This is a genomic window from Ramlibacter sp., assembly GCF_028291745.1.
GTDB lineage: Bacteria > Pseudomonadota > Gammaproteobacteria > Burkholderiales > Burkholderiaceae_C > Ramlibacter.
On the sequence record NZ_JAQGNQ010000065.1, the window covers coordinates 1 to 51403 of the forward strand.

At 68.3% G+C, this 51403-nt stretch carries 44 protein-coding genes; 12 read left to right on the forward strand and 32 right to left on the reverse strand.

Features of this window, described 5'->3' with window-relative positions; all coding sequences use genetic code 11:
• From JWP60_RS11280 to JWP60_RS11295, 4 genes are all read right to left on the reverse strand, one after another.
• Window positions 1–1010: biotin carboxylase N-terminal domain-containing protein (locus tag JWP60_RS11280; RefSeq protein ID WP_299790734.1), on the reverse strand; the 1010-nt coding region annotated here is incomplete at its 3' end.
• Between the two features lie 3 nt (window positions 1011–1013).
• Window positions 1014–1469 (reverse strand): acetyl-CoA carboxylase biotin carboxyl carrier protein, encoded by a 456-nt coding sequence (accB, locus tag JWP60_RS11285; protein WP_299790737.1) that lies wholly within the window; start codon window positions 1467–1469, stop codon window positions 1014–1016.
• Between the two features lie 150 nt (window positions 1470–1619).
• A complete protein-coding gene (locus JWP60_RS11290; protein ID WP_299790740.1) occupies window positions 1620–2201 on the reverse strand; it encodes a TlpA disulfide reductase family protein in 582 nt (193 codons plus the stop codon).
• On the reverse strand, window positions 2194–2790 hold the full coding sequence (locus tag JWP60_RS11295; protein ID WP_299790743.1) for a hypothetical protein: 597 nt from the start codon (window positions 2788–2790) through the stop codon (window positions 2194–2196). The genes JWP60_RS11290 and JWP60_RS11295 overlap by 8 nt, the downstream gene beginning before the upstream one ends.
• A 90-nt stretch (window positions 2791–2880) precedes the next feature.
• Here JWP60_RS11295 and mpl point away from each other — a divergent pair, with 90 nt between their 5' ends.
• Window positions 2881–4266, forward strand: a complete 1386-nt coding sequence (gene mpl / locus JWP60_RS11300) for a UDP-N-acetylmuramate:L-alanyl-gamma-D-glutamyl-meso-diaminopimelate ligase (protein WP_299790746.1) — start codon at window positions 2881–2883, stop codon at window positions 4264–4266.
• Here the strand turns inward: mpl and JWP60_RS11305 are convergent.
• From JWP60_RS11305 to tldD, 4 genes are all read right to left on the reverse strand, one after another.
• Window positions 4263–5300 carry a hypothetical protein gene (locus tag JWP60_RS11305; RefSeq protein ID WP_299790749.1) on the reverse strand — a complete coding sequence of 346 codons (1038 nt, stop codon included), beginning with the start codon at window positions 5298–5300 and terminating at the stop codon, window positions 4263–4265. The two genes, mpl and JWP60_RS11305, sit on opposite strands and share 4 nt — an antisense overlap.
• An 83-nt stretch (window positions 5301–5383) precedes the next feature.
• The gene (locus JWP60_RS11310; RefSeq protein WP_299790752.1) at window positions 5384–6523 is read right to left on the reverse strand and encodes a 3-deoxy-7-phosphoheptulonate synthase; all 1140 of its coding nucleotides are present in this window, start codon (window positions 6521–6523) and stop codon (window positions 5384–5386) included.
• A 252-nt stretch (window positions 6524–6775) separates the two neighbouring features.
• Window positions 6776–7357 carry a hypothetical protein gene (locus tag JWP60_RS11315; protein WP_299790755.1) on the reverse strand — a complete coding sequence of 194 codons (582 nt, stop codon included), beginning with the start codon at window positions 7355–7357 and terminating at the stop codon, window positions 6776–6778.
• A gap of 97 nt (window positions 7358–7454) precedes the next feature.
• On the reverse strand, window positions 7455–8915 hold the full coding sequence (tldD, locus tag JWP60_RS11320; RefSeq protein ID WP_299790758.1) for a metalloprotease TldD: 1461 nt from the start codon (window positions 8913–8915) through the stop codon (window positions 7455–7457).
• 174 nt (window positions 8916–9089) lie between these two features.
• Here tldD and JWP60_RS11325 point away from each other — a divergent pair, with 174 nt between their 5' ends.
• From JWP60_RS11325 to JWP60_RS11335, 3 genes are read left to right on the forward strand one after another with little or no spacing between them, the layout of a single operon-like run.
• On the forward strand, window positions 9090–10841 hold the full coding sequence (locus JWP60_RS11325; protein WP_299790761.1) for a hybrid sensor histidine kinase/response regulator: 1752 nt from the start codon (window positions 9090–9092) through the stop codon (window positions 10839–10841).
• Window positions 10841–14656, forward strand: a complete 3816-nt coding sequence (locus tag JWP60_RS11330) for a GMC family oxidoreductase N-terminal domain-containing protein (protein WP_299790764.1) — start codon at window positions 10841–10843, stop codon at window positions 14654–14656. The genes JWP60_RS11325 and JWP60_RS11330 overlap by 1 nt, the downstream gene beginning before the upstream one ends.
• Window positions 14653–16158: an alkaline phosphatase D family protein gene (locus JWP60_RS11335; protein WP_299790767.1), complete on the forward strand. Its 1506-nt coding sequence runs from the start codon at window positions 14653–14655 to the stop codon at window positions 16156–16158. The genes JWP60_RS11330 and JWP60_RS11335 overlap by 4 nt, the downstream gene beginning before the upstream one ends.
• 2 nt (window positions 16159–16160) lie before the next feature.
• On the opposite strand, the gene JWP60_RS11340 is transcribed toward JWP60_RS11335, so the two are convergent.
• Together JWP60_RS11340 and rodA are read right to left on the reverse strand one after the other, a co-directional pair.
• Complete coding sequence (locus JWP60_RS11340; protein WP_299790770.1) at window positions 16161–16781, reverse strand: response regulator transcription factor; 621 nt, start codon at window positions 16779–16781, stop codon at window positions 16161–16163.
• Window positions 16782–16830: 49 nt separating this feature from the next.
• On the reverse strand, window positions 16831–17985 hold the full coding sequence (rodA, locus tag JWP60_RS11345) for a rod shape-determining protein RodA (protein WP_299790773.1): 1155 nt from the start codon (window positions 17983–17985) through the stop codon (window positions 16831–16833).
• 85 nt (window positions 17986–18070) lie between these two features.
• Between rodA and JWP60_RS11350 the strand changes: the two genes are divergently transcribed.
• Window positions 18071–18745, forward strand: coding sequence for a response regulator transcription factor (locus tag JWP60_RS11350; RefSeq protein ID WP_299790776.1), 675 nt, complete (start codon window positions 18071–18073; stop codon window positions 18743–18745).
• Between the two features lie 10 nt (window positions 18746–18755).
• Here JWP60_RS11350 and JWP60_RS11355 read toward each other — a convergent pair whose 3' ends face one another.
• Window positions 18756–20519 carry a hybrid sensor histidine kinase/response regulator gene (locus JWP60_RS11355; RefSeq protein ID WP_299790779.1) on the reverse strand — a complete coding sequence of 588 codons (1764 nt, stop codon included), beginning with the start codon at window positions 20517–20519 and terminating at the stop codon, window positions 18756–18758.
• A gap of 64 nt (window positions 20520–20583) precedes the next feature.
• Here JWP60_RS11355 and JWP60_RS11360 point away from each other — a divergent pair, with 64 nt between their 5' ends.
• Genes JWP60_RS11360 through ruvC form a run of 6 tightly spaced genes read left to right on the forward strand, consistent with a single transcriptional unit; the run spans window position 20584 to window position 26266 of the window.
• Window positions 20584–21168, forward strand: a complete 585-nt coding sequence (locus tag JWP60_RS11360; RefSeq protein WP_299790782.1) for a YqiA/YcfP family alpha/beta fold hydrolase — start codon at window positions 20584–20586, stop codon at window positions 21166–21168.
• Between the two features lie 42 nt (window positions 21169–21210).
• Entirely contained in the window at window positions 21211–23274 is a 2064-nt protein-coding gene (locus tag JWP60_RS11365; RefSeq protein WP_299790785.1) for an RNB domain-containing ribonuclease, read from the forward strand.
• 10 nt (window positions 23275–23284) lie between these two features.
• Window positions 23285–24136, forward strand: a complete 852-nt coding sequence (locus JWP60_RS11370; protein ID WP_299790849.1) for a TonB family protein — start codon at window positions 23285–23287, stop codon at window positions 24134–24136.
• An 8-nt stretch (window positions 24137–24144) separates the two neighbouring features.
• Window positions 24145–24975, forward strand: coding sequence for a shikimate dehydrogenase (aroE, locus tag JWP60_RS11375; protein WP_299790788.1), 831 nt, complete (start codon window positions 24145–24147; stop codon window positions 24973–24975).
• Window positions 24972–25709, forward strand: a complete 738-nt coding sequence (locus tag JWP60_RS11380; protein WP_299790791.1) for a transglycosylase domain-containing protein — start codon at window positions 24972–24974, stop codon at window positions 25707–25709. The genes aroE and JWP60_RS11380 overlap by 4 nt, the downstream gene beginning before the upstream one ends.
• 8 nt (window positions 25710–25717) lie before the next feature.
• Window positions 25718–26266, forward strand: a complete 549-nt coding sequence (gene ruvC / locus JWP60_RS11385) for a crossover junction endodeoxyribonuclease RuvC (RefSeq protein WP_299790794.1) — start codon at window positions 25718–25720, stop codon at window positions 26264–26266.
• A 194-nt stretch (window positions 26267–26460) separates the two neighbouring features.
• Here ruvC and lpxC read toward each other — a convergent pair whose 3' ends face one another.
• The 20 genes from lpxC to dksA form a co-directional block, all read right to left on the reverse strand.
• Window positions 26461–27384 carry a UDP-3-O-acyl-N-acetylglucosamine deacetylase gene (gene lpxC, locus JWP60_RS11390; protein ID WP_299790797.1) on the reverse strand — a complete coding sequence of 308 codons (924 nt, stop codon included), beginning with the start codon at window positions 27382–27384 and terminating at the stop codon, window positions 26461–26463.
• Between the two features lie 275 nt (window positions 27385–27659).
• Window positions 27660–28901, reverse strand: a complete 1242-nt coding sequence (ftsZ, locus tag JWP60_RS11395) for a cell division protein FtsZ (protein WP_299790800.1) — start codon at window positions 28899–28901, stop codon at window positions 27660–27662.
• 147 nt (window positions 28902–29048) lie between these two features.
• Window positions 29049–30278, reverse strand: a complete 1230-nt coding sequence (gene ftsA / locus JWP60_RS11400) for a cell division protein FtsA (RefSeq protein ID WP_299790803.1) — start codon at window positions 30276–30278, stop codon at window positions 29049–29051.
• An 11-nt stretch (window positions 30279–30289) separates the two neighbouring features.
• Window positions 30290–31078, reverse strand: a complete 789-nt coding sequence (locus JWP60_RS11405; protein ID WP_299790806.1) for a cell division protein FtsQ/DivIB — start codon at window positions 31076–31078, stop codon at window positions 30290–30292.
• A complete protein-coding gene (locus tag JWP60_RS11410) occupies window positions 31075–32055 on the reverse strand; it encodes a D-alanine--D-alanine ligase (protein ID WP_299790809.1) in 981 nt (326 codons plus the stop codon). The genes JWP60_RS11405 and JWP60_RS11410 overlap by 4 nt, the downstream gene beginning before the upstream one ends.
• On the reverse strand, window positions 32052–33464 hold the full coding sequence (murC, locus tag JWP60_RS11415; protein ID WP_299790812.1) for a UDP-N-acetylmuramate--L-alanine ligase: 1413 nt from the start codon (window positions 33462–33464) through the stop codon (window positions 32052–32054). Before murC ends, JWP60_RS11410 begins: the two co-directional genes overlap by 4 nt.
• Window positions 33461–34519 (reverse strand): undecaprenyldiphospho-muramoylpentapeptide beta-N-acetylglucosaminyltransferase, encoded by a 1059-nt coding sequence (gene murG, locus JWP60_RS11420; protein ID WP_299790815.1) that lies wholly within the window; start codon window positions 34517–34519, stop codon window positions 33461–33463. Before murG ends, murC begins: the two co-directional genes overlap by 4 nt.
• A complete protein-coding gene (gene ftsW / locus JWP60_RS11425) occupies window positions 34516–35679 on the reverse strand; it encodes a putative lipid II flippase FtsW (protein WP_299790851.1) in 1164 nt (387 codons plus the stop codon). Before ftsW ends, murG begins: the two co-directional genes overlap by 4 nt.
• Window positions 35680–35747: 68 nt before the next feature.
• Window positions 35748–37337: a UDP-N-acetylmuramoyl-L-alanine--D-glutamate ligase gene (gene murD, locus JWP60_RS11430; RefSeq protein WP_299790822.1), complete on the reverse strand. Its 1590-nt coding sequence runs from the start codon at window positions 37335–37337 to the stop codon at window positions 35748–35750.
• Between the two features lie 4 nt (window positions 37338–37341).
• Window positions 37342–38520 (reverse strand): phospho-N-acetylmuramoyl-pentapeptide-transferase, encoded by a 1179-nt coding sequence (mraY, locus tag JWP60_RS11435; RefSeq protein ID WP_299790825.1) that lies wholly within the window; start codon window positions 38518–38520, stop codon window positions 37342–37344.
• Window positions 38510–39883, reverse strand: a complete 1374-nt coding sequence (gene murF / locus JWP60_RS11440; RefSeq protein ID WP_299790828.1) for a UDP-N-acetylmuramoyl-tripeptide--D-alanyl-D-alanine ligase — start codon at window positions 39881–39883, stop codon at window positions 38510–38512. Before murF ends, mraY begins: the two co-directional genes overlap by 11 nt.
• A gap of 8 nt (window positions 39884–39891) precedes the next feature.
• On the reverse strand, window positions 39892–41358 hold the full coding sequence (locus JWP60_RS11445; RefSeq protein ID WP_299790831.1) for a UDP-N-acetylmuramoyl-L-alanyl-D-glutamate--2,6-diaminopimelate ligase: 1467 nt from the start codon (window positions 41356–41358) through the stop codon (window positions 39892–39894).
• Window positions 41358–43094: a penicillin-binding protein 2 gene (locus JWP60_RS11450; protein WP_299790834.1), complete on the reverse strand. Its 1737-nt coding sequence runs from the start codon at window positions 43092–43094 to the stop codon at window positions 41358–41360. The genes JWP60_RS11445 and JWP60_RS11450 overlap by 1 nt, the downstream gene beginning before the upstream one ends.
• Entirely contained in the window at window positions 43091–43384 is a 294-nt protein-coding gene (ftsL, locus tag JWP60_RS11455) for a cell division protein FtsL (protein WP_299790853.1), read from the reverse strand. The genes JWP60_RS11450 and ftsL overlap by 4 nt, the downstream gene beginning before the upstream one ends.
• Window positions 43384–44295: a 16S rRNA (cytosine(1402)-N(4))-methyltransferase RsmH gene (gene rsmH / locus JWP60_RS11460; protein ID WP_299790837.1), complete on the reverse strand. Its 912-nt coding sequence runs from the start codon at window positions 44293–44295 to the stop codon at window positions 43384–43386. Before rsmH ends, ftsL begins: the two co-directional genes overlap by 1 nt.
• 9 nt (window positions 44296–44304) lie before the next feature.
• Window positions 44305–44733, reverse strand: a complete 429-nt coding sequence (gene mraZ / locus JWP60_RS11465; RefSeq protein ID WP_299790839.1) for a division/cell wall cluster transcriptional repressor MraZ — start codon at window positions 44731–44733, stop codon at window positions 44305–44307.
• 233 nt (window positions 44734–44966) lie between these two features.
• Window positions 44967–46280, reverse strand: coding sequence for an ATP-dependent protease ATPase subunit HslU (hslU, locus tag JWP60_RS11470; protein WP_299790841.1), 1314 nt, complete (start codon window positions 46278–46280; stop codon window positions 44967–44969).
• On the reverse strand, window positions 46277–46828 hold the full coding sequence (hslV, locus tag JWP60_RS11475) for an ATP-dependent protease subunit HslV (protein ID WP_299790843.1): 552 nt from the start codon (window positions 46826–46828) through the stop codon (window positions 46277–46279). Before hslV ends, hslU begins: the two co-directional genes overlap by 4 nt.
• A 136-nt stretch (window positions 46829–46964) precedes the next feature.
• Entirely contained in the window at window positions 46965–48839 is a 1875-nt protein-coding gene (locus tag JWP60_RS11480; RefSeq protein WP_299790845.1) for a hypothetical protein, read from the reverse strand.
• A gap of 42 nt (window positions 48840–48881) precedes the next feature.
• The gene (gene dksA, locus JWP60_RS11485; protein ID WP_363320839.1) at window positions 48882–49382 is read right to left on the reverse strand and encodes an RNA polymerase-binding protein DksA; all 501 of its coding nucleotides are present in this window, start codon (window positions 49380–49382) and stop codon (window positions 48882–48884) included.
• Window positions 49383–49575: 193 nt separating this feature from the next.
• Between dksA and JWP60_RS11490 the strand changes: the two genes are divergently transcribed.
• The gene (locus tag JWP60_RS11490; RefSeq protein ID WP_299790856.1) at window positions 49576–49923 is read left to right on the forward strand and encodes a hypothetical protein; all 348 of its coding nucleotides are present in this window, start codon (window positions 49576–49578) and stop codon (window positions 49921–49923) included.
• A gap of 293 nt (window positions 49924–50216) precedes the next feature.
• On the opposite strand, the gene JWP60_RS11495 is transcribed toward JWP60_RS11490, so the two are convergent.
• Window positions 50217–51266, reverse strand: a complete 1050-nt coding sequence (locus tag JWP60_RS11495) for a GTP-binding protein (protein ID WP_299790847.1) — start codon at window positions 51264–51266, stop codon at window positions 50217–50219.
• Between the last annotated feature and the right edge of the window lie 137 nt (window positions 51267–51403).

Consider the following 51403-nt stretch of genomic DNA (forward strand, 5'->3'; position numbering starts at 1 on the left):
CACTCGATCGCGTGGCCCCGGATCTGCACATCGCTCTGCACGTACGGCAGGCGCTCGCCCGCGGCAATCAGCAACTGGGCCTTCACGAGATCAATGCCGGTGATCAGCTCCGTGACCGGATGCTCAACCTGGATGCGCGTGTTCATTTCGATGAAGTAGAACTCGCCATCCTCGAAGAGAAACTCCAGCGTGCCGGCACTTCTATAACCCACCGCCTTGCACGCCTCGACACACCGATCGCCCATGATCCGCCGCTGGCGCGCCGTCATCCCCGGCGCCGGGGCCTCCTCGATGACTTTCTGGTGGCGGCGCTGCATGGAGCAGTCGCGCTCGCCCAGGTAGACCGCGCTCTTGTGCTTGTCGGCGAGGATCTGGATCTCGATGTGGCGTGGGTTCTGGAGGAACTTCTCCATGTACACGGCCGGATTGCCGAAGGCCGCCTGGGCCTCCGCCTTGGTCATCGTCACCGAGTTGATCAGCGCAGCCTCGGTGTGCACCACGCGCATGCCGCGCCCGCCACCGCCACCCGCCGCCTTGATGATCACCGGATAACCGACGGCCTTGGCGATGCGGCGGATTTCCGCGGGGCTGTCCGGCAGTTCGCCTTCGGAGCCCGGCACGCAGGGCACCCCCGCCTTGATCATCGACTGCTTGGCCGAGACCTTGTCGCCCATGATCCGGATGTTTTCCGGCGTCGGGCCGATGAACTGGAAGCCGCTCTTTTCGACCCGCTCGGCGAAATCGGCGTTCTCCGACAGAAAACCGTAGCCGGGGTGGATGGCCTCGGCGTCCGTCACTTCGGCCGCCGCGATGATGGCCGGCATGTTCAGGTAACTTTGGGCCGAAGCCGCCGGCCCGATGCAGACTGCTTCTTGGGCCAGCTTCACGTACTTGGCTTCGCGGTCGGCCTCGGAATAGACCATCACCGCCTTCACGCCCAGCTCGTTGCACGCCCGCTGGATCCGCAGCGCGATTTCGCCGCGGTTGGCGACCAGGATTTTCTTGAACATGCTTTATTCGATGACCAACAGCGGCTGACCGTATTCCACCGCCTGGCCGTTCTCGCAGAGGATCTGCGTGATCGTGCCGGCCTTGTCGGCCTCGATCTCGTTGAGGATCTTCATCGCCTCGATGATGCAGATCGTTTCGCCTTCCTTGACCTGGCTGCCCACTTCCACGAACGACTTCGCCCCCGGCGAGGCAGCGCGGTAGAAGGTGCCCACCATCGGCGACTTGACCTGATGGCCCTTGGGCACTTCGGGGGCGGCAGCCGCGGGTGCGGCGCCGGCGGCGGGCGCCAGTGCGGGTGCCGCGGCCATGGGCATCCCGGCCGGAGCGGCCATCGTCTGCATCACCGCGGGGCTGCCCTTCACGATGCGGACCTTGCCCTCCGCCTCGGTGATCTCCAGTTCGGACACGTTCGATTCCGACACCAGGTCGATCAGCGTCTTGAGTTTGCGCAAGTCCATGGGAGGTTCTCCTGCCTCATCTAAGAGCACGGGAATTTACAGCAAAATCCGCGTACTTCCGGCTTTTAGCGCAAACGAAAGCGTTTTCTCGCTGCGCGTAGGCGCGCAGGTGACCAGCGGGGGAAGGCGGGGCCGGCTGGCCCCGGGGTGTCAGGCGCCGCCGGACCAGGCTTTCAGGTCGGCATCGGTGACGCGGCCGATTCTACGCTGCACGATGCCGCCATCCGCCGCGATCGCCACCGAAAACGGCAGGCCGCCGGCGGTGTTGCCCATCGCGCGCGTGAGCTCGGTGCCTTCGAAGCCGGCCAGCCCGATCGGGAAGGTGACCGGTGTCTTCTGCAGGAAGGTGCGCACCGAGGTCGGCTGGTCGATCGCCAGCCCGACAATTTGAAAGCCTTTGGCGGCATGTTCGCGGTAGAAGGCGTCGAGCATCGGCATCTCCTGCACGCAGGGTGCGCACCACGTCGCCCAGAAGTTCACCAGCAGGGGCTTGCCGCGAAAGGAGGCGAGTGCGAGTGGGCTGCCGTCCGGGCTTGGCAGGGTGAGCCCCCACAGCTTGGCGGTGGCCGCCGCATCTTCGGGCGATGCGGCAGCGACCGGCGCGGCAACCTGGCGGTTGCGCCACCAGGCCACGCCGGCGCCAGCGGCTACGGCCGCCCCGGCAACGGAAGCAAGCAACCAGCGGCGCCGGTTGGCGGGCAGGGCCGTGGGGCCTGCGGCGAAGTCATTCATGTTCATCCTCCTCCAGCAAGGCGCGGACGGCGGCCAGATCGCCCCGGGGCGTGCGCCCCTTCGCGTCCGGCTTCAACGCGCCGCGCAGATCGTCATGGTCGTAGACCAGCAGATGGACTCCGACCGGCTCGCCCAGTTCCTGGCTCATGCTGCTCAGGCTCAGCGCTTCGACGGATTCTCCGTGGAAGCCGGAGACCGTGCGCGGCGTGTAGTCGACGCCGTGGTCGATCAGGGCGATCTCCGCCGACTTCGAGTCGTCGCAAAACAGCTGGATGTAAACGTCGGAGAGGCGGGTGGCGGTGCCGTGCCACACGGCGCCTGCGAGGTAGGGGCGGAACGGGACGAGGCGCTCCATCCAGGTCACGGCCAGCCGGCGCAGCGCCGCCAGTTCCGCCGGCTGGGTGTCGCCGCAGAAGATGTCGATGTATTCGCGCACGGCGTCTTCGACGGCATCGTTGGCGGGAAGGGCCGTGCGTTGCGGCAAGCGCAGTTGCTTGACGGCGCGGCGCTTGGCCGGACCGTATTCCAGGCCCTCTTCCACCACCAGGCGGGCGGCCGTCGCGGCGATCTCGGTCTGCAGGCTTTCCATATCGGGTGGATTCTGCATGGGAGTGCCCGTTCCCGCTGCGGAACACGGGGCGTTACGGCTGACCTGGCCGGCTCGCGATAATCCTTGCCCATGCACATCCACATCCTCGGCATCTGCGGCACGTTCATGGGAGGACTGGCCGCGCTCGCCCGCGAGGCGGGCCACCAGGTGACCGGCTGCGACGCCGGCGTCTATCCGCCCATGAGCGACCAGCTGCGCGGGCTGGGCATAGCCCTGATCGAGGGATTCGGCACCGAGCAGCTGGCCCTGAAGCCCGACGTGTGGGTCGTCGGCAACGTGGTGTCGCGCGCCCGGCAGGCCGATGGCACGCCGCGCTTTCCGCTGATGGAGGCCATCCTCGACCAGGGCCTGCGCTATACCAGCGGCCCGCAATGGCTGGCCGAGCACGTCCTGCAGGGGCGGCACGTGCTGGCCGTCGCCGGGACGCACGGCAAGACGACCACCACGTCGATGCTCGCCTGGATCCTCGAGCACGCGGGGCTGCAGCCCGGCTTCCTGGTCGGCGGCGTGCCGCTCAATTTCGGCGTATCGGCGCGAATGGGAAACACGGCGCGGCCCTTCACGCCCTTCGTGATCGAGGCGGACGAATACGACACGGCCTTCTTCGACAAGCGCAGCAAGTTCATCCACTATCGCCCCCGCACCGCGATCCTGAACAACCTGGAGTTCGACCACGCGGACATCTTCGACGACCTCGCGGCCATCGAACGCCAGTTCCATCACCTGGTGCGCACCATCCCGGCGACCGGCCGCGTCGTCACCAACGGCCTCGAGGAAAGCCTGGCGCGCGTGCTGCACCAGGGCTGCTGGAGCGAGGTGCGCAGCTTCGGATCCGCCGTGGCCGACTTCCGCGCCGAGGGTGAGCCGAACCGCTTCGACGTGCTGGAACAGGGACACCGCGTCGCGCAGGTGCACTGGGACGTGGGCGGCGTGCACAACCAGCTGAATGCGCTGGCCTCCATCGCCGCCGCGCAGCACGTCGGCGTGACGCCCGTGGTGGCGGCCACCGCGCTGCGCGAATTCCGCAACGTCAAGCGCCGCATGGAGGTGCGCGGCATTGCCAACGGGATCACCGTCTACGACGACTTCGCGCATCACCCCACCGCGATCCGCACGACCATCGACGGCCTGCGCCGCCAGGTCGGCACGCAGCGCATCCTGGCGGTGTTCGAGCCGCGCAGCAACACGATGAAGCTCGGGACGATGAAGGCGCAATTGCCCTGGAGCCTGGAGCAGGCGGACCTGTCCTTCTGCCACTCGGGGGGCCTGGGTTGGGACCCGTCCGACGCGCTGCGGCCGATGGGCGACAAGGCGCAGATCGCCGCGGACATTCCGGAACTGCTGCGGCAGGTGATCGCCGTCGCGCGGCCCGGCGACCACATCCTTTGCATGAGCAACGGCGGCTTCGGCAGCATCCACACCAAGCTGCTGGAGGCGCTCACCCCGGCAGCCTAGTGCTCCGGCAGCAGGCCCAGCGGCGCGGGCGCCGTCATGTCCAGCGCCGGCCGATGCGGCAGGTCGGAGGGACGCGGCGTCGAGTCCAGCACCGAGACATAGGCGCTCTGCTCGTGGACGATGGAGTCGCGGCTCGCGGTCGACGCGGGGGCGCCGCCCATCGCGCGCTTCGCGTTCGAGGTGATGGAACCGACGACGTACAGCGCCGACAGCACCCGGACCAGCGCCGATTCGCCGAGGCCCGTGGCCTGCTGCAGGCCCTTGAAGTTCATGCCCGGGTGCGCCAGCAGTTCGCGCATCAGCAGCAGGTGCGCGTCCTTCATCTGCCGCTGCGGCAAGCGCGGCGGACGGCGGAAGTACAGCGGCTGCGTGCGGTAGTGCGGCGGCAGCAGGTCGCGCTCGCTGCGCTGCGCGTACTGCCACATCAGCTGCGACACGCTGGCGCGCGGGTAGCTGGGCGGAATCAGCACGGCGCCGTGGTCGCGGATGCACCAGCTCGCCTCCTGGAAGTCGGCGGACGTGACGCCCGGCATCGTGCCCGCACCCAGCTTCAGGTCGACGACGGCCAGCAACTGGCTGCCACGCAGCACCTCCCAGGACCCGGACACCAGGCCGGGCTGGTGCTCGGCGATGCTCGAGGCAAGCGCGAACTGCGAGAGCATGGTCTGCAGCCAGTCGGCGAACTTGTGCAGCACGGCGACGGCAACCGGCCGCTCCTGCAGCGGGAAGGTGACCGCCGGCTTGAACCCCGGGGCCACGACCGGCTGCGTGAAGGCGACCGGGCGGTCGACATCGGCCAGCGCGAGCTGGACGGACCGGCCCGAAGGCACGGCCGGCTGCACGCGCAGATGGTCGTTGGCCATCAGCACCGTGCGGCTGCCTTCCAGCCACCAGGCGTCCGCTTCCGCGAAGCCTCCCAGCTCCCAACGGGCACGCGCGCTGGCCGCGGCTGCGGCCGCATCGGCCGCACTTTTCTGTTGCGCCTCGGTAAAACCGGCCAGTCCCAGGCGCAGAACGGGGACTTCGATCGTCATGCGTTTCCCTCCCCGGTCGACATGCCGAGCAGTGAAACAAATGTACTCTATAAGTTACTGAATGTAAACAGCCGCAGCATAGATCAGCGCTTCCTCCGTTGGGCCACTGCGCCCGACAGAACGTCGAGCAGGCCGAGCGATGCGTCCCAGCCGATGCAGGCGTCCGTGATGCTCTTGCCGTACTCCAGCGCCTGCGGCTGGTCCTTGCCCGGGGTGAATTTCTGGGCGCCGCCCACTAGGTGGCTTTCGACCATCAGGCCGAAGATGCTGCGCGAGCCGCCGGCGATCTGGCCCGCGATGTCGCGCGCCACGTCGATCTGCTTCTCGTGCTGCTTGCTGCTGTTGGCGTGGCTGCAGTCGACCATCAGCGTGGCCGGCAGCTTGGCCGCCTCGAGTTCGCGGCAGGCGACAGCGACGCTGGCGGCATCGTAGTTGGGGGCCTTGCCGCCCCGCAGGATGACGTGGCAGTCGCGGTTGCCGTTGGTCTGCACGATCGCCACCTGGCCGTTCTTGTGGACCGAGAGGAAGTGATGCGGCCGCGCAGCCGCCTGGATCGCATCGGTCGCGATCTTGATGTTGCCGTCGGTGCCGTTCTTGAAGCCGATGGGCGCCGACAGGCCCGAGGCCAGTTCGCGGTGCACCTGGCTCTCGGTGGTGCGCGCGCCGATCGCGCCCCACGAAATCAGGTCGCCGATGTACTGCGGCGAGATCACGTCCAGGAACTCGCTGCCCGCCGGCACGCCAATCCGGTTCAGCTCGATCAGCAACTGCCGCGCGATGCGCAGGCCTTCGTCGATGCGGTAGCTCTCGTCGAGGTAGGGATCGTTGATCAGGCCCTTCCAGCCCACGGTCGTGCGCGGCTTCTCGAAGTAGACGCGCATGACGATCTCCAGCGTGTCCGCGTACTTGGCGCGCGCTTCCTTGAGCTTGCGCGCGTAGTCGAGGGCCGCGTTCGGGTCGTGGATCGAGCAGGGGCCGATCACCACCAGCAGGCGGTCATCCTGGCCGGCGATGATGTCGTGGACCGCATGCCGCGTGCGGCTGATCAGCGCCTCCACGGCCGTGCCGCGAATCGGGAAGAAGCGGATCAGGTGTTCGGGCGGAGGAAGCACGGTGATGTCCTTGATGCGTTCGTCGTCGGTCTGGCTGGTCTTGTCGACGGGATGCGCATGCCAGGCATCGGGGCTTGCGGTGGGGGCAGTGGCGTTGGCAGTGGCGGACATGGACGGGCTTTCTCGATGGGGTGGGGTTTTGCGCGGGCCCAAGAAAAAACCGCCGGGGTTGCCGGCGGTTTTTCGAGGTTCCTTGCGTTTCTTGCGGGTACGCTCAGATCTCTCTTCCGCCGGGGGCGCTGGAGAACCAGAAGTAGCCAAAAAAGAAACCGCAGACAGGACGCATGAACGCGATTTAACACCGACCAGCGCGCGGCCGTCCAGCGTTTTCTGCAAAACCCCGTTGCTCTGCCGCCCAGGCTCCTACCGCCGCAGCTTCTGCCACCACTGCAGCACGCGCTTCAACTGCGGCGGCTCCAGTTCGCCCAACGCGGAGCCGGCTTCCTCGTGCTGTTCGCGCTGCAGCCACTGCTCGTACATGTCGATCAGCAGCATGCCCTCGCCGAGCGTGCGCCAAGCGATCAGGGCGAAGTCATCGGCCGTCACCGCCAGGTCCTCGTCCCAGGGCCCGGGGCGCAGCCACTGGCCGATCAGCACGCGGAAGTTGTTCAGCGCCTGCAGGTAGACCGCGTACTCGTAGAGGCCGCGCCAAGCGAGGCCGAGGTTCACCACCATGCCGCGGTGCTCGCGCAGGACGGTCAGCATGTCCATCAGCAGCGGCGCCGCGCGATCGCGGTGGCGGTCGACCTGCAACTGGGCGGCGATGACCTCGGCCTGCGCCGCCAGCGCCCCCATGCTCTCGGAGAACATGCGGCTGTCCTCGTCGGCCACCGCGCCGCGCAGGAAGTCGCTCAGCTCGCCGAAGGAATGGAGCGTCGGCAGGTCGGTGGCCTCGTCGACCGCCAGTCGCGAGGGGTGAACGAAGGGCTGGGTGACGGAGTTCATGGGCGGCCGATGGACCAGCCCAGTATCTCTTTAGCTCTACCGTGCGCCAGCCTCCCGGTTCCAGACGGCAGGCTGCAGCGGAAGAGCGGTCGCCTGCTCAGGCGGTGCCGCCCACCGTCAGGCCGTCGATGCGCAGGGTCGGCTGACCCACGCCCACGGGCACGCTCTGGCCTTCCTTGCCGCAGGTGCCGACGCCGGTGTCGAGCTTCATGTCGTTGCCGATCATGCTGACGCGGGTCAGCGCGTCCGGGCCGTTGCCGACGATGGTCGCACCCTTGACCGGGTAGAGGATCTTGCCGTTCTCGACCCAATAGGCCTCGCTGGCGGAGAACACGAACTTGCCGGAGGTGATGTCCACCTGGCCGCCGCCGAAGTTGGTGGCGTACAGCCCCTTCTCGATGCTGGCCACGATCTCCTGCGGATCCTTGTCGCCACCCAGCATGTAGGTGTTGGTCATGCGCGGCATCGGCACGTGCGCATAGCTCTCGCGGCGACCGTTGCCGGTGGGGGCGACGCCCATCAGGCGCGCGTTCATCGAATCCTGGATGTAGCCGCGCAGGATGCCGTCCTCGATCAGCACGTTGCGCTGGCTCGGGTTGCCTTCGTCGTCGACGTTGAGCGAGCCGCGGCGGTCGGCGATGGTGCCGTCGTCGAGCACGGTCACGCCGCGGGCGGCAACGCGCTGGCCCACGCGGCCGGAAAAGGCGCTCGATCCCTTGCGGTTGAAATCGCCCTCCAGGCCATGGCCCACGGCCTCGTGCAGCAGGATGCCGGGCCAACCGGGGCCAAGCACGACGGTCATGTTGCCGGCGGGAGCCGGGCGCGATTCCAGGTTGGTCAAGGCGGCCTTGACTGCATCGTCGACGTACTGCTGCAGGTGGGCGTCATCGAAGTAGCCCAGGCCGAGCCGGCCACCGCCGCCGCCGGAGCCGATCTCGCGGCGGCCGTTCTGCTCGGCGATCACGGTGATCGACATGCGCACCAGCGGCCGCACGTCGGCGGCCAGCGTGCCGTCGGCACGGGCGACCAGCACCACGTCGTATTCGCTCGCCAGGCCGGCCATCACCTGCGCCACGCGCGGGTCCTTGGCGCGGGCCATCTTCTCGATGCGCTCGAGCAGCTTCACCTTGGCGGTACTGTCCAGCGTGGCGATCGGATCCAGCCCCTGGTAGAGCGAGCGGCTGCCCGCCACCTGCTGCGCCGGCACCTTGGCCACTGCATTGCCCGAGGACGCCGCGATCGAGCGCACCGTGCGCGCCGCATCGAGCAGCGAGGCCTCGGAGATGTCGTCGGAATAGGCAAAGGCGGTCTTCTCGCCGCTGACCGCGCGCACACCCACGCCCTGGTCGATGCTGAAGCTGCCGGTCTTGACGATGCCCTCCTCCAGGCTCCAGCCCTCGCTGCGCGTGTACTGGAAGTAGAGGTCGGCGTCGTCCACGCGGTGGGCGCGGATCTCCGAGAGCGCGCGCGACAGGTGCGTTTCGTCCAGTCCGAAGGGTTCGAGCAGCAGCGCCCGGGCCGTGGCCAGGCGCTCGATGGTGGGTTCGCGGGAGATCATGATTCATTGTAGGCCGCACCCCTTGTCCCTGAGGGTCGGCGGATTGCGGCTGGCTCAGCCTGTGGAGTCCCCGCGGCTCGCACGGGCCCCACAGGGAGATTCCCCATTGAGGGCATGGTGAGTGCCGGCGCACGATGGGGCTGCCGCAGGGCGGCGGCACAGAGGGAGGCGAATGTGACGCAGACGACAGTGGCCACGGTGCCCCGCGAAGAGGTCCAGCAAAGATTGCTGGAGCTGCTGGCCGCGCAGAGCCGGCGCGTGCCGGTGGCCGTCGTCATCCTGCTGGTGGTGGTCGCCTTCATGGCCGCCCACCGCATGCCGCCCTGGATCCCCACCGTGTGGGCGCTCGGCGCCATCGGGGTCCTGCTGGTGCGCCGGCAGGTGCTGGGCCTGCTGCCGGCGCAGACCGACGTGAGCACCGAACGCCGCCTGCGCACCGCGGTGATCCTGAGCTGCATCAACGGCTGCACCCACGGCCTGACGCTGGCGGCCTTTCCCGTGCTGCAGGACACCGAGCGCATGTTCTTCACGCTGCTGGTGCTGGGCCTGTGCTCGGGCTCGGTCGCCACGACCGGCGGACACCGGCGCGTCTTCCTCGCGTACCTGCTGCCCGCGGCTGGCACGCTGCCGGTGTGGTGGGCCCTCAATCCGCGCGGGCCGACCGACTGGAGCGAGCTGTCGGTCGCGGTCCTGATCGCGATGTACCTGTGGCTGCTGGTGGGGCTGGCCGCAAACACCTGGCACAACTTCAGCGAGTCGGTGCAGATCCGCTTCCAGGACCGCGAGCTGACGGCACAGCTGCGCGACGCGCTGGCGCAGGCGAACCAGGCCAACCAGGCCAAGACGCGCTTCCTGGCCGCCGCCAGCCATGACCTGCGGCAGCCGCTGCACACCATCGGCCTGCTGGTGGCGGCGCTGTCGCTGCGGCCCATCGAGGGACGCGACCGCGAGGTGGTCGACCTGCTGAGTCAGGTGACGGTCGCCCTGTCGGAACAGCTCGATCAACTGCTGGATATCTCCAAGCTCGATGCCGGCGTGGTCGACCCCGATCGCAAGGTGGTGGACCTCGGCGAGATGCTGCGCATGCACCAGGCGGAGATGCGCGCGGCCATCGAGGAGAAGGGCCTGCGCACGGTCGTCGAGGCGCCGGCGGGCGTGCGCTGCTGGACGGACCCCGCCCTGCTGCTGCGCATCCTGCGCAACCTGACCGAGAACGCGATCAAGTTCACGCCGCAGGGGCACATCGCGCTGCGCCTGCGCGTCGAGCAGGGAAGCGCCTGCGTGTCGGTGCAAGACACCGGGCGCGGCATTCCCGAGAGCGAGCTGGCGATGGTGTTCGAGGAGTTCTATCAGGTCGACAACGCGGAGCGCGATCGCACCAAGGGGCTCGGCCTCGGCCTGTCGATCGTGCGGCGGCTGTGCGCCCTGCTCGGGATCACGTTGCAGCTCGAGTCGGTGCAAGGCCAGGGCACCACGATCACGCTGTCCGTGCCGCTCGAGGCCTACGACCCGCAGGCGATCGAGCCGCCGCAGCCGGTCATCGCCCGCAACTTCACGGGGCTGTCGGTGCTGGTGATCGACGACGAGCGCTCGGTGCGCATGGGCATGCGCGTGCTGCTGGAGGAGCTGGGTTGCCGCTATGCCGAAGCGGCCTCGGTCGAAGAGGCCACGCAGCAGGCGCGGGCCAGCAAGCCCGACGTCATCCTGGCCGACCTGCGGCTGCGCAATGGCGAGACCGGCCTCGTCGCGATCGCTAGCGTGATCGCCGCCGTCGGGCCCACGCCCGCCCTCCTGATCAGCGGCGACACCGCGCCCGATCGCCTGCAGGATGCCAACCGTGCCGGCATCAAGCTGCTGCACAAGCCGGTGTCGCTGCCCGTGCTGCGGGTCGAACTGGCGCGGCTGCTCGGCGAGCGGGTCGCCTGATGCACGCAGCGGCCAGCGGCAACGGGCCGGCCAGCCTGCGCCGGCTGTCGCAGGACTACACGGTGTTGCGGCGCGCCGCCGAAGGCGGTGCCGTGTGGGACGTGGTCATCGTCGGCAGCGGCTATGGCGGCGCCATGGCCGCGGCGGAACTCGCCGGGTTGCACGGCGAGAACGGCCAGCCGCTGTCGGTGTGCGTCCTCGAACGTGGCCGCGAATACGCGCCCGGCATGTTCGCCTCGAGCCTGGGCGAGCTGCCGGCGCACGTGCGCGCCCATCGCGGCACCCACGACGGCGCCATCGGCCGGCCCGAGGCCTTGCTGGACTTGCGCATCGGCGAGGACGTGACGGCCCTGGTCGCCAATGGCCTGGGTGGCGGTTCGCTGATCAATGCGGGGGTGATGGAAACCCCCGCGCCGGCCGACCGCCGCTGGCCCGAGGCGCTGCGCCGCGACCTCGACGATGCCGACTTCGATGCCGTGCGGCAGGCGCTCGGTGGCACCGGCAACCTGCAGGCCGCGGGCTTGCGCAAGACGCAGGCGCTCGAGCGACTGGCGCAGGGCAGCGGCTTGCCCTTCCGGTACGCGGCGGTCACGGTGCAGACGGACCCGCTGGACACCAGCATGCCGATCTGCACGCTTTGCGGCGACTGCATGACGGGCTGCAACGTCGGCGCCAAGAAATCGCTCGACACCACCCTGCTGGCGCGCGCGTGGGCCCAGGGGGCGCAGGTCTACACCGGTTGCAGCGTGCTGCGCGTCGAGCGCGCTTGCGACACCGACTCCTGGCTGGTGGAGACCGTCTACACCGATGGCTCCCTGCGCAAGCGGCACGCGCCCATGCCGCTGCGGGCGCGCAAGGTGATCCTGGCTGCGGGCACGCTGGGCAGCACGGAGATCCTGCTGCGATCGCGCTCGCCACAATTGCGGTTGTCCACGCGGCTGGGCGAGCGCTTTTCCTGCAACGGCGACAACCTCGTGGCGCTGCATGCGGGGCCACGCGCGGTCCACTGCAGCGACGAGGAGTTCCGCCCGTTCGGCGAACGCCGCGTCGGCCCCACCATCACCGGAATCGTCGAACTCGATGGCGCGCTGGTGGAGGAGTTCGCGGTGCCGGCATCGTTGAAGCGCCTGTTCGACGAGATGGTGACCAGCGCCCACCTGCTGCAGGGCCTCACGACCTGGCCCGTGCGGCCCTGGGCCAAGCGCGGCCGCGACAGCATGGCCGTGGACCCGGACGCGATGGAGAACACGCTGCTCGTGGGCCTGATAGGCCATGACGAATCCGCCGGCCGCATCGTGCTGAACCCCGTGACCAGCGGCGCCGACGACCAGCACGCCGAGGGCCGCGTGCACGTGGAGTGGCCGGACGTGCGCGCCTCGCCGCTGATGGACCATGCCTGGCGGCAGGCCGACGCCGCCTTCCGGCGCGGTGGCGAAGGCGCCTCCGTGCTGCCCAATCCCGTATGGCGGCCGGTGCCCGCCAGCCTCGATCCGCTGCTGCAAGGCAAAGGCGGGCCCGTGCTGACGGTGCATCCGCTCGGTGGCTGCGCGATGGCGGAGAGCGCCGACGAGGGGGTGGTGAACCACCTGGGCGAAGTGTTCGATCCGCAAGGCGGCGGGGTGCACGAAGGGCTCGTGGTACTCGATGGGTCCATCCTGCCGGGGTCGCTGGGCGTCAATCCGGCATTGACCATCGCGACGATCGCCCGCCGCTCGGCGCGCCGGCTGGCGGCGCAATGGGGGTGGCAGCGTCCGGCAACGGTTTCGCTGCGGGCAGTGCCGCCGCGTCCGATGTTCCGCGCGCCGGCCGACTGCACGCCGCGCCGGCCCGTACGCACCGAGGCGGAGATCGTCGAACGCCTGGCGGGCCCGGCCGGCCCCTGGTGGGTCGAGATGACGGTGTGCTACGAGCCCGTGGCGATTGCGGACCTCACCGCCAGCAGCACGCGTGAACTGCGGGTCGATCCCGCGCGCTCCTTCCTGCGCGTGTACGCCGGCGGACCGGCTGCGCATTGCGAGCTGATGACACTGCGCGAGAGCGAGCGTGACCAGCGTGCCTTGCACATCGCGCCGCTGGCTGGCCGGATGACGCTGATCGAGCCCGGCGCCGGCATCACCGCCATCAGCCACGCGGTGCGCGCCGGCACCGCCTGGCTCGTCAATCGCGGCACGCGCGAGCTGTGGGATCGCCTGATCGGCACCAGCAAGGCCAGCGCCCTGTCGGCCGCCAACTTCGCGGCCTCGGCCGCGCGGGCCGGCGAGATGCGGGTGTTCGACTACGCCCTCGAGGTCGGCGCGCCGGTCAAGCACGCGCATGCGTTCCTCGCCCGCCGCCTGCCCTCCGGCTTGCGGCTGGCGGGCAGCAAGCGACTGACCTACGGCCGCCGCAGCAATCCGTGGCGCCAGCTCACCGAGCTGCAGCTGGAAGGCTTTCCGGACAGCCCCGGCACGGCCACGCTCAAGCTCGATGGCCGCTTCCTCGCGCGCCAGGGCGTGCCGCTGCTGCGCATCACGAAACAGGAGAACCACGTGGTCGCGCTGGCGGAGTTCGCCTCCCTGGCGATGTGCTGGGCGAGGACCATGGTGAGCGTGCATGCCTGGTCGTTCCGCGCGCCGGACACCGCGCACCCGCGCGATTCGCACTTGCGGCCGCTGCCCATGGAGGGCGTGCCGCCGCCGCAGCAGCACCTGATCGTCGTCGAAGTGCGGCCCCCCGCCGCGCCCGTGCAGGTGCTCCTGACCCACTACCCCAACCCGGGCCGGCGTCCGATTGCCCTGGTGCACGGCTACAGCGCGAGCGGCACCACCTTCACGCACCATGCGATCCCGCAGCCGCTGGCGCGCTACCTCTGGCAGCGCGGGCACGACGTCTGGGTGCTGGACCTGCGCACGAGCGCCGGCATGGCCACGGCGACCCTGCCCTGGCGTTTCGAGGACGCCGCCTTCGTCGACCTGCCGGCGGCGATCTCCTTCATCCGCGAACGCACCGGCCAGACCGTGGACGTGTTCGCCCACTGCATCGGGGCCGTGATGCTCAGCATGGCCTTGCTGGGGGACGCCGAGATGGTCTCGCGCTGGTACGGCGCCGACCTGGCCGACGGCTGGAACCGGTGGCCGCGCTGGGACGCCGAGCGCAATGCGCTAGCTGCGAACCTGGGGCGCATCGTGCTGTCGCAGAAGGGGCCCGTGCTGGTCTACAGCGACGGCAACGTGCTGCGTGCCTATTTCATGCGCCTGCTGCGGCGGGTGGCGCTGCCGGACAACTACCAGTTCCACATTCCCGCGGACCAGAACGCGGTGGCGGCATTGATGGATCGACTGCTCAGCACGCTGCCGTACCCGGAGATGGAGTTCCTGCGCGAGAACCCGCTGCTGCCCCCGTGGCGCCGCGCGCAATGGGCCGGCTTTCGCCATCGGATGGATGCGCTGTATGCACGCGACTTCAGCCTGGAACACATCACGCCAACGACGCTGGGCGCGATCGCGGACCTGTTCGGACCGCTCAATCTCGACACCGTGGCCCAGGCGATCCACTTCGCGCGGCTGAACACCATCACCGACCGCGCCGGTGCGCCCTTCGACACCAGCGGTGCGCGCCTGCGCGCGCGCTGGCCACGTGGCGGCACGCTCGCGATCCATGGGGCCGAGAACGGATTGGTCGACGTGCACACGGTGCACCTGCTCAGGCAGCAGATGGACTTTGCCGGCGTGCCGTTCCGCGAGTGCGTGATCCCGGGCTACGGCCACCAGGACTGCCTGATCGGCCGGCATGCGGCGCGCGACGTGTTCCCGCACGTGAGCGCCTTCCTCCAATGAGCAGGCCGGTCCTGTGGAAGCTGCCTTCGGTGACGCTCAAGCGCGTTGCGGGCGGCTGGCACGTCAAGTCGGAGCGCGGCTGGGGCGCGGCGCTGGCGCTGTTCGCACCGCTGCGCCGGCTCGGCGCCGAATGGGAGCTGGCCCTGCCCGAAGCGGGCACGTTCGACCTGACTCCGATCGACGACGACCACTGGCGCCCGGTGCCGCTGCCGGCCGCCCCCGCCGCTTCGCACTACCTCTGCCTGCTGCGCTACGACCAGCCGCTGGAGCGGCCTGAGCGCAGCGTCGCGCGCTATCGCTTCCTGCCGCCGCGCCACGTGCCGGTGCGCGCCGAGGCGGCGCACGCACAGGGCACCTGCGTGCATGGACATGAACTGCGCGCCGTGCTGGCGCAGGTGCGCGCGGATGTCGGCGAGCGATTTGCGAATTACGTGGTGACGGCTCCAGCGGCACCGACCCACGAGGGCGGCTTGCCCGACACCCTCTCCTTCGCCTTCGCAAGCTGCCAGTACCCCGCCGGCATGCTCGATCGCACGATCGCGCATGCGTCCTGGCGCGCGTTGGCCGCGCACGTGGCAGACAACCCGCAGCAGAGTCCCGAGCGCATCCTGCTGGTCGGGGACCAGGTGTACGTGGACGCCACCTACGGCCTGCTCGATCCGCTGCGGCCCGACGACAGCTTCCGGCTCGCGTACGAGGAGTTCGCCGACCGCGAAACCGGGCCGTTCGCGGAGTTGCCCCAGGACCTGATCGATCGCATGCGGCTGATGCCCGACGACCACGAGATCATCGACAACTGGGAGCCGGCCCCCGGCCGCGACAGCCGCTTCGAGCTGGCGATGGATGCCTTCTGGCAGTACCAGCGCCTGGGCGATCGCCGTCGCAGCGCGGTGCAGTTGCGCGACCACGGCCGCGGCTGGCGCCTCTTCATGGCGGACAGCCGCACGCAACGCGATCGTCGGGACAGCAGCAATGTCGCAAGCGCCACGATCCTGGGCGAGCGGCAGGCACGCCAGCTGGAACGCTGGCTGCGCTGCCTGCCGCCGCATGAACTGAAGATCGTCACGTCGGCGGCGATGCTGCTGCCGCGGACTCGTATCGACCTGGACGAGCCGCTCTACCTGGACAACTGGCAGGGCTATCCCGCTTCGCTGCACCGGCTGCTCGCTTTCCTGTGCGAACACGAAGCCGCCAACGTGGTGTTCCTCTCGGGCGACGCGCATCTCGCGTGCAGCGCGCAGATCACGGTGACGAGCGACCGCGGCCGCAGCGTGCGCTTCCAGTCGCACCACGCGCCGGCGCTGTATGCGCCTTATCCCTTTGCCAACGAGTCGCGCTGGAACCTGCTGCTGCAGGACGCCTTCACCTTCACGCATGCCGGCCGCGGCTACCGTTGCGCGGTCGACGCCGAGATCCTGGCGGATGGCGGCAACGGCTGCGGCTGGCTGGATGCCACCCGCAGCGGCGCGCACTGGCGCACGCAAGCGCGCGTGATCGCCTAGGTTTAGGAAATGCGCACGCCCTGTTCCGCGGCCATGTAGACGGCCTCCGTGCGGTTGCGCGTGCCGAGTTCCTGGTAGATCGCGCGCAGGTGGGTCTTGACGGTGCCGTCGCTGATCCCGAGCTCGCGCGCGATCAGCTTGTTGGAGTTGCCGCGCAAGGCGGCACGCAGCACGTCGGCCTGGCGTTCGGTGAGCTGCGGGAAGGCATCGCGCACGTCCCGCGTGTGGATCGGGGCGATGCCGCCGATAGGCAGGTACACGCCGCCGTCGGCGATCGTCCTGACGGCCGTCATCAGTTGCGCGGGCGGCGAGTCCTTGGGGATGAAGCCGGCGGCGCCGCCATCGACGGCCGATCGCACCAGCTGCGCGTCGCGGTCGCCCGAGAGCACCACCACCCGGGTGAGCGGCGCCGCTTCGCGCAGCGCCTCCAGCGCGCGAGCGCCTTCGAGGCCGTCCATGTGCCAGTCCATCAGGATCAGGTCGAACATCGCGCCGCGGGTGGCGGCCAGCGCCTCCTCGGCGGAGCCGGTGAGGGTCACCTCCATCGAGGCGTCGAGCTTTTCCAGCAGCAGCCGCAATCCCTCGCGGAAGAGGGAATGGTCGTCGCAGACGAGGACTCGCATCTCGGCCTCCTTATCGCACTGGATGGCCAAGGATAGCGGCAGACGGCCCTCAGGTCTGTACCAATCGCTTGGCCTTGGAGATCGACATCAGGATGCCCAGCCCCATCCCCAGGGTCACCATCGCCGTGCCCCCGTAGCTGATGAAGGGCAGCGGCACCCCCACCACCGGCAGGATGCCGCTCACCATGCCCATGTTCACGAAGGCATAGGTGAAGAAGATCATGGTCACGGCCCCCGCCAGCAGGCGCGAGAACAGCGACGGCGCCTCCAGGGCGATGGCCAGGCCGCGCAGCACCAGGAACAGGAAGCTGCAGATCAGAAACAGGTTCCCGAGCAGCCCGAACTCCTCGGAGTAGGCCGCGAAGATGAAGTCGGTGGTGCGCTCGGGGATGAACTCCAGGTGGGTCTGCGTGCCCTGCATGAAGCCCTTGCCGAACACCCCGCCCGAGCCGATGGCGATCATTCCCTGGATGATGTGGAAGCCCTTGCCCAGCGGGTCCTTGCTGGGATCGAGCAAGGTGCAGATGCGCTGCTGCTGGTAGTCGTGCAGGATCGGCCAGCGGAAGCCGTCGGCGCACAGCATGCCCTCGAAGGCGACGACCAGGCCGACGGCGATCAGCCCCAGCACCAGGGGTGGGACGATCAACTTCCACGACAATCCTGCAAAGAAGATCACGGCAAGGCCCGCCGCCAGCACCAGCAGGGCGGTGCCGAGGTCAGGCTGCTTGACGATCAGCCCGACCGGAAGCGCCAGCAGCAGCACGGCGACGATGAAGTCCAGGGGACGCAACTGGCCCTCGCGCTTCTGGAACCACCAGGCCAGCATCAACGGCATCGCGATCTTGAGGATCTCGCTCGGCTGGATCACCACCCCCACGTTCAACCAGCGCTTGGCGCCCTTCTTCGTGATACCGAAAACCGCGACGGCCACCAGCAATCCCACGCCGACCACGTACAGTGGCACGGCCAGGCTCATGAGGCGTTGCGGCGGAATCTGCGCCACCACGAACATGATGGTCCCGGCCAGCAGCATGTTGCGGCCGTGGTCGTAGAAGCGCGCCCCGTGGTCGTAGCCGGAGCTGTACATGGTCAACAAGCCGGCGCAGGCCAGCAGGAACACGGCAAAGGCAAGGGGTCCGTCGAAACCCTGGAGCAGCGGGATGGCCCGCTGGAGCAGCGACGGTCGATCGAAAACAGCAGCCATCCGGAATTATCGCCCGCCCCTCATCCGAATGGCCGTTGGCAGCGCCAACTCTCTTGCTAACATTCGGTAACCTTCTGCCCCAGCCATGAACATCCTCGTCGTCGACGACCATCCCCTTTACCGCAGCGGCGTTGCCTACACCCTGCAGAGCACGGGCATGGAAGTGACCGTCGTCGAATGCTCCTCGCTCGACGCCGCCTTCCAGCGCCTGGACGAAGGCCAGCAGGCCGACCTGATGATCCTGGACCTGCAGATGCCCGGATACAGCGGCCTCGACTCGGTACGCACCGTGCGCAATCGCCGGCCCGAACTGCCGGTGCTGGTGCTCTCGGGCACCGAGGATCCGGCCATCGTGCGCGAATGCATCGACCTCGGTGCCATCGGCTTCGTGCCCAAGTCGGCGCCGAGCGACCAGTTCCATGCCGCGCTCAAGCTCGTGCTCTCGGGCGGCGTCTACCTGCCCGCCACCAGCCTCAGCGTCGGCTCGCCCGCCAGCCGCGCCCAGCAGGATGCCTGGCGGCGCCTGGGCGCGCACCTGACCGAGCGCCAGCGCCAGGTGCTGCTGGGCATCGTGCAGGGCAAGCCAAACAAGGTGATCGCCCGCGACCTCGGCTTGTCCGATACGACGGTGAAGTCGCACGTGGCCCACATCCTGGATGCGCTGGTGGTGTCGAACCGCACCGAAGCGGTCTACGCACTGGCGCGCGCGGGCCTGAGCATCCGCGACCTGCAGACCTCGTCCTCCGACTCGGTGTTCTAGGCTCCCTGCCTTACTTGGGATCCGCGGGCTGCTGCGCGCACTGCAACGTGGCGCGCACGGCCTGCAGCAGCCGCTCCGGCGTGATCGGCTTCTGCAGCACCGGCAGCTTCAATCCGCGCTCGCCCAGGTCGATCTCGCCGGAGACGATCCAGGCCGGCACGTTGCCATAGGCAGCGCGTACCGCCTCGACGGCATCGGCGCCCGTGCCGTTCGCCAGCCGGAAGTCGGCCAGCATCAGGTCGGGCGCGCCGGCGGCATTGCGCAGCACTTCCATCAACTGCTCGATGGACGCGGCCTGCGCCACCCGGGCGCCCGCTTCCAGCAGCCATGCGCACAGCGCTTCGCGCGCGAGCCGGTCGTTCTCCACCACCGCCACCAGGCGTCCGCGCAGCAGGCTGTCGCCCGTGTCGATCGGCCGCGCATCCGCGCGCCCGCGGCTCACCGCGGACAGCGGCAGGTGCACGGTCACGCGGGTGCCCACGCCCGGCATCGATTCCAGGTGCAGGTCGACCTGCATCAGGTCCGCCATGTGGCGCGAGATCGCCAAGCCGAGGCCGATGCCCTCGGCCTCCGCCACGGCCGCCGAGCGGCCGCGGAAGAAGGCGTTGCAGGCCTGCGCCAGGTCTTCCGGCTCCATGCCCACCCCCTGGTCGGACACGCACAGCGTGGCGACGTCGCCGTCGCAGGTCACCTTCAGCTCGATCTCGCCGGTCAGCGAATACTTGAAGGCGTTGTCCAGGAAGTTGCGCAGCATGCGCTCCAGCAGCACGGGGTCGGCCGCCACCGTGCACGGGTGCTGCATCTCCAGGCGGAAGCGCAGCGCGCGCGCCGCGCACTTCTCGGCAAAGCCCGAGACGGCCGCGGCCACCAGCTGTTCGAGTTGCACCGGCTGCACCACGGCCTTCATCGTGCCGGCGTCGATCTGCGCAAAGTCCACCAGGTGGCGGAACATGCTGTCGATCGATTCGCCGGTGCGCACGATCTGCTGCGCCATCGCATCGCGCCGCGCGGGGTCGTTGGACTTGCGGAAGATGTCCGAGAGGAACAGCAGCGCCTGCACCGGCTGCCGCATGTCGTGGCTGGCGGCGCCGAGAAAGCGCGAGCGCGCCCGCTGCGCCTCCTCCTGGCTTTGCAGCGCGCGCCGCAGCTGCGTCACCAGCACGGCGTTCTGCTGCGCGGCCTCCACCAGGTCGCGCAACTGCGCCTGCACGATGCGCGCGAGCCGCACCAGCATGGGGCCGCCCAGGCACATGGCCACGCCGATCAGCAGCATCTCGCGCACGCTGGTGCGCTGCACCCAACCCAGGTACACGGTGATCATGCAGACGGTGAGATAGAGCGCATAGACCCTCGGCTGCACCGCAAGCACCGCCACGGCCACCGAGATCCAGCCGATGGCGACGATGGTCAGCACACCGAGGTCCGCGACCTCCAGCGCGGAGGAGAACAGCGGCACGGACAAGGCCAGCAGCCAGTTGCTGGCGGCCGTGACGTAGGCGATGTGGCGCAGCGTGGTTTCGTTGGTGCCTTCGCGTTCGAGCACCCGCCGGAAATAGGGCTGGCGCGCCAGCATCACGAGCACGAGCGGCAGGTACCAGGCAAGGTAATGCCACCAGCCGACCGCGGGAACGAAGACCGCCCCCAGGGTGCCGCCCATGAGAAGCGCGGTTCCGGCCCCCGCCCGGGTCTGGGCGAGGATCATGGCCACGCTGCGCTTGATTAACTCGGCGGAGGCGTCGCGCGCGCCAGCACCGGTTTCTTCTTGTTGTCCCAAGCACTTTCTCCAAGCGCGGAGTTTGGCCTAATTCCTAGAACGAAAGGGGCCTACCATCCGCGAGATGGACACCGGCCATCTCCTTTATTTGCATGGTTTTCGTTCTTCCCCGCAATCCTTCAAGGCCCGCCGCATGGCTGCCGAGGTGGCGCGGCGCCATCCGCAGGTGACCTGGGCCTGCCCGCAGTTGCCGCCCTCCCCGCGTGCCGCCGCTGCCCTGCTCGACCAGATCATCGCAGGGTGGCCGCGCGAGCGCATGGCCGTGGTGGGATCTTCGCTCGGCGGCTTCTACGCGACCTGGGTGGCGGAGGAGACCGGCTGCCGGGCCGTGCTGCTCAACCCGGCGATCGACCCGGCTCGCGATCTGGCGCGCCACATCGGCGAGCAGGCGGCCTGGCACGATCCGGCCGAGCACTTTTACTTCGCGCCGGAATACATAGAGGAATTGCGGGCGCTGCAGCGCGGCCCGATCGCGCAGCCCGAGCGCTATTTCGCCATCATCGCCAAGGGCGACGAGGTGCTGGACTGGCGCGAGATGGCCGGCCGCTATCCGGGCGCGCAGATCAAGCTGCTGGAGCACGGCGACCATGCCTTGTCCGACTTCGACCCGCACCTGGAGGACGTGCTCGCGTTCCTTCGGCTGGCCTGAGGGCTTGGGGGCGCACCGAGGCCGCATGGGACAATCGGGCCCATGTTCGTTCTGTTCGAAGATGCCGGCAAGTTCCTCGCCGGCCGGGTGCTGTCCGAGACGGACGCCTCGGCCCAGGTGGAGCTGGACAGCGGCAAGCGCGTCAAGGTCAAGTCGGGCAATGTGCTGCTCAAGTTCGAGAAGCCGCAACCGCAGGAGCTCCTGCGCGAGGCGCAGCAGCTTGCCGAGGGCATAGAGCTCGAGCTCGCCTGGGAATTCGCGCCGGAAGAGGAATTCGGCTTCGCCGAGCTCGCCCGCGAATACTTCAGCGCCCATGCCACCCTCGGCCAGCAGGCGGCGGCGCTGCTGCGCCTGTTCGAGGCGCCGCACTACTTCCGCCGCGCCGGCAAGGGGCGCTTTCGCAAGGCGCCGGCCGAGATCCTGCAACAGGCGCTGGTGGCCATCGAGAAGAAAAAGCAGGTGCAGGCGCAGATCGCCGCCTGGGCCGCGGAACTGGGCGCGGGCAGTTGCCCGCCGGCAATCCGCGAACAGCTGTACAAGATCCTGTTCAAGCCGGACAAGAACGCGCCGGAATACAAGGCGGTGGTCGAAGCCTCGCGCGCCACGCAGACCGCGCCACTGGCGCTGCTGCAGCAGGCCGGCGCCATCACCTCGCCCTACCAGTTTCACTGGAAACGCTTCCTGCTGGAATATTTTCCCAAGGGCACCGGCTTCCCGCCGCTGGCCGCGCCGGCGATCAAGGACGAACTGCCGCTGGCCAGCGTGCAGGCCTTCTCGGTCGATGACTCCAGCACCACCGAGATCGACGACGCGCTGTCCGTGCAAGGCCTCGGCAGCGGCACGGTGACCGTGGGCGTGCACATCGCCGCGCCGGGCCTTGCCATCCAGACCGGATCGCCGCTGGACCAGCTCGCGCGCACGCGCCTGTCCACGGTCTACATGCCGGGCCACAAGATCACGATGCTGCCGGACGACGTGGTGCAGGCGTACACGCTGATGGAAGGGCGCGACTGCCCCGCCGTGTCCCTGTACGTGCAGTTCGACGAGGCCACGCTGGAAGCGAAGGCCAGCGAGACGCGCCTGGAGCGCGTGCCGATCGCCGCCAACCTGCGGCACGACCAGCTCGATGTCCACCTGACCGAGGCGCTGCTGGAAGACGCCGCGCTGCCGGCGCAGGGCGTGCCCGAGACCGCCACGCGCTTCCGCGCGGAGCTGTCCTTCCTGTTCCGCCTGGCCCGGATGCTGAAGGCGCAGCGCGAAGTGATCCGCGGCAAGCCGGAAAACTTCAATCGCCCGGACTACAACTTCCGCGTGCCCAGCGCTGGCGAGGACGGCCCGCAGGGCGACGAGCCGGTGGAGATCGGCGTGCGCAGGCGCGGGGCGCCGCTGGACCTGATCGTGGCCGAGGCGATGATCCTGGCCAACAGCACCTGGGGCCTGTGGCTCGCGGAGATCGGCGTGCCCGGCATCTATCGCAGCCAGGCCAGCATGGCGCCGGGCGTGAAGGTGCGCATGGGCACCAAGGCCGCCCCGCATGCCGGCATCGGCGTGAAGGCCTACGCCTGGAGCACCTCGCCCCTGCGCCGCTACACCGACCTGGTCAACCAGTGGCAGATCATCGCCGCCGCGCGTCATGGCCGTACTGCGGCCCTGGCCGCGCCGTTCAAGCCCAAGGACGCGGAGCTGTTCTCGATCATCTCCAGCTTCGACGCCGCGTACGGCGCCTACAACGGCTACCAGGCCGGCATGGAGCGGTACTGGACGCTGAAGTACCTGCAGCAGCAGGGCATCCGCGAGCTGGAGGCCACCGTCTTCAAGGAAGGCCTGGCGCGCGCCGACACGCTGCCGCTGGTGCTGCCGGTGCTGGGCACGGGCGACCTGCCCCGCGGCGCGCGCGTGCGCCTGAAGCTGGGGGAGATCGACCTGATCACCCTCGACGTCACGGGCACGGTGCTGCAACGTCTGGATACGGCGCCGGAGGCGATGCCGTCGGATGCAGACGACAGCGACGAGGAAACCGTCGCCGGTCCGATTGCGATCGCCGTGGATGTCACCGACACTTCGGAGGACGAAGCGAAAGCGGCTCCCGCTGCCGCCGATAATTGAGTTCGTGAACCTGAAGTCCCTCAGCACCCTGCAGATCGCGCTGGGCGTGTCCGTGATCGTGCACGCCGCGGTGCTGACCGTGCGTATCGTCGACCCGGAGGGCTTCAACCGCGTGTTCCAGGACACGCCGCTCGAAGTCGTGCTGGTCAACGCACACACCAACGAGAAGGTGGAGCACGCGCAGGCCATCGCGCAACGCAGCCTCGCGGGCGGCGGCGAGGCTGAAAAGGGTCTCGCCACGTCGCCGCTGCCGCCCTCGGCGCTGACGCAGTACGGCGATGCTGCCGAAGACGAGCAGAAAAAGCAGGTCGACGAGATGCAGGAGCAGCAGATGCTGATGCTCGCGAGCATCAAGCGAACGCTCGCCGCCATGCCCCCGGCCGACCCGAAGCAGGTCCGCCGCAACCCCGAGGTGGCCGCGCGCGAAGAAAAGCGGCGCAACCTGGTCAAGCTGCTGGCGGCCATCGAGAAGCGCATCAACGAGGAAAACGCGCGACCCAAGAAGCGCTACATCAGCCCGTCCACACGCGAGGCGGTGTACGCCACCTACTACGACTCGCTGCGCCGGCGCATCGAGGAGCGCGGCACCACCAACTTCCCGGAAGCGGCGGGCCGCAAGATGTATGGCGAGCTGACCATGATCGTCACCGTCAACCACGACGGACGCGTGCTTGCCACCGAGGTGGTGGAGACCTCCGGCAACATGACGCTGGACCGGCGCGCCGCCACCATCGCGCGCGCGGCCGGCCCCTTCGGCCACTTCAGCGAGGCGATGCGCCGGCAGGCCGACCAGATCGTGGTGGTCTCGCGCTTCAAGTTCACGCGCGAAGACACGCTGGAAACCAGGCTCACGAACCGCTGAAGGACGACGTGGACCAGTACTGCGTGATGGGCAACCCGGTGGAACACAGCAAGTCGCCGTGGATCCACGCCCGCTTCGCCGCACTCACCGGCGAGCCGGTGGCCTATGGCAAGCGCCTGATTCCGCTGGATGGCTTTGCCGCCTCCGTGCATGCGTTCATCCGGGAAGGGGGTCGCGGCTGCAACATCACGGTGCCCTTCAAGTTCCAGGCCGCTGCCCTGGTGAGCCGACGCAGCGCGCGCGCAGCGCTGGCCGACGCCTGCAACACCCTGATCTTCGAAGGCGAGACCATCGTCGGCGACAACACCGACGGCATCGGCCTGGTCGCCGACCTGCAGCGCAATACCTGCGTGGAACTGGGCCGCCGTGACGTGCTGCTGCTCGGTGCCGGCGGCGCGGCGGCCGGCGTGCTCGGCCCGCTGATCGAGGCCGCGCCGCGCCGTATCGTGATCGCCAATCGCACGGTGGCCAAGGCGGCAGCGCTGGTTGCGCGCCATGCCACGTTGGCCGCGGCCAACGAGGTGGAGCTGCGGGCGTTGCCGCTGGCAGAAGTCGCCGGCAGCTTCGACGTGGTGCTCAATGCCACGGCCACCAGCCTGGCCGGCGCCGGCGTGCCCGTGCCGGGTTCGGTGCTGAAGCCGGGCGCGCTGGCCTGCGACCTGATGTACGGGCCGGCCGCCGCCCCCTTCCTGCAGTGGGCGCGGGATCACGGCGCGACCGGCCGCGACGGGCTGGGGATGTTGGTCGAACAGGCCGCCGAGGCCTTTCTGCTGTGGCGGGGCGTGCGCCCGCCGTCGGCGCAGGTGCTGGGCGAAATGCGCGCGGAGTTGGCGGCATGAAGGCGGCGCTGCGCTGGTTCGCGCTCGTGCTGCTGGCGTTCATCGCCCTGCAGCTGTTCTTCGTCGGCCGCATCGCCGCGATGGCCGTGTTCGACCCCGAGTCCACCACCTTCGAGCGTTCGGAGGCCTGGCGCATCTCGCACGAGCGCGACCACCTGCGCTGGAGCCAGCGCTGGGTGCCTTACGCGCAGATTTCCGACCACCTCAAGCGCGCGGTGATCTCGTCGGAGGACAGCACCTTCGCCGAACACGACGGCGTCGACTGGGACGCGCTGGAGCGCGCCTGGCAGCGCAACGCCAAGGCGGAGGCCGTCGCGGCCAAGCGCAGCACGCTGGTCTCCGCACGCGGTGGCGCGCCGCGCGTGAAGATCCTGGGCGGCTCCACGATCACCCAGCAGCTGGCCAAGAACCTGCTGCTCTCCGGCGAGCGCAGCCTGCTGCGCAAGGGCCAGGAACTGGTGCTGACGATGGCGCTGGAACACACCCTGAGCAAGCAGCGCATCCTGGAGATCTATCTGAACAACGTCGAATGGGGCGAAGGCGTGTTCGGGGCGGAAGCCGCGGCGCAGCACTACTTCCACAAGAGCGCCAGCCGGCTCACGCCCTACGAGGCCGCCCGCCTCGCGGTGATGCTGCCGCAGCCCAAGCTCTACGAAAAGAAGCCCGGCTCGGGTTATCTCGCCAGCCGCACCTCCACCATCGTGGCCCGCATGCGCGACGCCGACCTCCCCTAGTGGCCACCATGCGCATCCTGGGCATCGACCCCGGCCTGCAGACCACCGGCTTCGGCGTGATCGACGTCGAAGGGCACGAGCTTTCCTACGTGGCCAGCGGCACGATCAGCACGACCCACCTTGCCCGTGGTGACCTGCCGGCGCGCCTGAAGGTTCTGTTCGACGGGATCGGCGAGCTGCGCACGCGCTACCAGCCGGGAGCGGCGGCGATCGAGATCGTCTTCGTCAACGTCAATCCGCAGTCGACGCTGCTGCTCGGACAGGCGCGCGGGGCCTGCCTCACGGCGCTGATCACCGGCAACCTGCCGATCGCCGAATACACACCGATGCAGATGAAGCAGGCCGTGGCGGGCACCGGCCGGGCCGCCAAGACGCAGGTGCAGCACATGGTGATGCGCCTGCTCGGATTGCCGGGGCTACCGGGCAAGGACGCGGCGGATGCACTCGGGCTGGCGATCACGCATGCGCATGCGGCCGTCGCGACGGCGCGGATTCAGCAGGCGGGTGGGGTGGTGCGGCGCAACACCGGGACGTACCGCACGGGGCGGGTGATCTGAGGCTGCTCGAATGCGGCTGCGGACAGCTGGACGCACAAGCCGCAAAGAAGCCCTGTAGGTGGGATGCGTGCAGCGCACCGCAGCAGGCGGCGTGAATTGAGGGCGCTGCGCATCGGTGGGGTGCGGCTTCGCGCGCATCCCACCCTACAGGCCGGCATGCGGCCAGGCCGTTCCACCGGTCGCAGTTCGGGCTGCTACCAGGCCCGCGCCGGCAAGGCGAAACCCGCCGGCGCTTCGCGATCGTCGCCGAAGCTCACCACCTCGAAGGCGTCCTGGTCGGCCAGCAAGGCGCGCAGCAGTTTGTTGTTCAGGCCGTGCCCCGAGCGGAAAGCGCCGTACGCGGCCAGCAGCGGCTTGCCGATCAGGTACAGGTCGCCCATGGCATCGAGGATCTTGTGCTTCACGAACTCGTCGTCGTAGCGCAGGCCCTCGGCGTTGAGCACGCGGTAGTCGTCGACGACGATCGCGTTGTCCATGCCGCCGCCCAGCGCCAGCCCGCGTGAACGCATCATCTCGACGTCGCGCGTGAAGCCGAAGGTGCGGGCACGCGCGATGTCGCGCGAGTACTGGCCCGAGCTCAGGTCGAACTCGTAGCGCTGGCCGGTGGAATTGACCACGCGGTGGTCGAAGTCGATCTCGAACCCGAGCTTGAAGCCGTGATAGGGATCGAGCCGTGCCCACTTGAGGTTCTCGCCCTCGCCCTCGCGCACTTCGATGGTCCGCAAGACGCGGATGAAGCGGCGCGGCGCGTTCTGCTGCTCGATGCCCGCGCTTTGCAGCAGGAACACGAAGGAGGCCGAAGACCCGTCGAGAATGGGCACCTCCTCCGCCGTGATGTCCACGTAGAGGTTGTCGACACCCAGGCCGGCGCACGCCGACATCAGGTGTTCGACCGTGTGGACCTTGGCCCCGCCATTGGAGATGGTCGATGCCATGCGCGTGTCGCTCACCGCCTGCGCAGAGACCGGAATGTCCACGGGCAGTGGCAGGTCGGTGCGGCGAAAGACGATGCCGGTGTCTGGCTGCGCCGGGCGCAGCGTCAACTCGACCCGTTGTCCGCTGTGCAGGCCCACGCCGACGGCCTTGGTCAGGGATTTGAGGGTACGTTGCCGGAGCATCCGCCCGATTTTAGGCCCCCGCGGGATTTCCCTCTTTCGCCCTTGTGCATGACCCCAATAGCGCAGTTCCATACAGCTGAGCCTCAGCCGTGGCGGTAAAGCGCGTATGAACGAGGGGTAAAAGGTGAAGGCCGCTGAATTCGGACTACCGGACGCAGAACACGCAAAAGTTACGCAGAAGGCGCAGAAGGGACAAGGAAAATTTGAAGGATTTTCTTCTGCGTCTTCTGCGCTATTTCTGCGTCTTCTGCGTCCGGTCGTTGGGATGTCCGGCTTCAATCCGCCTGCTTGCGCAGGAACGCCGGGATCTCGAAGTCGTCCATCCCCCCACTCGAGAGCGCCTCCACCTTCGCGCTCGCCTGGCTGCGGTTGGTGCGCCACACGCTCGGCACGGCGAGGTTGCCGTAGTCGGGTTGCTGGGTGGCCGACTGCATCTCGCGCGTGACGATCGCGCCCGGCCCCGCCACCGCGTTGTGGATCGTCGGCACGTTGAAGGGCACGTTGTCGGTGCCGGTGCGCAGCACCTGCAGCGGCGGCGCGGTGCGGCGCTGCTGGCCCTGGCGCGACAGGCCCGTGGCCACCACGGTGACGCGCACCTGGTCGCCCAGTTCGTCGTCGTACGCCGTGCCGTAGATCACGTGCGCGTCCGGCGAGGCGTAAGCGCGGATCGTGTTCATCGCCAGCTTGCTCTCCGACAGCTTCAGGCTGCCCTTGGCCGCGGTGATCAGCACCAGCACGCCCTTGGCGCCGGAGAGGTCAATGCCTTCGAGCAGCGGGCAGGCGACGGCCTGTTCCGCGGCGATGCGCGCGCGGTCCGGCCCGTTGGCCAGCGCCGTGCCCATCATCGCCTTGCCCGGCTCGCCCATCACCGTGCGCACGTCCTCGAAGTCCACGTTGACGTGGCCCGGGACATTGATGATCTCGGCGATGCCGCCCACGGCGTTCTTCAGCACGTCGTTGGCGTGCGCGAACGCTTCGTCCTGGGTGATGTCGTCGCCCAGCACTTCGAGCAGCTTCTCGTTCAGCACCACGATCAGCGAATCGACGTTGGCTTCCAGTTCGGACAGGCCGTTGTCCGCGTTCGTCATGCGGCGACCGCCTTCCCAGTCGAACGGCTTCGTGACGACGCCGACGGTGAGGATGCCCATCTCCTTGGCCACGCGCGCGATCACCGGCGCGGCGCCGGTACCGGTGCCGCCGCCCATGCCGGCGGTGATGAACAGCATGTGCGCGCCGGCGATGGCCTGGCGGATGTCCTCCACCGCGGCCTCGGCGCATTCGCGTCCCTTCTCGGGCTTGCTGCCGGCACCCAGGCCGGTGCCACCGAGCTGGATGTGCTTGTGCGCCGAGCTGCGCGCGAGCGCCTGCGCATCGGTGTTGGCGCAGATGAACTCCACGCCCTGCACGCTGCGCTCGATCATGTGCGCCACCGCATTGCCGCCGCCGCCACCGACGCCGATCACCTTGATCTGGGTGCCTTGGTGGAACTCCTCGACTTCGATCATTTCGATGCTCATTGAATACTCCTGATATCTTGCAGTTGCCACTGACGAATGTTGTTGGTTGCGTCGCTTAACGCGGGAACGGTGGGTCGGTGCACCGACATCGCTCCTTTCTCCGGGGCGGACTGCCCCGGGCCAGCCACGACTTGCGGGCAACCATGGTCAGAAGTTCCCCACGATGAAATCCTTGATGCGGCCGAAGGCCGTCTTGACCGAGCCGTGCTGCTGCGCGACTTTCAGTCCGCGCATGCGGGCGATCCGCGCTTCTTCCATCAGGCCCATCACGGTGGCCGCGCGCGGCTGCGCCACCATGTCGGACAGCGCGCCCCGGTACCTGGGGACACCGCGGCGCACCGGCTTGAGGAAGATGTCCTCGCCCAGTTCCACCATGCCCGGCATCACGGCGCTGCCGCCGGTGATGACGATGCCGGAGGACAGCACCTCCTCGTAGCCGGATTCGCGGATCACCTGCTGCACGAGCGAGAAGATCTCCTCCACGCGCGGCTCGATCACGCCGGCCAGGGCCTGCCTGGACAGCATGCGCGGCGCGCGGTCGCCCAGCCCCGGCACTTCCACCTGCTGCTCGGGGTCGGCCAGCAACTGCTTGGCGTAGCCGGCATCCACCTTGATGTCCTCGGCGTCCTTGGTCGGCGTGCGCAGCGCCATGGCGATGTCGCTGGTGATCAGGTCGCCGGCGATCGGGATCACGGCGGTGTGGCGGATCGCGCCACCGGTGAAGATCGCCACGTCGGTGGTGCCCGCGCCGATGTCGACGCAGGCCACGCCCAGTTCCTTCTCGTCGTCCGTCAGCACGGACTGGCTGGTGGCGAGCGGGTTCAGCAGCAGCTGTTCCACCTCCAGGCCGCAGCGGCGCACGCACTTGATGATGTTCTCGGCCGCGCTCTGGGCACCGGTGACGATATGCACCTTGGCTTCCAGGCGGATGCCGCTCATGCCGATCGGCTCCTTCACGTCCTGGCCGTCGATCACGAACTCCTGCGGCTCCACCAGCAGCAGGCGCTGGTCGGTGGAGATGTTGATCGCCCGCGCCGTCTCGACCACGCGGGCGACATCGGCCGGCGTGACCTCGCGGTCCTTCACCGCCACCATCCCGCTCGAATTGATCCCGCGGATGTGGCTGCCGGTGATGCCGGTGTGCACGCGCGTGATCTTGCAGTCGGCCATCAGCTCCGCTTCCTTGAGCGCCTGCTGGATGCTCTGCACGGTGGCGTCGATGTTGACCACCACGCCGCGCTTGAGCCCGTTGGAGGGCGCCACGCCCAGCCCCGCGAGCTTGAGTTCGCCGCCCGGCATGACCTCGGCGACGACCACCATCACCTTGGCCGTGCCGATGTCCAGTCCGACGACGAGATCCTTGTAATCCTTGGCCACTCGTTGTTCCCTCAGTTCCTCGGCGCCGCCGCTTCGGTGGTGGCGACGCCCCTCAACTTCACCGCGTATCCGTCCGTGTGCCGCAGGTCCGCGGTCACCAGCGCCTCGGGTCTGCGCCCGTATTTCGAGGTCACCTGCGTCAGCGTCCGGGCGAAGCGCTGGCTGCGCGCCAGCACTTCCTCGTTGCTGCCGCGACCGAGTTCCACGGTGGCGCCGCTATCGAGGTGCAGCGTCCAGCCGCCGCGCCCGCTCAGCACCACCTGCTCGATCGCCAGGTCCAGCTTGTCGATCCAGGGCGCCAGGCCGCGGTACATCGCCAACACCTGCGGCGCCGTGCCGTCCGGGCCCACCAGGTGCGGCATCTCGTCCGGTTCCACGTCGCCGGCGTTGGCCTCGAACACCTCGCCAAAGGTGTCGACCAGCCGCGACTCCGAGTCGGCGCCCCAGAAGGCCTCGGCCTGGTGCTCCTGCAGTTGCACGCGCAACTTGTTCGGGAACTGCCGGCTGACCACCGCATGGCGCACCCAGGGCACCGCCTCGAACGCTTCGCGCGCCTGCTGCAGGTCCACGGTGAAGAAGTTGCCGGCCAGCCGCGGGGTGACGTTGGCGCGCAGCGTCGCCACGCTGTTGTGCGTGACGTCCCCCTGCACCACGATCCCGCGGATGGCGAACACCGGATTGCGCAGCGCCCACCAGCCCAGCGCCGCCACCAGCACGAGCGCGCAGGCGACGTACAGCACCATGGCGGTGATGTTCATCAGCCTCACGTCGAACGGCAGGGGCAGCGCGTTCTTCTTCATACGCTGGCAGCTCCCGCTTCCTGGTCCAGCGAGGCGTCGGCCAGCAGCAGCAGGCACAGGTCCTCGTAGCTGATGCCGCTGGCGCGCGCCGACATCGGCACGAGCGAATGGCCGGTCATGCCCGGGGAAGTGTTGATCTCCAGCAGCGAGGGCTTGCGCGTCTGCGCGTCGATCATCACGTCGATGCGGCCCCAGCCGCGGCAACCCAGCACGCGGTAGGCCTTGACCACCAGGTCCTGGATCGCTGCTTCCTCGCCTTCGGGCAGGCCGCAGGGCACCAGGTACTGCGTGTCGTCGGTGAAGTACTTGTTCTGGTAGTCGTAGTTGCCTTCGGGCGCGACGATGCGGATCACCGGCAGCGCGCGCGCGTTCTCGCCGCTGCCGAGGATCGGGCAGGTGACCTCGTCGCCGGCGACGAACTGCTCGCACAGCACGTCGGCATCGAGGGCCGCCGCCGCCTCCACCGCGGCTTGCATCTCGGAGTAGCCCTGCACCTTCGCCACGCCGATCGACGAGCCCTCGCGCGCGGGCTTGACGATCAGGGGCAGGCCGAGATCGTCGGGGATCTTCATGACCTGGTCGCGCTGGTAGGCGCCGCGTCGCAGCAGCGTGTACCTGGGCGTCGGGATGTTCTCGGCCAGCCACACGCGCTTGGTCATCACCTTGTCGATCGCGATCGCCGAGGCCATCACGCCGGACCCGGTGTAAGGGATGCCGAGCAGTTCGAGCGCACCCTGGACGGTGCCGTCCTCGCCGAAGCGGCCATGCAGCGCGATGAAGCAGCGCGCAAAGCCGTCCTTCTTCAGTTCGTCGAGGCCGCGCTCCGCCGGGTCGAAGGCATGCGCATCGACGCCCCTGGACTGCAAGGCCTGGAGCACGCCGTTTCCGGACAGCAGCGAGATCTCGCGTTCGGCCGACTTGCCGCCCATGAGGACGGCGACCTTGCCGAAGCTCCTCGGATCGATGGTGCCTGTCATGCGCCGCCTCCCAGTTCCACCAGCTTGGCCGGCACGCCGCCGATCGAGCCGGCGCCCATGCACATCACCACGTCGCCGTCGCGTACGGTGGCGAGCACGGCTTGCGGCAGCGCCGCGATGTCGGCGACGAACTGCGGCTCCACCTTGCCGGACACGCGCACGGCACGCGCCAGCGAGCGGCCGTCGGCGGCCACGATGGGCTCCTCGCCGGCGGAGTACACCTCGGCCAGCAGCACGGCATCGGCCGTGCCCAGTACCTGCACGAAATCCTCGAAGCAGTCGCGGGTGCGCGTGTAGCGGTGCGGCTGGAACGCCAGCACGATGCGCTTGCCGGGGAAGGCGCCGCGCGCGGCGGCCAGCGTGGCACGCATCTCCACCGGGTGATGGCCGTAGTCCTCGATCACCGTGAACTTGCCGCCACCTTGCGCCGCCGGCACCGGCACCTCGCCATAACTCTGGAAGCGGCGGCCGACGCCGCGGAACTCGCCCAGCGCCTTCACGACCGCGTCGTCGGCGATGTTCAGTTCCACGGCCACCGCGATGGCGGACAGCGCGTTCAGCACGTTGTGCATGCCCACCGCATTCAGCTTCACGTGCATGTCGGGCAGCGTCACGCCGTTGCGGCGCTGCACGGTGAAGTGCATCTGCGGACCGACCGCCCGCACGCCGACGGCGCGCACCTGGGAGTCTTCGCCGAAGCCGTAGGTGGTCACCGGGCACTGCACCTGCGGAATGATCGAGCGCACCGCCTCGTCGTCGTTGCACAGGATCGCCGTGCCGTAGAAGGGCATGCGGTGCAGGAACTCGAGGAAGGCCTTCTTCAGGTTGTTGAAGTCGTGCCCATACGTGTCCATGTGGTCGGCGTCGATGTTGGTCACCACCGCCATCACCGGGAACAGGTTCAGGAAGGACGCATCCGATTCGTCCGCCTCCACCACGATGTAGTCGCCCGATCCGAGCTTCGCGTTGGCGCCGGCGCTGTTCAACTTGCCGCCGATCACGAAGGTGGGGTCGAGCCCGCCCTCGGCGAGCACGCTGGCCACCAGGCTGGTCGTCGTCGTCTTGCCATGGGTGCCGGCAATCGCGATGCCCTGCTTCAGGCGCATCAGTTCCGCCAGCATCACCGCGCGCGGCACGATCGGGATCTTGCGCTTGCGGGCAGCGACGACTTCCGGGTTGTCCTGCTGCACGGCCGTCGACGTGACCACCGCGTCGGCGCCGATCACGTTGGAGGCCGTGTGGCCGACGAAAGTCTGGATGCCCAGTTCGGAGAGGCGCCGCAGCGTGACGCTGTCGGCGATGTCCGAGCCGGAGATCAGGTAGCCCAGGTTGCGCAGCACTTCGGCGATGCCCGACATGCCCGCACCTCCGATGCCGACAAAGTGGATGTGTTTGATCGCGTGTTTCATCGTGCGAGGGCCTCGCAGGCGGCGACCATCTGCTCGGTCGCGTGGGTCTTTTCGAGTTTCTTGGCCGCCACCGCGCGCTGCAGCAGCGCAGTGCGGTCGGTGTTGCGCAGCAGGTGGGCCAGGAATTCGGGGGTGAGTTCGCGTTGCGGCACCAGCCAGCCGCCACCGGCGTCGACCAGGAAGCGGGCGTTGGTGGTCTGGTGGTCGTCGACCGCGAACGGGAAGGGAACGAACAGCGCCGGCGCGCCGACGGCGGCAAGCTCGGTGACCGTGCTGGCCCCGGCGCGGCAGATCACGAGGTCGGCTTCGGCATACGCGCTGGCCGTGTCATCGATGAAGGGCGTGAGCTCGGCGAACACGCCGACGGCCTGGTAGTTGGCGCGCAGTTCGTCGATCTGCCTGGCGCCGCTCTGGTGCAGCACGTGCGGACGCTGCTCCGGCGGAATCAGGGCCAGCGCCTTGGGCACGATCTCGTTCAGCGCCTTGGCGCCGAGGCTGCCACCCACGACCAGCACCTTCAGCGGCCCGGTGCGACCGGCGAAACGCTCTTGCGGCGGCGGCTGGCGCAGGAAGGCCTCGCGCAGCGGATTGCCGATCCACTCGCTCTTGGCCATCACCTTCGGAAAGGCGCTGTAGACGCGCGCGGCGACGCCGGCCAGCACCCTGTTGGCCATGCCGGCCACCGAGTTCTGTTCGTGCAGCACCAGCGGCTTGCCAAGGAGCACGCTCATCATGCCGCCTGGAAAGGTGATGTAGCCACCCAGGCCCACCACCACCTGCGGGCGCACGCGCCGCACCACCTGCACGCTTTGCCAGAAGGCGCGCAGCAGCGTGATCGGCAGCAGCACCAGCGTCTTCACGCCCTTGCCGCGCACGCCGCCGAAATCGATGGTCTCCAGCGGGAAACCGCGGGGCGGCACCAGCTGGCTTTCCATGCTGTCGGGCGCGCCCAGCCAGTGCACGCTCCAGCCGCGCGCACGCAGGGCTTCGGCGACCGCGAGACCCGGAAAGATATGGCCGCCGGTGCCCCCTGCCATCACGAGTGCGGTCTTCATGCGCGGCCTCCGCGCATCAGGATGCGGTTCTCGTAGTCGATCCGCAGCACCACGGCCACGGTCACCACGTTCATCAGCACCGCGGAGCCGCCGTAGGACATCAGCGGCAGCGTCAGGCCCTTGGTGGGCAGCGCACCGAGGTTCACGCCCATGTTGATGAAGGCCTGGAATCCCATCCAGATGCCCACGCCCTGGGCGACCAGACCGGCGAACACGCGATCGAGCGCGATCGCCTGGCGGCCGATGTGCATCATGCGGCGGGCCATCCACAGGAACATCACGATCAGCGTCAGCACGCCGACCAGGCCGAATTCCTCGCCGATCACGGCCAGCAGGAAGTCGGTGTGCGCCTCCGGCAGCCAATGCAGCTTCTCGACGCTGCCGCCCAGCCCGACGCCGAAGATCTCGCCGCGGCCGATGGCGATCAGAGAGTGCGAGAGCTGGTAGCCCTTGCCGAGCGCGTTGTGGTCGCTCCAGGGGTCGATGTACGCGAAGATCCGCTCGCGCCGCCATTCGGACATGGCGATCATCAGCACGAAGGCGACGATCATCACCGCCGCGATCAGGAAGAACATGCGCGCATTGACGCCGCCGAGGAACAGGATGCCCATGGCGATGACGGCGATCACCATGAAGGCGCCCATGTCCGGCTCGGCCAGCAGCAGCATGCCGACCACGGCGACGGCCGCGGCCATCGGCAGCACCGCGCGGAAGAAGCGCTCCTTCACCTCCATCTTGCGCACCATGTAATTGGCGGCATACAGCAGCACCGAGAACTTCACGAGCTCGGAGGGCTGGAAGGAAATCGACCCGAAGCCGAGCCAGCGGCGCGCGCCGTTGACGCCCTTGCCCACATGCGGGATCAGCACGATCACCAGCAGCAGCAGCGAGGCCACGAACAGCCAGGGCGCGACCCGCTCCCAGGTTTCCAGCTTCACCTGGAAGGCCAGCAGGCCGGCGACGAAGGACAGCAGCAGAAAGAGCGCGTGCCGGCCGAGGAAATACGTGTGTGCGTAGCGGGCGAAGCGCGGGTTGTCCGGCATCGCGATGGTGGCGGAATAGACCATCACCAGGCCCCAGGCGAGCAGGGCCACCGTGAGCCACAGCAGCGCGGGGTCGAAAGCGCGGATGGCGAGGTCCGAGCGCGGCTGCACCGGCATCCAGGCGCTGGAGTCCTTGCTGCGGGCAAACGGATTGCGGGTCAGGCCCGCGATGACCTGGGAGAGGGTCACGCCTGGTCTCCCTCGATCAGGGCGCCCGCCTCGGCCGCCAGCGCATGCACGGCGGCCTGGAACACCTCCGCGCGATGTGCATAGTTGCGGAACATGTCGAAGCTGGCGCAGGCGGGCGACATTAGGACCGCGTCGCCCGCGTGGGCGCGCTGCGTCGCCACTTGCACGGCCTCGGCCATCGTGCCGGCATCCAGCAGCGGCACGCCCGTGCCTTGCAGCGCGGCGCGCACCAGCGGGCCGTCACGGCCGATCAACACCGCGGCGCGGGCGAAGCGCGCGACCGGCGCGGCCAAGGGCGCGAAGTCCTGGCCCTTGCCGTCGCCGCCGAGGATCACCACCAGCTTGCGCTCGGCGCCCAACCCCTGCAGCGCGGCCACCGTGGCACCGACGTTGGTGCCCTTGCTGTCGTCGAAATATTCGACGCCGTTGACGATGCCCACCGGCTCCACGCGGTGCGGCTCGCCGCGGTAGTCGCGCAGCCCGTACAGCATGGGCCCGAGCTGGCAGCCGGCCGCGGCGGCCAGCGCCAGCGCCGCCAGCGCATTGATCGCGTTGTGGCGGCCGCGGATGCGCAGCGCGTCGGCCGGCATCAGCCGCTGCAGATGGATTTCCGGCGCTTCGCCCTTGCGCAGCTTTTCGGTCTCGTCGGCGTCGTGCGCGCGCACCAGCCAGGCCATGTCGTTGACGACCTCCAGGCCGAAGTCGCCGGGCCGCTGCGGCAGGTCGCTGCCGAAGGTGAGGTAGTTGCGCTGCTCGTACTTGCCGCGAGACCTGGGCCCCCCCACGCTTGCCGCTGCGCGTACTGCGCTGCCCCCCGAGGGGGCGTTCGCGCCTTCGGGCGGCCGTGCGGCGCTCAGGCGCACCGGCTCCGGGAGCATCTTCATCACGAGCGGGTCTTCGCGATTGAGCACCATCAACGCCGTCTGGCCGAAGATGCGCGCCTTGGCGGCGGCATAGGCTTCCATGCTGCCGTGCCAGTCGAGGTGGTCCTGGCTCAGGTTCAGCACGGTGGCGGCCGTGGGCTCGAAGCCGGTCACGCCTTCGAGCTGGAAGCTGGAAAGCTCCAGCACCCACACTTGCGGCAGCGCCCCGGCGTCGCGCTTTTGCACGAACGTGTCCAGCAGGCTCGGGCCGATGTTGCCGGCCACGCCCACGGTCTTGCCGCTGCGTTCGACCAGCTGGCCGGTCAGCGAGGTGACCGTGGTCTTGCCGTTCGTACCCGTGATGGCCAGCACGGCCGGGTGGTAGCCGTCCGCCTCTTTCAGCATCGCGAGTGCATCGACAAACAGGCCGAGCTCGCCACGGAAGGGAATGCCGCGTTCGCGCGCCGCCTGCTCCACGGGTGCGACCTGTTCCGGCGTGAGCCCGGGGCTGCGCAGCACCAGTTGCTGCTCCTGCACCAGTTCGGCCGCGAACGGCCCGGCGATGAAGCGCACCTCGGGCACGCTGGCCTGCAGCTGCGGCAGCTGCGGCGGATCGGTCCGCGTGTCGGCCACGGTGACCCGCGCGCCCTGCTCGGCGCACCACCTCGCCATGGCCAGGCCGGAGGCACCGCAACCGAGGACGAGGACGTTCTGATCGCGCATGGACTTACCGCAGCTTCAACGTGGAGAGACCGATCAGGCACAGCAGCATCGTGATGATCCAGAAGCGGATCACCACCTGGGTCTCGTTCCAGCCGGTCTTCTCGAAGTGGTGGTGCAGCGGCGCCATCAGCAGGATGCGCCGGCCCTGCCCGTACTTGCGCCTGGTGTACTTGAAGTACACCACCTGCGCCATCACCGACAGGGCCTCCACCACGAAGATGCCGCCCATGATGGCCAGCACGATCTCCTGGCGGACGATCACGGCAATGGTGCCCAGCGCGCCGCCCAGTGCCAGCGCGCCGACATCGCCCATGAAAACCTGCGCCGGGTGGGCGTTGAACCAGAGGAAGGCCAGGCCCGCCCCCGCCACCGCGGCGCAGAAGATCAGCAGTTCGCCCGAGCCGGGGATGTGCGGCAGGAACAGGTAGCGCGAGTACACCGCATTGCCCGTGACATAGGCGAACACGCCCAGCGCCGAGCCCACCATCACCACCGGCATGATCGCCAGGCCGTCGAGGCCGTCGGTGAGGTTCACCGCATTGCTGGAGCCGACGATCACGAAGTAGGTCATGATCATGAAGCCGAACACGCCCAGGGGATACTTGATCTCCTTGAAGAAGGGCACCAGCAGGCCGGCGCGCGGCGGCAGCGTCATGTCGAAGCCGGAGCGCACCCAGTCGAAGAACAGGCCCACGACGCGCACGTTCGAGGTTTCCGAGACGCTGAAGGCCAGGTACAGCGCGGCGACCAGGCCGATCACCGACTGCCAGAAGTACTTCTCGCGCGAGCGCATGCCCTCGGGGTCCTTGTTGACCACCTTGCGCCAGTCGTCCACCCAGCCGATCGCGCCGAAGCCCACCGTCACCAGCATCACGATCCAGACGAAGCGGTTGGTCCAGTCGAACCAGAGCAGCGTCGACAGCGTGATCGAGATCAGGATCAGCACGCCGCCCATGGTGGGCGTGCCGCTTTTCTTCAGGTGCGACTGCATCGCGTAGTCGCGCACCGGCTGGCCGATCTTGAGTTCGGTCAGGCGGCGGATCACCCACGGCCCCGCCACCATGCCGATCAGGAGCGCAGTCATCGCCGCCATCACCGCCCGGAAGGTCAGGTACTGGAAGACGCGGAAGAACCGTAATTCGTGGCCGTGGCTTTGCATCCACGCCGCCAGGCTAACCAGCATCGCGGCTCTCCTTTTGATGTTGTTCCGCGTGCGCGGCGATGGCCTGCACCACGCGTTCCATCTTCATGAAGCGCGAGCCCTTGACGAGGACGCTCTCCGAAGCGACGAGCGCCTCCAGCACGGCGCTGTTCAACGCATCGACGTCCGCGAAGTGGCGGCCTTGCGCCGACACGGCTAGCTCGCCCAGCGTGAACAGCTGCTCGATGCCGCGTTCGCGCGCGTAGCCGCCGACTTCGGCGTGGAAGGCGGGGCCCTGGTCGCCGACTTCGCCCATGTCGCCCAGCACCAGCAGGCGCGGGCCGGGCAGTTCGGCGAGCACGTCGATGGCAGCGCGCACCGAATCGGGATTGGCGTTGTACGTGTCGTCGACCAGCGTGAGCGTGCGCGCGGCGAGTTGCACGGCCAGCGCGCGCGAGCGGCCCTTGACCGGCTCGAAGCTCTCGAGCCCGCGCACCACCGCTTGCAGCGGCACGCCTGCGGCGAGCGCACAGCCTGCGGCGGCCAGCGCATTGCGCACGTTGTGGCGGCCGGCGATATGGAGTCGGAACGACATGGCGCCGGCGGGCGTGTGCGCCCGTACCGCCCAGTGTCCCTGGAGCCATTCAGACCCGGCCAGAAAGAGATCGGCGTCCTGCTCGCCGAAGGTGATGCACTTGCGGCCCGCGGCCATGCGCGTCCACAGCGGCGTGAATTCGTCGCCCGCGGGAAAGACGGCCGTGCCATCCACCGGCAGCGCGGCGAACACGGCGGCGTTCTCCTGCGCCACGGCTTCCACCGTGGCCATGAATTCCTGGTGCTCGCGCTGTGCGTTGTTGACGAGGGCGACGGTGGGCTCGGCGAGCTTCGCGAGATATTCGATCTCGCCCGGATGGTTCATGCCCAGCTCGATGACGCCGACGCGGTGTTCCGCGCGCAGGCGCAGCAGCGTCAGCGGCAGGCCGATCTCGTTGTTGAGGTTGCCCTGCGTGGCGAGATGCGCATCGGGTTGCCAGGCGCGCAGGATGGACGCGATCATCTGCGTCACGGTCGTCTTGCCGTTGCTGCCCGTCACCGCGATCAGCGGCAGCGCGAACTGCCGGCGCCAGGCCTGTGCCAGCGTGCCGAGCGCCTGCTTGCCATCGCGCACCTCGATGCCGGGAAAGCCCGCCGGCAGCTTGCCGTGCTGCGCGATCGCAGCCACGGCGCCCTGGTCGCGCGCTTGCGCAATGAAGTCGTTGGCGTCGAAGCGATCGCCCTTGAGCGCGACGAACAGGTCCCCCGCCTGCAGGGTGCGCGTGTCGGTGTGGACGCGCAGCACCTCGGTGCCACCGTCGCCCACGAGCTTGCCACCGATCCAGTCGGCGGCCTGCTGCAGCCTGAACATGGCCTTGCTCACTTTCTTGCCTTGAGGGCTTGCGCCGCATGCGCCTGGTCGGAGAACGGGTGCTTGATGCCAGCGATCTCCTGGTAATCCTCGTGGCCCTTGCCGGCCAGCAGGATCACGTCTCGCGCAGCCGCCGTCGCGATCGTCTCGGCGATGGCACGGGCGCGGTCGGCCTGCACTTGCACCCGGTCGGCATGCGACAGCCCCGAGCGGATCTGGCGGATGATGGCTTCGGCTGGCTCGCTGCGCGGGTTGTCGCTGGTGACGACCACCCGGTCCGCGTTCTTTTCGGCAACCGCTGCCATCAGCGGCCGCTTGCTCGCATCGCGGTCTCCGCCGCAGCCGAACACGCACCACAGCTGGCCGCCGCGCTGCGCCGCCAGGGGACGCAGGGCCTGCAAGCCTTTTTCCAGCGCGTCGGGCGTGTGGGCATAGTCCACGGCCACCAGCGGCTTGCCCGGTTCGTTGATGCGGTCCATGCGCCCGGGCACGGGCAGCAGGTCGGCACACGCAGCGACCGCATCCGCCAGCGGCACGCCCATGGCGCGCATGGTGGCGATCACGCCGAGCAGGTTGGCGACGTTGTAGTCGCCGATCAGCCTGGTCTGCAGCAGGTGCCGCTCGCTGCCCTCGGCCAGCGTGAAGCGCAGCCCTTCGTTGCCGTAGCCGACGTCCACTGCGCGCAGGCGCGCGTCGCCCAGGCTGGAGCAGGTCCACACGTCGAGGCCGCGCCCTTGCAGCTTTGCCTGCAGGCGCTTGCCCATCGCGTCGTCGACGTTCAGCACCGCCGCCTGCAGGTCCGGCCAATCGAACAACTGTTCCTTGGCCGCCCCATAGGCTTGCATGGAGCCGTGGTAGTCCAGGTGGTCCTGGGTGAAGTTGGTGAAGGCGGCCACGCGGATGCGCGTGCCATCGAGCCGCCTCTCGACGATGCCGATGGAGGACGCCTCGATCGCGCAGGCCTTCGCCCCTTCCTGCAGGAAGCGGCGGAAGTGGCGCTGCATCAGCACGGGGTCGGGCGTGGTCAGCCCGGTGTGCTCCACGTGCGGCGGCCGGCCGATGCCCAGCGTGCCGACGATGCCGCACGGCACGTCGACGTTGGAGAGCGCCTGCGCCAGCCACCACGCGGTGGAGGTCTTGCCGTTGGTGCCGGTCACGGCCAGCACGTCCAGCGTATGCGAGGGCTCGCCGTAGAACAGCGCGCCGATCGGGCCGGTGGCCGCCTTGAGTCCGTCGTAGGCCGCGACGGCGTCGCCGGCAAAACCGTAGGCCTCGCTGCCGGCGTGTTCCACCAGGCAGGCGACCGCGCCCTGCTGCAAGGCGACCGGCACGAACTTGCGGCCGTCGGTGGCCGCGCCCGGCCAGGCGATGAAGCCGTCGCCGGCGCCCACCTTGCGGCTGTCGCAATGCAGCTCGCCGCGCACGCGTGCGCGCAGCCAGTCGGCCGCTTCCCGGGGGGTGCGCAGCACGAGCATCAGAAGGACTCCTCGACCGACTGCACGACGATCTGCGGCTTGACGTTCATGTCCGGCTGCACGCCCAGCATGCGCAGCGTCTGCTGCACGGTGGCACTGAACACCGGCGCGGCGACGTCGCCGCCGAAGTACTTGCCGGCGCTGGGCTCGTCGATCATCACCGCGACGATGATGCGCGGCTTGTCGATCGGCGCCATGCCGACGAAGACGCCGCGGTACTTGTGCTCCGCATAGCCGCGGCCTTCCTGCTTGTGCGCCGTGCCGGTCTTGCCGCCGACCGAATAGCCCATGGTCTGCGCGCGCGGCGCGGTGCCGCCGTTCTGCGTCACCAGGTGCAGCATCTGCCGCACCTCCTGCGCCACGTTGGGCTCCATCACCCGGATGCCCGCCACGGGTCCCTGGCTCTTGATCATGCTGACCGGGATCACCTCGCCATCGCGCGCGAACACCGTGTACGCGTGCGCCAGCTGGAACAGGCTGACCGAGAGGCCGTAGCCATAGGCCATGGTGGCCTGCTCGATCGGCCGCCAGTTCTTGTAGGGACGCAGCCGCCCGCTCACCACCCCCGGGAATTGCACCTGCGGCCGCTGGCCGAAACCAAGCTCGGTGTACATCTCCCACATGTCGCGCGGCGGCATCCGCAGCGCGATCGTGGCCGCGCCGACGTTGCTGGATTTCTGGATCACCTGGCTCACGGTCAGTGCGGTGCTGGCGCTGTCGTCGTGGATGGTCGAGCCGCTGATGACCATGTGGCCGCCATTGGTCGGGATCACGGTGTCGGGCGTGACGATGCCCTTCTGCAGGGCCAGCGACACGATGATCGGCTTCATCGTGGAGCCGGGCTCGAAGGTGTCGGTGAGCGCGCGATTGCGCAGCTGCCCGCCGGTGAGGTTCTCGCGCTTGCCAGGGTTGTAGCTGGGGAAGTTGGCCAGCGCCAGCACGTCGCCGCGCTCGGCATCCAGCACGATCACGCTGCCCGCCTTGGCCTTGTTCTGCAGCACGGCGTCGCGCAGCTGCTGGTAGGCGAAGAACTGCACCTTGCTGTCGATGGACAGCTGGATGTCCTTGCCGTCGGAGGGCGCGACCTGCTGGCCCACGTCCTCGACGATGCGGCCCAGGCGGTCCTTGATCACGCGCCGCGATCCGGCGTGGCCGGCCAGGTCCTTGTCGAAGGCGAGCTCCATGCCCTCCTGGCCCTTGTCCTCCACGTTCGTGAAGCCCACGATGTGCGCGGCGGCTTCGCCCTCGGGGTACTGCCGGCGGTATTCCTTGCGCTCGTAGATGCCCTTGATGCCCAGGGCCGCCACCTGCTTCGCCGTGGAATCGTCAACCTCGCGCTTGAGCCAGACGAAGTTCTTCTCTTCTTCGGCCAGCCGCCTGGTCAGCTCCGGCATCGGCATGTCCAGCAGCTTGGCCAGCTGCGCCAGCTTCGCCGGATCGCGGTCCACGTCCTCCGGCATCGCCCAGATGCTGGGGACCGGCACGCTGGTGGCCAGCAGCAAGCCGTTGCGGTCGAAGATGCGGCCGCGGTTCGCCGGCAGTTCCAGCGTGCGCGCGAAGCGCACCTCGCCCTGCTTGCGATAGAACTCGTTGCCGAACACCTGCACCCAGGCGGCCCGCGCGGCCAGCCCCAGGAAGGCGAGCGCAATACCCCCGACGATCAGCTTGCTGCGCCACACCGGCGTGCGGCTGGCCAGCAGCGGACTCGACGAGTAGGCGACCACGCGACCGCTCATTGGGCACCCTCCGCGTTCGCTGCCACGCCCTTGAGCGTCACGTAGGTGGTGATCGCCGGGGTCGCCGGCTTCATGTGCAGTTGCTCGCGCGCCAGCCGCTCCACGCGCGCCGGCGTGGCCTGCGCGCGCTTTTCGAGTTCGAGCCGCTCGTGCTCGGTCTCCAGCTTGCGAAAATCGCTCTGCGCCTTCTCGATCTCGGTGAACAGGTGGCGCGAGTCGTACTGCACCTGCACCAGGTACAGCGCACTGGCCAGCACGGTCACCAGCAGCGTGAGGTTCAGGCGGATCATCATGCCTGCGTCCTCTCGGCGACCCGCATGATCGCGCTGCGCGAACGCGGGTTGGCGGCGATCTCCTGGGCCGTCGGCTTGACGCGCTCCACCGCCTTGAGCTTCATCGGCTTGGGCGCGGCGAAGGGCGCGCGGCGATCCACCTCGTCGCGCGAATGCTTCGCAATGAACTGCTTGACGATGCGGTCCTCCAGCGAGTGGAAGCTGATCACCACCAGGCGGCCGAGGGGATGCAGCACGTTCAAGCTGGCCTCGAGCGCCTGCTGCAGCTCTTCGAGTTCGGCATTGACGAAAATCCGAAGAGCCTGAAAGGTGCGCGTGGCGGGGTCCTGGCCGGCCTCGCGGGTGCGGACCGCACCAGCCACGAGCTGGGCCAGCTGCGCGGTCGTGGCCAGCGGTCCGTGCGCCTGCCGGCGAGCTGCAACCGCCTTTGCAATCTGAGAAGCAAACCGTTCTTCGCCATAGTCACGGATCACCTCCGCCATCTGCTCCACCGATGCGGTGGCCAGCCAGTCGGCGGCGCTGGTGCCGCGCGTGGGATCCATGCGCATGTCCAGCGGGCCGTCGGAGCGGAAGGAAAATCCCCGGGCCGGGTTGTCGATCTGCGGCGAGCTCACGCCCAGGTCCATCAGGATGCCGGTGAGGCTGCCCGCCTGAAGCTCGCGCAGAGCCGCGAAGCCCTGGTGCCGGATCTCGAAGCGCGGGTCCTCGATCGCGTTGCCCACCGCCACGGCCTCGGGGTCCTTGTCGAAGGCGACCAGCCGGCCCTGCGGCTCGAGCTGCGAGAGGATCAGGCGCGAGTGCCCGCCGCGCCCGAAGGTCGCGTCTACGTAATTTCCATCCGGCTTGGTGACGAGGGCTTCGACTGCTTCGTTCAACAAGACGGTGGTGTGTTGCCATGTGCCGTCCACCGCTCGCCTCTAGAAAGAGAAGTCCTGGAAGGCCTCGGGCATCTCACCCCGCATCGCCTCGGCCTCCTTGGCCTCGTATGTCGCCCGGTCCCAAAGTTCGAAGTGGTTGCCCATTCCCAGCAACATCGTGTCTTTCTCGATGCCGGCCGCGGAGCGCAACTCGGGCGAGACCAGCACGCGGCCGGTTCCGTCCAGCTCCACATCCATGGCGTTACCCAGGAAGATTCTCTTCCACCACTGCGCGGCCATGGGGAGCTGGGCGATGCGTTCACGAAATTTTTCCCACTCGGGACGCGGGAAAAGCATGAGGCAGCCGTGGGGGTGTCTGGTGATCGTGAGCTGGTTGCCGGCGGTCGCGGCCAGGACGTCACGATGCCGGGTCGGCATGGAGAGCCGCCCCTTGGCATCGAGACTCAGCGACGACGCGCCCTGGAACACTCTGGTCAGCCCTCACTACGGTGGAAGCGCAGGTGGCGGGGTTCTTTCCCACTTTCCACCACTGGAATGCACTTTTTTGCACTGTAGCAGGAAATCGCTGAGGCGCAATCACCGCAGGTAATTTTTGGCAATGAAATCAAGCACTTAGAAAAGACAACGGAGGCGCAAGGCCTCCGAAATCCGTTCTGCAGCAAGCACTTACGGCCTGCAATGCATGTGTTGCCTGAGCGCGATCACAGGATGTAGCGCGAAAGGTCCTCATCCCTGCTGAGTTCGCCCAGTCGGCCGTCTACATAAGCTGCGTCGACGTTGACGTCCTGGCCCTCCAGCCGCGCGGCTTCGAAGCTCACTTCGTCCAGCAGTCGCTCCATCACCGTGGAGAGGCGGCGCGCGCCGATGTTCTCGGTCCGCTCGTTCACGTCGTAAGCGATCTGGGCGAGCCGCGTGATGCCCTCGGGCGTGAAGTGCAGGGTCACGTTCTCGGTGGCCAGCAGCGCCTGGTACTGCTTGACCAGCGAGGCATGCGTGGTGGTGAGGATCGCCTCGAAATCCTGCACCGACAGCGAGCCCAGTTCCACCCGGATCGGGAAGCGGCCCTGCAGTTCCGGGATCAGGTCACTGGGTTTGGACAAATGGAAGGCGCCGCTGGCGATGAACAGGATGTGGTCGGTGCGGATCGGCCCATATTTGGTCGATACCGTGGTGCCTTCCACCAGCGGCAGCAGGTCGCGCTGCACGCCCTGGCGCGAGACTTCGGCGCCCGAGGACTCGCTGCGCGAGGTGACCTTGTCGATCTCGTCGATGAACACGATGCCGTTCTGCTCCGCGTTCTGGATCGCCACCGCGCGGATCTCCTCCTCGTTCACCAGGCCGGCCGCTTCCTCGTCGACCAGCAGCTTCATGGCTTCGTGGATCTTCAGCTTGCGGGACTTGCGCCGGGCGCCACCCACCTGGCTGAACATGCCGCGCAATTGCTCCGCCATGTCCTCCATGCCGGCCGGGCCCATGATCTCCAGCTGCGGCTTGGCTTCGGCCAGTTCGATCTCGACCTCCTTGTCATCGAGTTCGCCCTGCCGCAGCTTCTTGCGAAACACCTGGCGCGTCGTGGAATCGCCACCCTCCTCGCCGCGCGCCAGCGGGATCAGCACGTTGAGGATGCGATCCTCCGCGGCGTCTTCGGCGCGCGTGCGCACCTTGCGCATCTCCGCGATGCGGGTCTGCTTGACGGCCATCTCGGCGAGGTCGCGCACGATCGAATCGACGTCCTTGCCGACGTAGCCCACCTCGGTGAACTTGGTGGCCTCCACCTTGATGAAGGGCGCATCGGCCAGCTTGGCCAGGCGGCGCGCGATTTCGGTCTTGCCCACGCCGGTGGGGCCGATCATCAGGATGTTCTTGGGCGTGATCTCGGAGCGCAGCTTCTCGTCCACCTGCTGCCGGCGCCAGCGATTGCGCAAGGCGATCGCGACCGCGCGCTTGGCGTCCTTCTGGCCGACGATGTGGCGATCCAGCTCGGAGACGATCTCCTGAGGCGTCATGGAACTCATTCGAGCACCTCGAGCGTGTGGTTCATGTTCGTGTAGATGCAAAGCTGCCCGGCGATCTCGAGCGATTTCTTGACGATGTCGCGGGCGCCGATCTCGGTGTTGTCCAGGAGCGCCTTGGCCGCGGCCTGCGCATAGCCGCCGCCGGAACCGATGGCGATGATGCCCTGCTCAGGCTCCAGCACGTCGCCGTTGCCCGTGATGATCAGGGACGACTCGCGGTCGGCCACCGCCAGCATCGCCTCGAGCCGGCGCAGCACGCGGTCGGTGCGCCAGTCCTTGGTCAGCTCGATGGCCGCGCGCACCAGGTGGCCCTGGTGCTTTTCGAGCTTGCCCTCGAAGCGCTCGAACAGGGTGAAGGCGTCGGCCGTCGCGCCGGCGAAACCGGCCAGCACCTTGTCGTGGTAGAGCTTGCGAACCTTGCGGGCGGTGCCCTTGATGACGATGTTGCCGAGGGTGACCTGGCCATCGCCGCCGATCGCCACCTGCCAGCGGCCGTCGCTGGCCTGGCGCCGGACGCTGACGATGGTCGTGCCGTGAAACTGTTCCATGAGATGACGAATGGCGAAATGACTTCGCTTCGCGTTGATGACGGAATGAAGAGATGGCGCCGCAGCGCCACTTCTCAAGTCATTTTGTCATCGATGCCGCCCGACGGGCGGCGCCGTCACGAGCGCGGAGCGCGCGTCATTCGTTGCGGATCGTGATCCGCGCGTGCTCGCTGATGCCGATCACGTTGAAGAACGCGGCCACCAGCCGGTGGACGTCCGAGAACTGCACCTGGCGCCCTTCGGCCACGCGCGCAGTCACCCAATTCAACAGCGTGCCGGCGGCCGTGAAGTCGATGCGCATCAAGCGCCCGCACGAGATGATCATGATGTCGGCTTCTTCGAGCTTGGCGTCCAGCAGCTCCAGCGCTTCCTTGCCGTCGCCGAGGATCTGGCCCGAGAGCTCCACAGTCGCCACGCTGGAGAGCTGCGAGCTCAGGGGCGACAACTGCGACTCGCCATAGTTCATGAGGCTGGACACCACCGAATCGCGGAAGGCCTCGCCGACGATCGTGTTGCGGGTGGCGTAGCTGCCGTCCGCCTGCATGGCCTTGTAGTCGGAACGCGCACTCTCCCAGGAGGGCGGCGAGACCTCGTAGGTCACGCAATAGTCGAGGGCCACCAGCTCGAATTCGTCGGGGCGGTGCATCACGCGCAGCACTTCCATCCGCAGCTTCCACCAGCCCGGATTGACGGCGCGGTCGCTGGAAGGCGTCGCGTCCTTCAGCACCTTCTCCAGCGACTCGGCGCCGATGAAGCGCAGCTGGATGTTCTGGCTCGCCCACTGCGTGAAGGTTCTGGTCAGCGGCTCGATCGCGGACTCCACGATCGAGTTGAGCTTGGTCCAGTTCAACTTGTGCGGCGGGGTCGAACGCGCGACGGCCGCATTGAGCGCGGCCAGCGTCTGCGTGCCGAAGATCGCGGGACAATTCCAGTCCGCCACCTGGTGGCCTGGCGTGGCGACGGCCTGGGTCGGCGCGTTCAGGCGGCCGATGATGTCGGGCATCGAGAACCACTGCGGTGCCGAGCGGCCGAAGCGGCCGGCGAAGTCCATCGCCGCTGCCTCGAAGCGGTCTTGCCAGCCCGCGGCGCGGTACAGGTCGAACAGCGTCAGCCAGGTTTCGTCGTGGTTGACGCGGGAGCCTTCGGGCGAGAGCACTTCCAGCAGGCCGGCCTCGGCGCCCGCGTTGTCGCCGTTGGCAAACAGGATCGAGGCCTCCTCGAGCTCCGGGTCGTGCGCGAATTCCTCGACCTGGATCGCGAACTGCTTGGAGGGCGAGAAGGTGCTCGGCGCGCCCGGCACGCTCGGCGCCCCCGCGCCGGCCAGCTCGCGCGACGTGGCGGAGGACTCGCCCAGGCGCGACGCCGGCGCCGCCCCGGGCCGCGTGGGCGGCACCAGCCGATTGAGCGGCGTGGGTTCGGGCTGCGGCACCGGTGCCGGCGTGCCCATCGGCTGCGTGATGGCGGGGAGATCCGACTCGAGCATGCCCGACGCCCCGCCCGGCGCCAGCGTGTCGGCGCCATCCAGGTCGTCGGGCGAGGTGCGCGTGTAGCTCGCGCCGGCGGGCGGCTGCTGCCGCAGGGCGTCCGGCGACATGTGCGAGGACATCGTGAAGCCGCTGCCCGGCGCCGGTTGCTGCGTGGTGTTGCCATGCTTGGTCTTCCACCATTGCATGGACATCTGCGCCTCGATCTCGTCGATCTTCTTCAGCGTGGTGGCGCGGTCGTCCGGCTTGGACGGCATCGAGCTCTGGAAGAACGAAGGCCGCAGGCCGGGGTCGGATCCGGCCAGCACCTCGCTGCGGCGCATCTTGCGCAGCATGTCGAACTCCCGCTTGCGCACGAAGTCGTTGCGCCGCTTGCGCTCGATCATCTCCTTGAGCATCTGCTTGGAGTACGAGCTCTCGCGGTCGGCTTCGCCTTCGCCCTCGTTGAAGCCGCTGCCCGGATTGCGGACGAACCGCACCACCCGCGACAACAAGCCCTGGGGTGCGGAATCGTCTTTCTGCGCCATCTGTTTTTCGGGTACTGCCGCCGAAGTGGAAGGAAGGGAGGATCAGTCCCCGAACATCTTCTGTTTCAGCTCCCGGCGCTGCTGCGCCTCGAGCGAGAGCGTCGCGGTCGGCCGCGCGAGCAGGCGGCCCACGCCGATCGGCTCGCCGGTCTCGTCGCAATAGCCGTAGTCGCCGGCATCGATGCGGGCGATCGACTGCTCGATCTTCTTGAGCAGCTTGCGCTCACGGTCGCGCGTGCGCAGTTCCAGCGCATGCTCCTCCTCGATCGTCGCGCGGTCGGCGGGATCGGGGACGATGACCGTGTCCTCGCGCAGGTGCTCGGTGGTCTCGCCGGCGCTGTTCAGGATCTCCTGTTTCAGCTGCTGCAGCTTCTGGCGGAAGAACGCCATCTGCTTTTCGTTCATGTACTCCGAATCCGGCATGGCCAGCACTTCGGCATCCGAGAGTTCCTCGGCGGACTTCGTCTTCCAGTTGTTGGCCAGCTTGGGATCCTTCTTGACGGCGACAACGGGCGAGGGCGTCGGGAGAGTTTGGGTTGCCATGGGGGTGTAAGTTGCCTTGGCGGCACCGAATACGGCGGGCGCGGAGACCGGTGGCGCGGTCCTCGGGGCGGCAGGGGCCGCTGCGGGGACAGGCGCTTTCGCGGGGACCGGTTGCGCCGCGGAGGGTGGTGCCGCGGGTGAATGGGATGCCTTGGGAGGCGCGGACTTTACAGCAGCGGAGGCCGCGCCTGACTTGGCCGGGATGTTCCTGGCGGCGGCGACAACCGCCTTCGCCCCGCTGACGACTGCCTTGGCCACCGCGCCGACGACCTTGCCGGCGGCGCTCTTGGTGGGGGCGGGTGCTGTCCTGGCGGGTGTCTTGACGGCCTTGGCCGGTGGTGTGCTTTTGGCGCTCGCCTTGACGGGCGTCCTGGCGGGCGGTTTGGTGGCAGTCTTTGACACGGGCTTGGGTACGGGTTTCGCTACGGCCTTGACCGGAGTCTTTTTGGCCGCGGGCTTGGCCACTGGCCTGGCGGGCGCCTTGGCCGGTGACTTGGCTTTCGCCGCCGGCTTGGCGGCTTTGGCAACGACCTTGGGCTGAGCCTTCACTTCCCGTCTCCTCGCGGCGCCGGCGCTGCAGCCCTGGGGGCTGGTGCCCGCCATCCTGCCTTTCGTTGTAACTGATGCGCCGTCATGACCGCGATTTATACCCTGAGTTGTGGGTTGTGCACGACCGTGGACCTCCTTTTCGTTCGGGCGCAGCCACCCCCCACTGCGAACAGCGGATGCCGTCAGTTGCCAAAGCGAGACAAACATGGTGCGCGGGGCTGCGAAGTGCGCCAGCGTAACCCCGCGCTTTCGCGGCTACGGTTCAGACCGCGCCGCAGCGCTGCGTCAGACAAGGCACTGCGACAGGCCCTGCAAAAAGATGTCCTTGGGCAGGTCGATGCCGATGAAGACCATCTTGTTCTGACGGGTCTCGTCGGCGCCCCATTGCGGGCCGAGGTCGCTTCCCATCAGCTGGTGGACCCCCTGGAAGATCACCTTGCGCTCCGTGCCCTTCATGTGCAGCACTCCCTTGTAGCGCAGCATCTTGGGACCGTAGATGTTGACGATGGCGCCGAGGAAGTCCTCGAGCTTCAGCGGGTCGAAGGCACGCTCGGAGCGGAACACGAAGCTCTTGACGTCGTCGTCGTGGGCGTGGTGGTGCGGGTGGTCGCAATCGGCGCCATGCTCGTGATCGTGGTCATGGTCATGCCCTTGGTGGGCGTGGTCGTGCTCGTCTTCTTCCTTCAGGAAGTCCGGGTCGATATCGAGCTTGGCGTTCAGGTTGAAGCCGCGCAGGTCGAAGACGTCCTCGATCGGCACCTCGCCGAAGTGCACCGCCTTCTGCGGCGCCCGCGGGTTCATGTGCTTGAGGCGGTGCATCAGCGCGTCGACCTCCTCCTTGCCGACGAGGTCGGTCTTGCTGATGAAGATCTGGTCGGCAAAACCCACCTGGCGCCGGGCCTCCTGGCGGGCATCGAGTTGCTGGTCGGCGTGCTTGGCGTCCACCAGCGTCAGGATGGAATCGAGCAGGTAGCTTTCGGCGATTTCGTCGTCCATGAAGAAGGTCTGGGCGACCGGGCCCGGGTCGGCCAGGCCGGTGGTCTCGATCACGACGCGGTCGAAATCGAGCAGGCCCTTGCGCTTCTTGGCGGCCAGCAGCTGCAGCGCCTCGCGCAGGTCCTCGCGGATCGTGCAGCAGATGCAGCCATTGCTCATCTGCACGATCTGCTCCTTGGTGTCGCTCACCAGGATGTCGCTGTCGATGTTCTCCTCGCCGAACTCGTTCTCGATGACGGCGATCTTCTGGCCGTGCGCTTCGCCCAGCACGCGTTTGAGCAGGGTGGTCTTGCCGGAACCGAGGAAGCCGGTGAGGATGGTGGCGGGGATGAGACTCATGGCCCTAGTTTAGGGCCTGTTCACGCTATTTCCAGGGGCGCGAAGGGGTCGCATCGGGCGCCAATCAAGGCGCACGGGGCAGCCCGCACTCGCGTGCGGGCAAGCCGGGCAACGCGGAGTGGCGCCCGATGCGACCC

Excerpts from the sequence above, each read along its gene's own strand:
- accB (WP_299790737.1), bottom strand. The coding sequence starts at position 1,469 with ATGGACTTGCGCAAACTCAAGACGCTGATCGACCTGGTGTCGGAATCG.
- JWP60_RS11290 (WP_299790740.1), bottom strand. The coding sequence starts at position 2,201 with ATGAATGACTTCGCCGCAGGCCCCACGGCCCTGCCCGCCAACCGGCGC.
- JWP60_RS11295 (WP_299790743.1), bottom strand. The coding sequence starts at position 2,790 with ATGGAAAGCCTGCAGACCGAGATCGCCGCGACGGCCGCCCGCCTGGTG.
- mpl (WP_299790746.1), top strand. The coding sequence starts at position 2,881 with ATGCACATCCACATCCTCGGCATCTGCGGCACGTTCATGGGAGGACTG.
- JWP60_RS11305 (WP_299790749.1), bottom strand. The coding sequence starts at position 5,300 with ATGACGATCGAAGTCCCCGTTCTGCGCCTGGGACTGGCCGGTTTTACC.
- JWP60_RS11310 (WP_299790752.1), bottom strand. The coding sequence starts at position 6,523 with ATGTCCGCCACTGCCAACGCCACTGCCCCCACCGCAAGCCCCGATGCC.
- JWP60_RS11315 (WP_299790755.1), bottom strand. The coding sequence starts at position 7,357 with ATGAACTCCGTCACCCAGCCCTTCGTTCACCCCTCGCGACTGGCGGTC.
- tldD (WP_299790758.1), bottom strand. The coding sequence starts at position 8,915 with ATGATCTCCCGCGAACCCACCATCGAGCGCCTGGCCACGGCCCGGGCG.
- JWP60_RS11330 (WP_299790764.1), top strand. The coding sequence starts at position 10,841 with ATGCACGCAGCGGCCAGCGGCAACGGGCCGGCCAGCCTGCGCCGGCTG.
- JWP60_RS11335 (WP_299790767.1), top strand. The coding sequence starts at position 14,653 with ATGAGCAGGCCGGTCCTGTGGAAGCTGCCTTCGGTGACGCTCAAGCGC.
- JWP60_RS11340 (WP_299790770.1), bottom strand. The coding sequence starts at position 16,781 with ATGCGAGTCCTCGTCTGCGACGACCATTCCCTCTTCCGCGAGGGATTG.
- rodA (WP_299790773.1), bottom strand. The coding sequence starts at position 17,985 with ATGGCTGCTGTTTTCGATCGACCGTCGCTGCTCCAGCGGGCCATCCCG.
- JWP60_RS11350 (WP_299790776.1), top strand. The coding sequence starts at position 18,071 with ATGAACATCCTCGTCGTCGACGACCATCCCCTTTACCGCAGCGGCGTT.
- JWP60_RS11360 (WP_299790782.1), top strand. The coding sequence starts at position 20,584 with ATGGACACCGGCCATCTCCTTTATTTGCATGGTTTTCGTTCTTCCCCG.
- JWP60_RS11365 (WP_299790785.1), top strand. The coding sequence starts at position 21,211 with ATGTTCGTTCTGTTCGAAGATGCCGGCAAGTTCCTCGCCGGCCGGGTG.
- JWP60_RS11380 (WP_299790791.1), top strand. The coding sequence starts at position 24,972 with ATGAAGGCGGCGCTGCGCTGGTTCGCGCTCGTGCTGCTGGCGTTCATC.
- ruvC (WP_299790794.1), top strand. The coding sequence starts at position 25,718 with ATGCGCATCCTGGGCATCGACCCCGGCCTGCAGACCACCGGCTTCGGC.
- lpxC (WP_299790797.1), bottom strand. The coding sequence starts at position 27,384 with ATGCTCCGGCAACGTACCCTCAAATCCCTGACCAAGGCCGTCGGCGTG.
- ftsZ (WP_299790800.1), bottom strand. The coding sequence starts at position 28,901 with ATGAGCATCGAAATGATCGAAGTCGAGGAGTTCCACCAAGGCACCCAG.
- JWP60_RS11405 (WP_299790806.1), bottom strand. The coding sequence starts at position 31,078 with ATGAAGAAGAACGCGCTGCCCCTGCCGTTCGACGTGAGGCTGATGAAC.
- JWP60_RS11410 (WP_299790809.1), bottom strand. The coding sequence starts at position 32,055 with ATGACAGGCACCATCGATCCGAGGAGCTTCGGCAAGGTCGCCGTCCTC.
- murC (WP_299790812.1), bottom strand. The coding sequence starts at position 33,464 with ATGAAACACGCGATCAAACACATCCACTTTGTCGGCATCGGAGGTGCG.
- murG (WP_299790815.1), bottom strand. The coding sequence starts at position 34,519 with ATGAAGACCGCACTCGTGATGGCAGGGGGCACCGGCGGCCATATCTTT.
- ftsW (WP_299790851.1), bottom strand. The coding sequence starts at position 35,679 with ATGCCGGTGCAGCCGCGCTCGGACCTCGCCATCCGCGCTTTCGACCCC.
- murD (WP_299790822.1), bottom strand. The coding sequence starts at position 37,337 with ATGCGCGATCAGAACGTCCTCGTCCTCGGTTGCGGTGCCTCCGGCCTG.
- mraY (WP_299790825.1), bottom strand. The coding sequence starts at position 38,520 with ATGCTGGTTAGCCTGGCGGCGTGGATGCAAAGCCACGGCCACGAATTA.
- murF (WP_299790828.1), bottom strand. The coding sequence starts at position 39,883 with ATGTTCAGGCTGCAGCAGGCCGCCGACTGGATCGGTGGCAAGCTCGTG.
- JWP60_RS11445 (WP_299790831.1), bottom strand. The coding sequence starts at position 41,358 with ATGCTCGTGCTGCGCACCCCCCGGGAAGCGGCCGACTGGCTGCGCGCA.
- JWP60_RS11450 (WP_299790834.1), bottom strand. The coding sequence starts at position 43,094 with ATGAGCGGTCGCGTGGTCGCCTACTCGTCGAGTCCGCTGCTGGCCAGC.
- ftsL (WP_299790853.1), bottom strand. The coding sequence starts at position 43,384 with ATGATCCGCCTGAACCTCACGCTGCTGGTGACCGTGCTGGCCAGTGCG.
- hslU (WP_299790841.1), bottom strand. The coding sequence starts at position 46,280 with ATGAGTTCCATGACGCCTCAGGAGATCGTCTCCGAGCTGGATCGCCAC.
- hslV (WP_299790843.1), bottom strand. The coding sequence starts at position 46,828 with ATGGAACAGTTTCACGGCACGACCATCGTCAGCGTCCGGCGCCAGGCC.
- JWP60_RS11480 (WP_299790845.1), bottom strand. The coding sequence starts at position 48,839 with ATGGCGCAGAAAGACGATTCCGCACCCCAGGGCTTGTTGTCGCGGGTG.
- dksA (WP_363320839.1), bottom strand. The coding sequence starts at position 49,382 with ATGGCAACCCAAACTCTCCCGACGCCCTCGCCCGTTGTCGCCGTCAAG.
- JWP60_RS11495 (WP_299790847.1), bottom strand. The coding sequence starts at position 51,266 with ATGAGTCTCATCCCCGCCACCATCCTCACCGGCTTCCTCGGTTCCGGC.